Consider the following 54080-nt stretch of genomic DNA (forward strand, 5'->3'; position numbering starts at 1 on the left):
ACGCCGCGTACCAGGACCGCACCGGCTGGGCGGAGTTGGTCGCCCCGAACCTGGCCATGCTGACCAACGTCGTCGATGCGATCGAGCCGATCGCGCCGGCACTCGAGCACATCAGCCTGATGCAGGGCTACAAGGTCTACGGTGCGCACCTCGGTGCGTTCGCGACCCCGGCGAAGGAGGACGACCCACCGCACATGCCGCCCGAGTTCAACGTCGATCAGCAGCAGTTCCTCGAGCGGCGCCAGGTGTCGGCGACGTGGTCGTGGTCGGCGCTGCGCCCGTCGGTGGTTGCAGGCGTGGGCCTCGGCAATCCGATGAACCTCGCGATGGTCATCGCCGTCTACGCCTCGATGAGCAAGGAACTGGGCGTTCCGTTCCGCTTTCCCGGGAAGCCGGGCGCGTACACGAGCCTGATCGAGATGACCGACGCGGATCTGCTCGCGAAGGCCACCGTCTGGGCGGCCACGAGTCCCGACAGTCGCAACCAGGCCTACAACATCACGAACGGCGACATGTTCCGGTGGTCTTCCATGTGGCCGAAGATCGCGAAGTTCTTCGACCTCGAGGTCGCGCCGCCGTTGCCGATGAGCCTCACCGAGGTGATGGCCGACAAGGCTGGGCTGTGGGGTGAGATGGTCGAACGGCACGGGCTCGTCGCAACGCCGTACGAGGATGTCTCGTCGTGGCGCTTCGGCGACTTCGTGTTCGGCTGGGACTACGACGTGATCGCCGACACCTCCAAGTCGAGGCGGGCCGGCTTTCACGAGTACGTCGACACCGAGGCCATGTTCCTGCGGATCTTCCAAGACCTCCGGGATCGGCGTCTGATTCCCTCGAGCTGAGGCGCCGGGCGGCCGGCGGGCGTCGAGCGCCGCCGACCGCCGCATACAGTGAGGGGATGGATGCGTGCGCCGCCCTCGCTGAGTCGATCGAGCGCCTCGCCGAGCGAGGACATTCGAATCGGCGGTTCCTCAAAGAACTCGGCCGTCTGGCGGGAGTCCGGCGTGGAGCGCTCTGGTTGTTCGATGCCGCCGGCGGCGGCCGGAACCGGCTGCGTGGGCGTGGATTCCGGGCAGCGGTCGACGACGAGACCGACGGGCAGGCGAGGCACTTCGCCGGCACGGTGGCCGTCGCAGTTCGCCTCGGTGGCCGGCTGACCCGCTGGCTCACCGTCGCCGTGCTTCGCGACGGCCCAGACAGCGCCGACGGACGGCTGAGCGAAGCGGCGATCGAGTTCGCTCGTGCCATCAGCAGCGGCGAGCTGGCCCAGGCGGATGCAGCGGGCTGGGTGCGCGACCGCCTGTGCCGTGCTTCGGCGGCTGGCGCCTGGGAGGCGCGCTCGCGCTGAATGTGGTGGGTGTGCGCGACCGGCGTCGGCCGGCGGGTTCGGGCTCAGCCCGCGAGCACCGCGTCGAGGCTCTTGCGCACGATGTCGAGACCGCGCCCGAGCTCGTCGTCGGAGATCGTCAGCGCCGGGAGGAACTTCAGCACCTCGTCGTGCGCGCCCGAGGTCTCGATCACGAGTCCGCGCGTGAAGGCCTCGGCCGAGATGCGGCTCGCGAGCCCGCGGTCGGCGTCGCACGCCAGGCCGAACATGAGGCCGCGGCCGCGCACGACGAAGCCCTGCTCGGGGTGATCGGCGGCGACGCCCTCGAGTTCGGCGCGCAGCATCCGTGACTTCGCGGCGATCGCGTCGGTGAATGCGGAGTCGGTCCAGTAGTTCTCGAGCGCGGCGCGCGCCGAGACGAAGGCGAGGTTGTTGCCGCGGAAGGTGCCGGTGTGCTGGCCGGGCTTCCACACGTCGACCTCGGGCCGCAGCAGCACGAGCGACATCGGCAGGCCCGAGCCCGAGATCGACTTCGAGAGGGTGACGAGGTCGGGCACGATGCCGGCCTCTTCGAACGCGAAGAACGCGCCGGTGCGGCCGACTCCGGCCTGGATGTCATCGAGGATCAGCAGGATGCCCCGGGCCGCCGTGATCTCGCGGAGACGGCGCAGCCACGGCGCGCTCGCGACGTTGATGCCGCCCTCGCCCTGCACCGCTTCGACGATGACGGCGGCGGGCAGGTCGAGGCCCGATCCGGGATCGTCGAGCATCTTCTCGAGCAGGTCGAGCGTGTCGACCTCCGCTCCGAGGTAACCGTCGTAGGGCAGGCGCACGACGTCGTCGAGGCCGACACCCGCCGCGCTGCGGTAGTGGCTGTTGCCGGTCGCGGCGAGGGCGCCGAGGCTCAGGCCGTGGAAGGCGTTCGTGAACGCGACGATGGTCGAGCGGCCGGTGGCTTGACGGGCGACCTTGAGCGCCGCCTCGACGGCGTTCGCGCCGGTGGGGCCGGTGAACTGCAGCTTGTAGTCGAGGCCGCGGGGTTCGAGCACGAGGCGCTCGAAGGTCTCGATGAACGCCTTCTTCGCCGAGGTGGCCATGTCGAGGCCGTGGATGATGCCGTCGTGCTCGAGGTACTCGATGAGTGCGCGCGTGAACGCCGGATTGTTGTGCCCGTAGTTCAGCACGCCCGCCCCGGCGAAGAAGTCGAGGTATTCGCGGCCGTCGACGTCGACGAGCGTGGAACCCGTCGCCTGGTCGAAGACCGTGGGGAACGCGCGGATGTATCCGCGGACTTCGGACTCTCGTCGGTCGAAGACATCCAGGGCTGCATCGCTGCTCATGGCAGGCGTTCTCCTCTCGAGGCGGGGCGGCGGTGACTCGACCCTACGTCGTCTGGCCGAGCGTCTCGTGCATGCGGCATCCGATGTGCAATCTCAGGGTTGCAGTGAGGCTCGCGACATGCAACCATGAAGTTGCATGAAGCGAAGGAGAGAGAGATGACCGCCGTCCGTACGCCGCCCCACCCCACGCTCGTGCTCGCCGTGCTGTTCGCCGGCGCGTTCGTCATGGGCTGCGCCGAGATGCTCGTCGTGGGCATGATCGACCTGATCGCCACCGACCTCGTCGTCACGGTTCCCGCTGCGGGCGCTCTCGTGACCGCCAACGCACTCGGGCTCGCGATCGGCGGTCCGCTGCTGACGTTCCTGACGACGCGATTCGACCGGCGGGGGGTGCTGCTCGCCACCGTGGTCGTCTTCCTGCTGGCGAACCTCCTGCCGGCATTCGGCGCCGACTACTCGACGTTCCTCGTCGCCCGAGTGGTGATCGGCGCGGCCCAGGGGCTGTTCATCGCGGCAGCCATGGTCACCGCGACCACGATCGTGCCGCCGGAGCGAGCGGGCCGTGCGATGGCCGTCGTCATTACGGGATTCGCCTCGGCGAGCGCGCTCGGACTACCGCTCGGCACCCTGCTCGGGCAGGCGGTGGGTTGGCGCGGCTCGTTCACCGCGGTCGTCGCGGTCGCGCTGGTGATTCTCGTCGTCGCCGCCTGGGGGCTGCCGTCGGTGCCGACACCGCGCGAGAACGGGGCGGTCGGCCAGGCCCGATTCGCCTTCGCTCCGCGCGTCCTCGCCGTGCTCGGCCTGGCGGCGCTCATCTTCGTCGCCATCCAGTCGGCCCTCACCTACCTGGTGCCGTTCCTCGCCGAGGTGACGGATGTCTCGGGCCCCGTCGTCGGCGCGTACCTGCTGGCCTACGGAGTGGCGACGACGGCGGGCTCCTTCATCGGCGGCCGCTTCGCCGACGCGAATGCCACTCGCGCCCTGATCGTGGGCGCGGCCGGCGTGACGGTCTCGCTCCTCGTGATGGTCGCCTTCGGAGGCAGCCCGATCGTCGTCGCGCTCGCCGTGATCGGCATCGGGCTCTTCGGCATGGCGACCGGCCCATCGCTCCAGCACCGGGTCGTGAGTCTCGCCGGACCCGGCGCACCGCTGGCCGCCTCTCTTCCGGCATCCGCGGTCAACCTCGGAATCGCCGGAGGAGCATTCGCCGGGGGAGCGGCCATCGACCTCAACGGCATTCCCGCGGCGGTCATCACCGGCGCGGTCGTCGCGGCGATCTCGATCGCCGCCGCCTGGGCGACCGGATTCCTCAAGCCTGCGGCCATCGCCGCGCCAGAACCTGTGGCAACCCAATAGCTGCAGGCACCCCAGGAAAGGAAGATCATTGTGACTATGACCGACAACGAGGCATCCGTCATCGACGAGGGCACCTTCACCGTTCGGCGCACGATTCGCATCGCTGCGCCCGCCGACAAGGTGTGGACCGCCGTCACCGACCCCCGGCACATCTCCAAGTGGTTCGGGCTCACGGTGCTCGATGGAACGGGGGCCGGGGCATCCGGCACCATCACGTTCCCCGACTACGGCAGCGTGCCGCTGCGCGTCGAGGCGGTGGATGCCCCGCGCATGGTCTCGTACCGCTGGGGCAACGACGATGCCGCCGACCACCGGCCCGATGCCCTCGACGACCGCTCGACGGTCTTCACCTTCACGCTCGAGCCCGTGCCGGAGGGCACGCAGCTCACCGTCGTGGAGACCGGATTCGACCGCACACTCGACCCGGCCGCCAACATGTCGAGCCACGCAGAGGGCTGGGTCGTCGAACTCGACAAGCTCGTCGCCCTGCTGGAGGGCGACGCGTGACCACGGGCACGCTGGTTCCGGTGTTCGCCGCACTCGGAGACGAGACCCGGTGGAGCATCCTGGCCGCTCTCGGCGAGGGCGACGCGTCGGCGTCGGCCCTCGCCGGGCGCCTCCCGGTCACGCGGCAGGCGATCGCGAAGCACCTCACGGTGTTGCAGGAGGTCGGTCTCGTGGAACCGATTCGCGTGGGGCGCGAGGTGCGGTACCGGGTGATCGGTTCGCAGCTGAGCGACACCGCTCGCCGGCTCGAGTCGATCGGCGCCGAGTGGGATCGCCGTCTCGCGGCGATCAAGCAGATCGCCGAAGGGCTGTAGCGCGGCGGGTGAGGAGCGCGCCGTCATCTCGCTGAGGACGGCTCGCTCGAGAGCATGCGTCGCAGCAGCGCGAGCTGCGCCTCGGCGAGCTCGCGCATCCCGGCGGCGTCGAGGTCGTCGACGTGGGCGACGCCCCACTCGTCGAGCGTTCGCAGCGTGGCCAGGACGAGCCGGGCCTGCAGCTCGGCAGGCAGGTCGTCGCGCACGGTTCCGTCACGGCGGCCGACGAGGAGCACCTCGCGCAGCCACGCCTCCACGGCGCGGAAGATCGACTGCACCGGCGAGTGCACGTCCGCCGGGACGTCGCTCAGGTAGAAGATGCGCCCCAGGGTCGTGAACGAGGCATCCGTCGCGACCGTCTCGATGAGGCGGTGCTGCAGCTGCGCGGCCGTCTGCCAGAACCCGGAGCCACCGAATTCCTCAGGGCTCGGGACGCGCAGCTGTGCCGCGACGCCGCTGCTGAGCGCATCGACGACGAGGTCGAACAGCGCCTGCTTCGAGGCGACGAAGTGGTAGAACGAGCTCTTGCTGAGGCCGCACGCGCGGATGATGCGATTCAGCGACGCCTGGTCGTACCCGGCTCGGGCGAACTCGCGCGAGGCCTCGCGCACGAGTCGGTCGCGCCGTTCAGCCGGCATGCGATCGAGGTCGGCGGTGGTCATGAGAATCACCCTACCAAGGGCGTGGACCGGGTGGTCCATGGTGAGCTATCGTGATTGGACCACCTGGTCCACGGGTGCTGAGAGGAGAAGCGAATGACCCTTCGAAACGAGACGGTCGAGGCGCAGTACGCGCGCGCGGCCGACGACCCGTTGCGGGTGCTCGTCGTGGGTGCAGGCATCGCCGGAATCGCGGTGGCGCAGCTGCTGCGACGAGACGGCCGGCATCCCGTGCTCATCGAATGGTCGGGCGACGAGCGTCCGCCCGGGTACATGCTCGCGCTCATGCCGATGGTCGACCCCCTGATGGACGACCTCGGCGTCCGGCGTCGCTATCTCGACGAGAGCGTCGAGCTCGGTCGCTTCCGATTCCGGTCGCACACCGGCCGTGCCGTGCGCACGGATTCGATGGGCGCCATCCTCGACCGATACGGAGACTACCGCGGCATCGGCCGCGGTCCGCTGCTGGAGGTGCTCGCCGACGGCGGGTGCGATGCGGCGTTCGAGACGACGGTCTCCGCGCTCGACGAGCGACTCGACGCGGTCGAGGTGACGCTGTCGACCGCGGGGGTCGAACGGGCCTACGAATTCGATCTGGTGATCGTGGCCGACGGCATCCGCTCGACCACGCGAGACCTGATTCGCGGCAGCGGACCCATCGACGTCGTCGACACCGGGTGGAGCGGCTGGGTCGTCTGGACGGATGCCGACGCCGCGACCGACCTCGGCGAAGAACTCTGGGGCGCGGGGTTCATGCTCGGCGCCTACCCCGTCAAGGGGCGCATCGGCGTCTTCCTCGGCGGCCCCGACGAGGACCTCCGCGCCGGCCCGAGGGTGTTCGTCGACACGGTCCGTCGGGCACTTCGCGCGGGCTCGCCGCGCATCGATGCCGCCCTCGGCGCGGTCGCGGAGGCATCCGACCCGTACCGCTGGCAGCTCGACGACGGGCGCGTCGCGCGCTGGGCCACGGCACGCACGGTGCTGCTCGGCGACGCAGCCGCCGGATTCCTGCCCACCGCGGGCATCGGCGCCGGCATGGCGCTCGAGTCGTCCTGGGTGCTCGCATGCATGCTCCGGCATCTGCCCGCTGCATCCGGCCTCGGGCCGCTGCTCGCGCGTTGGGAGGCGGCGCAGCGGCCGCGGGTCCATGCGGCGCAGGACAACTCGCGGGTGCTCGCGCGGCTGATGTTCCGCCGGAGCCGTGCGCTGGCGGTCGCGCGCGATGTGGCGATGCGGCTGCTCAGCGTGGAGATGGCGCTCCGACCCATCCGGCGCCTGCTGCAGAGGCCGCCCGATCCGGATCGCCTTGCCGAGGAGGCCGTCAGGACATTCGTCCCGTCGAGGTCGTGACTTCCGACTCTGCCGAGCGAGTTGCACCGCTCATAGCGTCGAGGTCATGAATGACATGACCATACCCGATACACCTTGGACCACGACCGATTCACGCACGAACGCGAACGCGGATGCGAGCGCGAACGCGCTCCGCCGCGGCAGCGGGGATGCCGCAAGCGCGCGCCGTCGCCGCTTCGGGAGGCTGGCGACCGTCGTGGCAGGGGTGGCCTTGCCGCTCCTCGTGTGGGCGATCGCCGTGCCAGTCGCCGGCATCGACCTCACGGCGGGGTCGGCCGCGCCCGCGCAGACCGTGACGCCCGCATCCGTCGTGATCGCCGGGCTTCTGGGCGGAATCGGCGCGTGGGGCGTGCTCGCCCTGCTCGAGCGCTCCACCACCCACGGCGGCCGCATCTTCGCGATCGTCGGCTGGGCGCTGCTCGCGCTCTCGCTGCTCGGTCCGCTCATGACGGGCGCGGTCGGAGCCGTGCTCACCGTGCTCCTCATGATGCACCTCGTGACCGGGGCGACGCTCGTGATCGGGCTTCCGCTCGCGGCGCGCCGCTCGCCCCGCGACAATGAGGGGCGATGACGTAGATTGGCCACGCGAATGCACCCCGATCGGGAGCACTGGCTCAGGACGAGTGACACGATGACGACAATCGACGACCACCTGGACACGCTGATGCGGCCGGCGAACTGGCTCGCTTACCGGCCGGGGCCCTGGCTGTCGCTCATCGCGGCCCCGGTGCTGCTCGTCGCCCCGCTCGTGGCGGCGATCGGCACAGGTGACTGGGCGCGATCCGTCTACCTCCTGCTCGTCGGCGCGGCGTTCGGCGTCGCGGTCTCGTTGCCGTTCGGCTCGCGCCGCCGGCCGACCGCCGTGACCGAGCTCGTGTTCGTCGCGCTCCTCGCGCTCTGCACCGGCTACCTGGTGGTGTGGCGCACGAGCGAGGCGCTGCTCTTCCCGCTCCTCGCGGTCGCCGCATCGCTCGCGATCCGCCGGCGTTGGGCCATGGGCATCGTCGGCGCCATCTCGGTGAGCGGGGCATGGGCCGTGGGCTTCGAGACGGGGTCGCTCGAAGCGGCGGTGCTCGTCGGGTTCTCCGCCTTCGCGGGCGGTGCCGGCAACTTCCTCGTGCAGTACTACCTGGCGCTGGTTCGAGAGCTCGACCGCACGCGCGAGCGTCTCGCGGTCGCCGCGGTCGGCGAGGAGCGACTGCGCTTCTCCCGCGACCTGCACGACCTGCTCGGGCACTCCCTCTCGGTCATCGCCGTGAAGTCCGAGGCGGCCCGCCGCCTCATGACCCGCGATCCGGATGCCGCGGAGAGCCACATCACCGAAGTCGAAACGATCGCGCGCGACGCGCTCGGCGAGGTGCGATCGGTGGTCGCCGGCTCTCGATCGGTCAGCCTCGTCGAGGAGATCGCGAACGCGCGCCGCGCCCTGGAGGATGCCGGTATCGCGACCTCAATCGCTGCGCCGCCCGGAGCGCTCCCGATCACCGTGGACGCGATCCTCGGCTGGGTCGTGCGCGAGGGAACGACGAATGTGCTGCGCCACTCGGCTGCCCGTCGCTGCAGCATCGAGGTGACGGCGACGCAGGGTGTCGCCCGCATCGAGGTCGCCGACGACGGCCCGAGTCAGGCGCCGGATGGCGCAGCGTACGCGCCGTCGGCGCCCGCCGGGAGCGGACTCGAGGGCCTTCGCGAACGTATCGAGGCCGCCGGCGGTTTGTTCGCCGTCGAGGTGTCGGGTTCGCGGTTCCGCCTCACCGCAGCGATCCCGCTCGCATCGGAGTCGCGCAGGTGAGCGTGCCGACGACGATCCTCATCGCCGAAGACCAGGGCATGATGCGCTCGGCGCTCACGACCCTGCTCGACCTCGAGCCCGACCTCACCGTCATCGGCGGAGTGGAGCGCGGTGATGAGGTGATCGCTGCGGCAGGGCGCCTGCGTCCCGACGTGGTGCTGCTCGATATCGAGTTGCCGGGGCGCAGCGGCCTCGACCTGATCACGCCGGTGCTCGAGGCGGTGCCTGGCTGCGACGTGGTCGTGGTGACCACGTTCGGCAGACCCGGGTATCTCGCGCGGGCGCTCGCCGCGGGGGCACGCGGGTTCCTGGTGAAGGATCATCCGGTCGAACAGCTCGCCGAGGCGATCCGGCGCGTGCGTGCAGGCGAGCGGGTGGTCGATCCCCAGCTGGCGGCCGAAGCCCTCGGATCCAGTAACAACCCACTCACCGAGCGCGAAGCCGACGTGCTCCGAGCATCGGCTGCGGGGGCCACGATCGCCGATATCGCGGAGCAGCTGTTCCTCTCGCCGAGCACCGTGCGCAACTACCTCTCGAGCGCGATCGGCAAGCTCGGCGCACGCAACCGGCTCGAGGCGCTCACCGTCGCCCGCGACCGCGGTTGGCTGTGAGCAACGTATTGCGCGATCGTAGTCCGGCTCACGTCGTGCTACGAGGCGAAACCGGGTGACGATCGGCGTCCGTACGAATGCGACCGGCGAGAAACGGCAGTGCCGGTGCTCGGTAGACGAGCGCCGGCGGATGACTCGGCTCGAGCGTGAACTCGGCGCGGCCGAAGCGCCACATGCGGTTGAAGAGGTAGACCCCGACGGTCACCGTCTCGTCGGCAGGCACCTGCCAGGTTCCGATGCCCCACTGGGCCGGCTGGCCCCGCCCGGCGATGACGAGGGTCGGCCTGATGCCGGCGTAGAGCGCGAACCAGGGCTTGTGCAGCGTCAACTGGATACGGCGTGCCGCGGAGTCGTCGGAATTCATGGCGCTCGCCTCAGCCCGCGGCGTTCTCGGGCCACGCGACCTCGAACCGCTCGAGCACGATCTCGTGTTCCTCGGTCCACTCGAAGCCGAGTCGCTCGGCTGAACGCTTCCAGTAGCGAACGTGCCCGTCGCGCCAGGACTCGAGGGTGCGGTCGCCTTCGCCCTCGTCGTGCGCGAAGGCCTCGTCGACCTCGTCGAGCACGGCGATGCGGAGTTCCCGGCTGCGGAGCACCGCGCGCGGGCGCCCGGTGGAATCGCACGCGATCCAGTGGCTGCCGACGCGAGGCAGCGGCTGCTCGTCGGCGGCGAACTCGGCCACGAGCCCGGCCGTCGCTCGCTTCGTGCCAGCGAGCACGAGGTCGATGAGCTCGTCGGTGAGCGCAGGGTGGTCACCGAACTGTTCGACCGACGGCGGCTCGGAGTCGGTCGCGCGGTTGGGGTGCGCGGCCCGATATTCCGCCCACATCTCGGCGGCGGCGGAGTGGTCGACTGGGGCATTCGCGGGGAGGGTCTCCATACGGAAAGTGTGGCAGGCGAGCACGCGGGTCCGGACCGGTGCCCGCCGGCCCGCGCGGGTCGCGGGTCGCGAACGAGCGATCCGGGTACGCTGCTGCGTGTGATCACCGACCGCGACATCGCCCGCTGGCGCCTGCATTCGCAGCACCTCGCAGCACCGGTCGGGTCGGCCGAACAGGTCGTGCAGTCGCTGGTCGCCGTGCAGGCCGAGAACGCGCCCCAGTCGGCGTGGGCGGTCGCGACGCGAACGACGGTGCCCCGCCGCGACGACCTGGCGAAGGAGCTCGCCGACGGTCGCGTGCTGCGCACCCATGTGTTGCGCTCGACCTGGCACTACGTGCACGCCGACGACCTGCAGTGGCTGCAGGACCTCACTTCGCCTCGCGTGCTGCCGGTGTTCACGCAGCAGCTGCAACCGCTGGCCGATCGCATGACCGCGCTCGCCGACGCGGTCGAGCAGCTGCTCGCCGAGGCATCCGATCGCCCTCGCGCCGAGCTCGCCGACGCACTCGCTGCACGCGGTGAGCAGCTCACCGGACAGCAGATGATGCTGCTGCTCGGTTTTCTCGAGGTGCAGGGGCTCGTCACCAGCGGTGCACCGCGTGATGGCGAGCACACCTACGCGTTGTTCGCCGATCGCGTGCCCGAGCCGCGGCGGCTCGACCGCGACGAGGCACTCACCGAGCTCGCGCTGCGCTACTTCGCCGCGCACGGCCCGGCCACCGAACGTGACCTCGCGTACTGGGCCACCCTCACCCTGACCGACGTGCGTCGCGGCATCGCCGGTGCCGCCGACCGCCTCGCCTCCTTCGAGCACGACGACCGCACCTTCTGGCACGCCCCGGGGGATGCCCCGGATGCGGCATCGCCGGCGGGCCACCTGCTGCAGGTGCTCGACGAGATGTACCGCGGCTACCAGGATTCCCGCTGGATGTTGGATGCCGACGGCGTCGTGCCGCGCGGCCGCGAGACGGCGATCGGCATGGCCCTCGTCGACGGGCAGCTGGTCGCGGGAATGAAGCGCACCGTCACGCCGAAGGCCATCACCTTCGAGATCCGGCCGCACCGAGAACTTCGATCGGGCGAGATCGCGGCGATCACGGATGCCGCGGCCCGGTACGGCGCATTTCTCGGTCTCGACGCCCTGGTCGATCTCGAGGCGGTCGGCGCGGGCGAGGCCTGACCGCCAGCGCGCTCGGCTCAGTCGGCTGTCGCGCCGGCGCTCGCGTGGGCGCCGGCGTCGGTGCCGTTCTCGGGCCGCGCGAAACGGAGGAAGAACGCCGCCGCCCGCTTCGCATCGCCGTGAATGCGCAGCTCGCCCGCCTCGAGGGCGTCGTCGAGCGTGCGCCGGCGGAAGATGACGGCGCGAAGCACGGACTCCGAGGCTTCGACGACGATCGCGGGGTCGGCCGTCGAGGAACGCGCGACATCGATGGCGTCGTCACCGACCTCGATGTCGAACGCGTCGCGCACGAGTTTCAGGCGAACCCTGCCGGTGAACCGGCCGGGTTCCGGCACGAAGAGCGCCTTGAGTGCGAGCGCGAAGGCGTCGTTGCTCATCTCGGTGCCGGGCGGCGGAGGCGTGAGCGCACCCCAGCGCGACATCGCCACGAGCGCCGGTTCGAGAGCACGGCCGTGCGGCGTGAGTTCGTACACCTGGCTGCTCACGGGCGGTCCGAGGAGCGTTCGCTGCACCACACCCGCGGTCTCGAGATCTTTGAGCCGCTGGCTGAGCACGTTCTGGCTGATGCCGCGCAGGCCCGCGCGCAGGTCGGTGAACCGCTTGGGTCCGAAGATGAGCTCGCGCACGACGAGGAGCGCCCATCGCTCGCCGATCACGTCGAGGGTGCGGGCGATGCCGCACGCATCTTCGTACGTTCTGGTCGTCATCGAACCATCGTACGCCATCCGCACCGTTGACTCAGCCATCAGGACTGTTCGGTGCGAATTGAGGAGCGCCGAGCCGCGGCTCGCACCATGCCCCGATCAGCGCGACAATGGTTGCGACGTGAAGGGGCAAGCATGAGTGAGCCGAGTACAGACGCGACGACGGATGCCGCGGCGCCGAAGCCGATTCCGGGCGCTTCGCGCGCCCCGCATGGCCCCGGCCATCACGCCCTCGACTGCCCCGAGTGCTTCGAGGAACTGCAGCGCAACCGCGACTGGTGGAAGGCACGCCCCGAGGGGGCTCGCCTGGTCGGCCTCGTCGTCGCGCGCGATGACATGCCGTCGGTGGTCGAGCAGCGCAACGATCTGGCCGATTTCGGCGTCGCGATCCTCGACTTCAAGCACCCGGCGCCCGAGGCGCCCGAAACCTGGGAGCAGCGGCTCGGCCGGCTGTTCGGCACGCTGCGAGCCGGCGACGTGCTCGTCGTGGCGAACGAGCACGCCCTCGGTCGCAACCGCGACGAGGCGGCACGTACGATCCGAACCCTGCAGCGGCACAACCTCGTGGTGAAGGTACTGAACCACGGCGCATCGCACCTGGAGGATGCGCGCGGCTGAACTGCGCCGCTTGGCACGGCGTGACGACCAGCAGACCGCGGAAGTCCCCCCGCTCGGCACGAGCGGAGGGACATCCGGTCACCTCGGGTGGGGCCGTCGATCAGCCGGCCGCGTACACGCCGAGCTCCCAGATGGAGTAGCCCCAGGTGGTCGTGCGGTCGATGCCCTGCATGCGCACGTACTGCACCGGCTCATCCTCGGGGAACGTGAACAGGTCGAGGGCGCAGGTCGAGTCGTCGACCGTGCGAACCGTCTTCCACGTCGTGCCATCCGTCGAGGTCTGCAGTTCGTAGGCGGTCGCGCAGGCGGCCTCCCAGTTGACCGTGATGCCCCGCACGACCGTCGGCTCGCTGAGCTTCACCTGCACCCAGGAGTCGTCGCTGTACCCCGAGGCCCAGCGGGTCGACGGGTCATCGTCGTTGACGTTCTCGGGTCCGAAGCGAGGCACCTCGGTGCTCGACGCCGACGCCGTGCCGGCGGGTGCGACGTTGACCACGTCGCCCGCGCCCCACATGTCGAGCGTGAACCCGATGCGGCCGTGGAAGACGTCGAGCACACCGTCGGCGATTCGCACCTTGGCGTTGCCCCACGTGTTCTCGGCCGGGTCGACGACCACCGCTGCAGCCTGCGCCGCCGTGGCCTTCGCCGAGGTCGCGAGTTCGTCGGATGTCGTGTCGTCGCCGTCGATCCGTGCCTGCACGGCGTCGAGCAGGGTCACCGTCGACTGGCCCCACAGTGCGGTCGCGTCGAGCCAGGGGCTCGCGTCCGACAGGAACGCCGGGTCAGTGGGACCCGAGCGGATCGCCGTGGGGGCGTCGGCCACGGATTGGGCGTAGGCGCGGAGGTCTGCGACGGCTCCTGCCTTGTCGTCGGCCTCCCATCGCTCCCAGAACTCCGAGATGTGCGCGGTGAGTTCGGGCGATTGCGGCTGCCAGGGTGCTCCGAAGCTCGGGGCGAGGTGGTTGAGGTCGGCGAAGATCCGCAGCGCGGCGCTCGTCGGGGCGTCGTCGCCGGCAATGTAGTCGAGCGCCTGCGACCAGTTCTGCTGCGCGTCGTACGCCTGGTCGTTCCAGGTGAAGTCGGCCACCCCGAAGATCGCGATCTTGCTGGCCGCGGCCTGGTTCATGGGGTTCGAGACGATGCCCGAGAGGTACTCGCCGAGGCCGGCCTCGCGCTTGTCGTAGGGCGCGAGGAGCAGGCGCCCGGCGGTCTGGCCGTAATCGTTGACCGGGTAGTTGTCCCAGAGGAAGGTCGGGCCGCCGAAGACGGTGGCGGCCTTCTGAGCCTGGTCGACCGTCACTTCTTGCGGCACGACGCCTTCACCGGTCCACATCACGACGACGTCTTCGTCCATGCCGCGCAAAGCGGTCTTGTAGCCCGAGTCGGTCGTGTTGTAGTACTCCGTGGGCACCATCTGCAGCGGGTGCACGCCGTCGTGCGTCTCGACGAACTCCTTCTGGACCCGGTCGAGGAACGCGGCCTGGGCGACACCGGCCGTGGTCGCGCTCGGTGCGCCGAACGCTGCGCGGTCGGCGTCGCAGTGCCAGCGACCGTAGTCGATGTCGTCGAGGGGGATGTTGAAGGCGCGAACCCCGAGGTCGTACATCTGCTGCAGCTTGGTCACGAGTGCCTGGTAGTCGGCATCGCTCGAGTAGCAGACGGTGTTGCCGGGGGAGAGGGCGAAGGTGAATCGCACGTGGTTCTCGGTGGCGGTCTGCACGAGGTCGCCGAGTTCGGCCAGCTTGTCGGCCGGGTACGGCTCGCGCCAGCGGTCTCGGTGATAGGGGTCGTCTTTCGGCGCGTAGATGTAAGTGTTCGCCTTGACGTCGCCGTAGAACTCGAGCTGGTCGAGTCGTTCCTCGTGGGTCCACGGCTCGCCGTAGAATCCCTCGATGGTGCCCCGAAGAGGCATCGAGGGGAAGTCGCTGATCGAAGCTCCGGCCACGCGGAACCCGCCGTCGTCCTTCGGCACGAACAACTGGTCGAGCGTCTGCACCGCGTAGAACTGGCCGGCGGCATCGACGCCGCCGAGTGTGATGGTGCCGAGCGGCCCGCGGGACGCGTCGGCCCGCACCGCGTATCCCTCGGCATGGGCCGGCACCTCGGTGGCGCCGAGTGAGGAGCCGATGTCGGCTCTCGATGCCGCGCCGAGTTCGATCGTGAGTGGCGCCCTGCCCGAGGGGTGTGCGCGCTCGTCGATGCGGTCGACGCCGTGCTCGCTCAGGGTCTCGCGGAGGGCAGACAGCGCGCTGGGATCGGTGCTGGCATCGACGACGACCTCGACCCTGCCCGGCACGTTGAGGTCGGAGCCGGCGCGCGTCATCGACTGCGGGGTCGGGCTCACCGTCGGCAGGGCTCCTGTTGGAGGGGCCGCGGCTGCCGGGAGCGGAACGAGCACCCCTGCGAGCGCGACCGCGCAGATTCCCGCCGAAGCGAGTGTCTTGCGAATGGATTGCATCATTGCCTCCAGAGAGTTCGACGTCGTCGTCTGATAACTTTGTTGACTTAGCAAACTAAGTTTCGTTCGAACCTAAGCGATGGCTCACGAGGCGTCAAGTGACAGGATGATCTCGTGTCCAGCAGCGTGACCCGACGCGTATGACCGAGGAGACGATGGCAGTGAGCACCGGCGGCCCGCAGCGCAAAGCCGACCTCCTGCACCGCTTCGCGGGCAGCGCGGGAGTCGATGCGCAGAACTCCATCCGTCGCGAGAACCTCCTCCGAGCGCTCGGGCTGATCGCGCGGGAGCCTGCTCCGGTCACCCGTGCGACGATCGCGCGTCAGACCGGCCTCACCTCGGCGACTGCGTCGTCGCTCGTCGCCGAACTGATCGAGCTCGGGCTCGTGGCTGAGACCGGGCTCGCGGCGAGCACCGGTGGAAAGCGCGCGACGGGCCTCGAAATCGAGCGGCGGTCGTACCTCATCGTGGTGGTGGTCGTGCGTACCCGCGCCGTCGACACCGCCCTCGTCGACCTGACCGGTCGCGTCGTGGCGAACCGCCATCGCGAGATCTCCGGCGGCGTGGATGTCGCGGCGGTCGTCGAGGCGGCGCGCGATCTGTCTCGAGGGTACGAGCGACGCATTCTCGCCGCCTGCGTGCAGGTGCCCGGGGTCACGGCCAACGGCGTCGTGGTCGACAGCGTGCAGCTCGGCTGGCGGGGCGTGCACCTCTCGAGCATCATCGAGGAGGCGCTCGGCGCACCGACATCCGTCGTGAACGATGTCGATGCCGAGGCGCTGACCGAAGCGGTCGACGCCGAAAGCGGAGCGGTTCGCCTGGTGGTGCACCTCGGCGAGGGAGTCGGCGCAGCGGTCACGAACGGCAGCGCACTCATGTCGGGCGCGACCGGCCGGGCCGGCGAGATCGGCCATGTTCGCGTGATCTTCGAGGGCGGCCGCTCGACCTGTCGGTGCGGCCTGTCGGGTTGCCTCGAATCGGCGACCTCGATGAGCGCGATGCTCGGCGACGCGTACACCGACGAGCTCGACGCGCACGACACGAGCCTGCTCGCCTCCACGGCGGAATCCCGCGAGCGCATGGCATTCGGTGCGCGGGCCCTGTCGCGGGCGCTTCGCATCATCTCCGCGCTCCTCGATCCGCAGGAGATCGTGATCGCCGGCGCCGCGCAAGCGCTCGGCCCGCACTTCCTCGGCGCCCTGCGCGACGAATTCGAGATGTACCCGGCGAAGGGCACCGCTCCGGTGTCGATCCGCTACGGGCGACCCGAGCTCGGCCGGTATCTCGGCCCGGCGCGGTCCGCGCTCGCGCCGATCCTCGGCGATGTGCTGCCGCTCACCGACGGGGCCAAACGCGAACCGTCGAGTCTCGGCTGAGACCCATCGGTCGACCGCCTCGATCGCCACGACCGGATCGAAGCGGTCGCCCGCGGTCGATGCCGGTCTCCGGCCCGCGACTCCGTCAGCGCAGTCCGTGCCGATCGGCCCAGTCTCCGATCGCAGCGGCGATCGCGGCCGGCTGGTCTTCTTGTGCATGGTGGCCGGCGAGGCCGCCGTCGGCGATCTCGAGCGCGGAGATCGATGCGGCGCACCACTGCGTCATCGCTTCGTCGATGAGCAGGGTCGGCGAGCCCGAGAACGTCACCAGCAGCTTCGGCACCGTGGCGCTCGCCGCAAGCCATCGGTCGGAGGCCTGGATGCGTTCGACGACGGCTGCCGGTTCGCCGCCGAGCGGCATCTGTCTCGCCCAGGCGAGCACGGGTGCGCGGCTTGCGGGCGTGGGGAACGGCGCGAGGTAGGCGTCGAGCTCGGCGCCGACGACCGGCGTCAGCACTCCGCCGGTGAACGCCTGACGGATGAATGCGTCGGTGGCGAGCACGCGCTCCTCGCCCAGGCCCGGCGCGCGCACCGACTCGGAGCGTGCCTGCGCCTGCGGCGAGAGGTCGCTCCACTCCATGGGCCTCACGATGCTCTCGAAGAACGCGACGCCGAGTACGCGATCGGGATGCCTCGCGGCCCAATCGAATCCGAGTGCACCACCCCAGTCGTGGCCGACGAGCACGGCGCGCTGCACGCCGACGGCATCGAACCAGGCGTCGAGGTAGCGTGCGTGGTCGGCGAAACCGTAGGCGAGGTCGGGCTTGCCCGATCGCCCCATGCCGATGAGGTCGGGTGCGAGCACGTGTCCGGCGCCGAATCGGCTGATGACGTTTCGCCACTGATGCGAGGACCCGGGATTGCCGTGGAGGAACACGAACGTGGTGCCCTCGCCGTGCTCCTCGAAATGCATGGTGGAGTCGAGTATCGGGATCGAAGGCATGGTCGTCGCTTTCTCTTTCGTCTGAACCGGTTACCGTTGGCGCTGCCAACGATATGCAGAAACGTTGGCCGTGTCAACGAATTGGTATGCTGGGCCCATGGTCGAAGAACTCGCCCCTCGCTTCGGGCAACGGGCCACGTGGCGGCTCTCGGCGATCGCGCAGCGGTCGCACCACCTGCTCGCGAGCGCATTCGCCGAGCGCGGTCGACGCGGGTACGACTTCCGCGTGCTCGCCGCGCTCGACCAGTTCGGTGAGCTCCATCAGGCGGCGATCGGCCGGCACGCCGGCCTCGACCCGAGCGACGTGACCCAGACCGTTCGCGACCTCGAGGCCGCAGGAGACCTCACGCGGCGGCCGAGCAGTGACGATCGGCGTCGCATGGTGATCGCGATCACGCCGACGGGCACCCGTACGCTCGCGCACCTCGAATCGGCGATCGACGAGGCGGAGGCGGCCCTGCTGGCTCCTCTGAACGCGGCTCAACGGGAGCGCTTCATCACAACCCTCGAGATGCTGGCGGAGGCTCACGGCCCACGCTGACGGCATTCCCCGTGGGGGCATCCGAAGGTCGCGGCGTCGGCGCAGGACTCGACGCCGACCGCCTAGTAGCCGGCGCTGATGCGAGCGTTGGCGTTCCGCACGTAGCCGGGAATCATGAACAGGTCGACGATGACCCAGACCAGCACGGCGAACAGCAGGAAGGCCCCGATGAGCAGCACGCTCGTCACGATGCCGAGCACGGTGAGCACGAGCTGGATCACGGCGGGAGCGGTGTTGCCGACGTAGAAGTTGTGCGCGCCGAACCCGCCGAGGAAGATGGCGAGCACGTACGCGATGCCCGTGTCCTTGAGCGGTCGCTGCGCCACGTAGAGCACCGGCTGTTGCGGGGGAGCGTATGCACCCCACTGCCACCCGTCCCACCAGCGAAGGTGCCCGGTGCCGGGCTCGGGGTACCAGCCGGCCGGCGTTGCGGGCTGCTGCACGATCTCGCTCATGAGTCCGGAGCCTATCGGTCTCGTACCGACGCCCGCGCCAGGCGACGGCGCCCCTCTAGCATGGGCGGGTGGACTTCTCCTTCGCCTTCACTCCCGACCTCATCGCCGTCTTCGTGACCCTGTTCGTGCTCGAGGTCGTGCTCGGTGTCGACAACGTCATCTTCATCTCGATCCTCGCGTCGAAGCTGCCCAAAGAGCAGCAGGCCCGGGCACGCAACATCGGCCTCACGCTGGCCATGGTGATCCGCGTGGTGCTCGTGTTCTTCGCCGGGTGGATCATCACCCTGAAGGAGGACGTGGTCGTCTGGTTCGGCATGGGCTTCTCGGTGAAGGACTTCATCCTGATCGCCGGTGGCCTCTTCCTCGTCTACAAGGCCGTCACTGAGATCCACCACAAGCTCGAAGGAGCTGAAGAAGAGCACGGCAGGGCGCCCAAGAAGATCACGTTCAGCTCGGTGCTCATCCAGATCCTGCTGCTCGACATCGTGTTCTCGCTCGACTCCGTCATCACCGCCGTCGGCATGACCGAGAACCTCCTCGTCATCGTCACCGTCGTCGTGCTCTCGTTCGGCATCATGCTGTTCGCGTCGCGATTCATCTTCACGTTCGTGAACCGCCACCCCACGGTGAAGATGCTCGCGCTGTCGTTCCTGCTGCTCATCGGCGTCTTCCTCATCGCCGAGGGCTTCGGCGTGCACATCGACAAGGCGCTCATCTACGCGCCGATGGCGTTCGCGATCCTCGTCGAGGCGCTCAACCTCGCGGCATCCGCTCGCAAGGCGAAGCGCGAGCACCGCCGCCAGCAGGCCGTGCAATTGCGCCCGGAGTACCCCGACGTCGACGAGTCGGTAGCCGTGTCGGCGGCGCTCTCGACGCGTCCGGGCCGAGGCTCGGTCGGCCTCTCCAATCGCCCGGTCGAGGGCGAGACCGACGCCTCGGAGGAACGCGCCGGCCTCGGGTGATCGGCAAGGTGCCCTCGGAGCATCAGCAGGCGGTCGAGCGCATGTTCTCGCTGGCGAACCCCGAGAAGCCGGGTCGGCTGGGGGCCGAGGACGAACTGGCTCGGTGAGCTGCTCCTCGGCCTCGATCTTCGGCACGAACTCAGAGATACCTGTCACAAATCGGCGCCCTGCGGCGTCGTATGGGTAGAGGCTCTGAGAGGAGACGAACGTGCGGGAAGCGCAGGTGTCGCGGAAGGATTTCACGGGTCGGCTGTCGGATCGATTGGCACGCTCGGCCGTCGGCAAGCGCGGCGCCGCGGTGCTGATGGAGCTGCGGGGCCGCGTCGTACCCGTGCACTGGTCGAACATGTTCGGCGCGGTCGCGCTCGCGTGTCTCGCGGTCATCACCGTGACCGGCGTGATCCTGATGTTCCACTACACGCCGTCGAGCGCAACGGTCGTGTACGAGGGGCGGTATCCGACGCTCCACGGCGCGGAGGTGTCGAAGGCGTTCGCCTCGACCCTGCACATCTCGTTCGAGGTTCCCGGCGGGCTGCTCCTCCGTCAGGCGCACCACTGGGCGGCGCTCCTGCTGCCGGCGGCGCTGATCGCGCAGCTGCTGGTCACCTTCTTCACCGGGGCGTTCCGCCGGCCGCGGCGGGCCGCTTGGGTGCTCCTGTTCCTCATCCTGATCGCGGCGCTCGCGGGCGGCTGGAGCGGCTACGCGCTGCCCGACGACATGCTCTCGGGCACCGGTCTTCGCATCGTCGAGGGCATCGTGCTCGGCATTCCGCTCGTGGGAACGTGGATGAAGGAGCTGCTGTTCGGGGGCCAGTTCCCCGGAGAGATCATCGAGCGTCTGTACCCGCTGCACCTCGCGGTCGTGCCGGCGATGATCGCGCTCATCGTGGTTCGCACCACGCTCATGTACCGGCACAAGCCCGCGCAGTTCGCCGGCCCCGGGCGGACCGGCGCGAACGTCGTCGGCGTGCCGCTCCTGCCGAACGCCGCGGCGCGCATGGGCGGACTCTTCCTCATCGTCGCGGGCGTGCTGCTCGTGTTCTCCGCGACGGTGACGATCAACCCGATCTGGTTGTACGGGCCGGCCTCGCCGAGCAACGCCGGCGCCGGCAGTCAGCCCGACTGGTACACGGGTTTTCTCGACGGCGCACTCCGACTCGTGCCGCCCGGCTGGGAGTTCGTCGCACTCGATCGCACGTGGACCCTCGCCGTGCTCGCGCCGCTCGCGGTGATCACGGTCTTCCTCCTCCTCGTGGCCGTGTACCCCTTCATCGAGGAGCGGGTCACCGGCGACCGCCGCGAGCACCACCTCCTCAGCCGCCCGCGGAACACCCCCACGAGAACCGGAGTCGGCGTCGCCGGCGTCGTGTTCTACACGACGCTCTGGGTCGCCGGAAGCGCCGACCTCATCGCGGTCATCTTCAGCCTCACGATCGAGGGCGTCGTGCTCGCGCTGCAGATCGTGCTGGTCGTCGGGCCGTTCATCGCCTTCTCGCTCACCCGTCGCGTGTGCCTCGGCCTGCAGCGCAAGGATCGCGATGTGCTGCTCCACGGGTTCGAGACCGGGCGCATCGTGCGCCTCCCCGGTGGCGAGTACGTCGAGGTGCACGAACACCTCGACCGCTACGACCGCTGGCGGCTGCTCGATACCGAAGACTCGCCCCGCACCGAGGTGGCGCCCGCCGATCGCGCCTGACGCCCGGCGGGCCGCAAAATTTCATGTACAGTGAGCTATACGCATAGTTCGCTATACATGGAGGAATGATGGTTTTTCGCTGGTTGCTCACCGCTCTGATCGGAATCGCGGTCGCCGCGGTCGTGGGCGTGCTCGCCTGGGCGCTCTCGCCGATTGCCCCCGAATTGTCCGGAGTCGTCTTCGCCGCGACGGCGCTCCCGTTCGGCGTCCTGCTGGGCTGGACGCTCGTCGTCGCGCCGAAGAGCATGCCGGCATCGCCTCGCACCTCTGCTGATTCTGCGGAGACCGCATGGCTCAACACGGCATTGGCCGGCACCGCGACCGACCTCGTCGTGATCACGGGGCTCGCGCTCGCCGCGATCTCGATCGCACGCATCGAGTTGCCGACGCAGCTCGTGCTGCTCGGCGTTCTGCTTCTCGCATTCACCTCGGTGGCGGCCCGCTATACCGTCGTTCGCACACGGGCAGTCTGGGCGTGAAGAACACGGTGAAAGAGCGCCGCCAGGCGCTCGGCTGGTCGCAGGCGCACCTCGCGGAACAGCTCGGCGTGACGAGGTTGACCGTGATCTCCATCGAGAAGGGTCGCTTCGACCCGAGCCTGCCCCTCGCCTTTCGCCTCGCATCCGTCTTCGGGCTCCGCATCGAGGAGCTCTTCGAGCCCGACCGCGAGCAGCCCTGACTCTGCCTGAATGACACAGTTGCCCTGCCACGCTCGAGTTGCGTTCACTCGGTGGCGGACCACCACTGAACCGAGCATGCTGGAGCCCATGGAGCAGACGGATGCCTCGCGCCGAACCTTGCGCGTCAGTCGCCCCGACGGTGCCGTGATCGCGGCCGAGGTGATCGGATCGACGGAGCATCCGCTGGTCGTGCTGGTTGCCGGCGCCGAATCGTCGATGGACTGGTGGCGGCCCGAATTCTGCGACCTGATCGTGGATCGCGGGCTCTGCGTGGTGCGCTACGACCAGCGCGGCATGGGCGAGACGACGCTCGGTCCGCCCGGCACTCGCCGCGACGGGCTGACGGTCGCCGTCGACGACGCGGTCGCGGTGCTCGACGCGGTCGGCGCCGGTGACGCGCACTGGGTGGGCTTCTCGGCGGGCGGATGGGCCGCACAGCTCGCGGCACTCGACCACCCCGAACGGGTTCGCGTGCTCACCCTGGTGTCGACGAGCCCGACGATGTTCGAGGCCGACCCCGACCTGCCCGGTGCCACGGCGTCGATGCAGCAGGCGTGGGCGAACCCGCTGCCCGAACCGGACTGGAGCGACGAGAGCGCGGTGGTCGAGTATCACGTCGACATCGATCGCGACTACGCCGGTGACGAGTTCGACGAGGCGCATGATCGAGCGATCTGGGCGGCCACGGTGCGCCGGTCGCCTGACATGCATCGAGACGAGGGCGGCCCCGATGTCTTCGAGCCCTCCCCGCGCTGGCGAGAGCGGCTCGGCGAGCTCCGCGTGCCGACGACCATCGTGCACGGCACCGCTGACCCGGTGTTCCCGCTCGGCAACGGCGAAGCGTTGGCGCGCGACATCCCCGGGTCGCGGCTCCTGACGATCGCCGGCGGCGGACACGAATTGCCGCCGAACGCGTGGCCTGCGGTCGTCGAGGCGGTCGCCGCCCGCCCGTGACATCCGCCGCGCAACGGAGGAGGCTGGGCGCATGGGTACGGTGACGATTTCTTTCGAAATGACGCTCGACGGGGTCTTCGACCCGATGGATCCCTGGTTCGATCCGGATGATCCGGGGGTGCAGCGCGCCTCAGACGAACTCGTCTTCGGTGCCGACGCGGTGCTGCTCGGCCGAGAGAGCTACGAGTTCTTCCGTGAGTACTGGCCAGCGCAGACTGATGAGCGTGGCTTCGCCGCGCACTACAACGCGTTGCCGAAGTACGTCGCCTCGAGAACGTTGTCGGGGCCGCTCGACTGGAACGCGACGCTCATCGAGGGTGACGTCGCGGAAGCGGTGCGGGTGCTCCGCGACCAGTACGAGTCGATCATCTCGCACGGCTACGGCGAGCTGGCTGCGACGCTCATCGAGGTCGGTCTGGTCGACGAGGTGCACGTCGACATCCATCCGTTCCTGGCGGGAGAGGCCAACATCCGGCTGCAGCCGGCGCACCCGGCCGGCCTGCGACTGCTCGACGTGCAGAAGTACGACTCGGGCGTCATCGCCGCGAGGTACGCGCCGGCGTCGGCCTGACTCGCCGCTGAACTCCGCCCGCTCCGCTGCAGGTCAGGAGGCCGCGGCGCAAGCCCTTGAACCACCCGGTCCGGGTGCCCGAGGATCGAGACGCGAACCGAAAGGACTCCGACTGATGAAGATCACCGACAATGGGCCCGAACCGAACGTGCTCGATATCGAGACCGCGACGAAAGAGAACGACACCTACCGCACCGTTGCGTGGAGCGGCAAGTACCTGCAGGTGACGTTGATGTCGATCCCGGTGGGGGAGACGATCGGGCTCGAGGTGCACCCAGAGACCGACCAGTTCCTGCGCATCGACGCGGGCCGCGGCCGAGCGAAGATGGGGCCGGCGAAAGACGAGCTGACCATTCAGCAGGATGTCTCCGACGGCTGGAGCATTCAGGTGCCGGCCGGCACGTGGCACGATGTCGAGAACACCGGCGACGAGCCCCTGCGTCTCTACGTCGTGTACGCGCCCGTGCACCACGCCGCCGGCCAGGTGCAGCAGACGGCCGACGAAGCCGAGCGCGACGAGGAGTCGGGTGCCGATGAGCCGCCCGAGTGGAGCGTCGAACCCGAGGGCGGGCAGCCCGACGAGCACGCCTGAGCCTCTCCGAGCTCGCCGGACGCGCCCGAGCGCACCTCAGGGCGTGTTCGGCGCCTGTCCGATGCTGAGCCACCCGTCGGGCTCGTTGCCGCGGCGAGCTTCGGAACCCTGGCCGGCGCTCGCCGGGTCACCCTGCTTCATCGACTGCAGCTGACGATCGACGTCGGCCTTCGCCGAGAGCACCGCCAGCTGCCGTTCGATGTCGGCATCGGGCGCGGCGGTGAGATCTTTGAGGGCGCCGCTCGCGAGCAGTTCATCGGTGGCGGCGGCACGCGCCTGCATCTGGGCGACGCGATCGCGGGCCCGGTCGAGGCTGACGCCGACGTCGTTCATATTCGACCCGATGCCGGCCACTGCCTCGTTCGCCTTCACCTGCGCCGCCGAGGCGGTGTAGGTGGCCTTGATGGTCTCCTTCTCGATGCGGAACGCCGCGACCTGCTCATCGAGGTGTCGTTCGCGCTCCTGCAATTGCGCGGTCTGCCGCTGGAGCACCGTGTACTGCTCCTGCAGCTTGGCGACCTGGTTCTCGAGCAGGGCGCGACGCTCGAGTGCCGCGCGGGCGAGGTCTTCGCGGCCCTGGGTCATCGCCTCACGGGCCTGCTCACCGAGCCGCTGATACCGGGTTCCCATCTCCTGCCCCTGCAGGTCGATGCGCTTCTTCGCCGTCGCGACATCGGCCACAGCCTGGCGCACCTGCTGCAAGAGCTTCACTTGCTGCTCGTAGCTGTCGTCGAGCGTCTCGCGCGGGTCTTCGACCTTGTCGAGGGCCTTCGTGGTCTTGCTCCGGAAAATCGTTCGGATCCGTGACGTGTTGTCGCTCATGGTTGAATCCCCCTAGTTCAGACGATCGGGCGAGTGCAGACGATCGGGCGAGGTCGGCGGTCGCCGACCGGCGACCCGCGTGCGAGTCGGTTCGAAGCGGTCATCCTGCTGGTTGAGCCGGTGCAGCTCCCGTACCCCGGCGTGCAGCGCGACGACTTCTCGCTCCATGTCGGCGTTCAGCGTGGTGAGGCTGTCATCGGTCGAACCCGCGAGGCCCGACGCAACCGCCGCGCGAAGGCGGCGCACCAGCGCCGCGACCTGATCGACGCGATGGCCGGCGGCGGGCAGCTCCTCGGCCAGAACCGCGGAGTCGGTCTCGCTCTCGAGCAGCCGCAGCTGCAGATCGAGGGCGACGCTCTCTTCGGTGATGCGGCGGAAGAGTCGCGGCAGCTCACCCCGCGGCCCGTCGCTGCGCCCGGCGAGATCGACGGCAGCCTGCCCGCTGTCGAGTGTGTCGGCAAGCCGCACCCGGAGGAAGCGGACCTTTCGCTGCGGGCCGCGGCTGAACCCGGCGCGAGTTCGCAGCGCCGTGCCGGCGAGAGCGCGATTTCGGCGAAGTCGTCGGTACAGCGCTCGCCCGATCAGCACCACCGCGGTGATCGCGACGACGACGAAGATCAGGAATGCGACGAAGATGCCGAGCAGGATCTCCATGAGGCCCACCTCCCCACGGTGTGCTCGAGGCAATCGCCCGCAGTGAGCCGTGGTTCATCATTCGGATCCATGTCTCCGCCTTCGCCATGCTTCGTCGCTGCGTCAGTGTCGCGTCGTAAACGCGATATAACGCAATCTACGCTCGCCACGGCAGAAGCGTTAGGGCTCTCTGCGAATTCGGAGCGAAGCTCCGTTGCACGCGTGCTCCGACCCGGCGGTGCACGGCGAGGCCGTCGCGCGGACCCCGACCGGGGGATGGTGCGCGACCCGGCGCTGTCCGTAGGCTGAGCGGCATCGACGGGCACGACGCCGCCCGTCCTCCGCCGAGGTGGGGGAGCGACCATGCTGGAGTGGTTCTACGACACGAGCATCGCGATCACGCTGCCGCTGTTCGTGGGCGCGTTCGTGGTGGTCTCATGCCTGATCGTGCTCGTGCTGCGCCCCGTCGTGCAGCGGCTCGTCAGCGACACGAAGGAGTGGGACCGCGCGCTCGCGCACGTGATCGGCACCTTCGGCGTGTTCTTCAGCATCCTGCTCGCGCTCGTCGCAGTCTCGGTCTACGAGAACTTCGCCCACACGCGCCAGGTCGCGATCGAGGAGGCGGGTCGAGTCGGCGCGCTCTACCGCGCGACCACCGGCCTCGAAGACGATCTCGGCGACGAGATGCGGCAGGTGCTCGACGAGTACATGCACACGGTCATCGAGGTCGACTTTCCCGACCAGGCGCATGGTGTTCTGCCGGGGGCGAGTGACACCCAGGTCGACGAGTTCGAGCGGCTCCTACACGCCGTCGAGGCCGATACCCGCACCGATCAGGCGGAGTTCGAGCAGGCGCTCGCCACCTTCGACGAGTTCATCGAGTCGCGGCGCGCGCGCATCGACGCCACCGCCCTCGCACTGCCGCCGCTCTTCTGGCTCGTCATCTGGGTCGGTGCCGCCGTGAATGCGGTGCTGATCGCGTTCATCCACGTGACGAATCCGCGCCTGCACCTGCTCATGGCGGGCCTGCTCGCACTGTTCATCGGTCTCGTCATCTTCGTCACGGCCGACACCGACCATCCGTTCGCCGGGGCGATCTCGATCGGTCCCGACGCCTACGAACGCGTGCTCGAGCAGATCATCGACGCCCGCAAGTAGTGCGCGAAGTAGTGCGCGACCTTCGCGAGTGCACGAAGCTCGATCAGCGGGCAGCGACGTGGACGCCCGAACGCACCCGCCCTCGGGTGCGTCAGCTGATCCAGTAGTACGAGAACGCCCACTTCTGGTCGTAGGAGCGGTAATGGCACGGGGTCACGATACGCGCACCGAGACCGCGGTACTGCGTCGAGATGCGTTGGCATTCGGTCTGGCTGTAGCCGGTGATCTTGTACCAGGTGGTCGGTGCCGCGGTCGCCGAGACTGCCGCGCCGCCCATCACCATCCCCAAAGTCAGACCCACCGTCGCCATCGCCTTCATCGCACGAGCTCGCATGTCGAATCCCTTCGTCGCTGAACCGCCCATCGACGTTCTCGCGTCTGATGGAGTGGGCTCAGGCTAGCGACGCGCCATGGGCGGCGGGAATGGGCAGGACTGCCCATGCAGCCGACGACTTGCGGGCTCGAATCCCCGATCTCAATGGCCGAGATCAGTTCGTCTCATTGAGATCGGTGATGGGCGGCGACTGCATGGGTGAGACGTCGATGTCGACGTTGCCGAACGTGAACGGGATCGTGAAGGGCTCGACGCCGTTCCAGGAGTCCGACGGGATCGCCATGAATGACGCCAGCGCCAGCGCCGCCCACGCGATCGTGCCGGCGACGACGACGATGACCGCGCGGTCGATGATTCGCAGTGCGGCGGACTCCGAGTTCGCACGACACAGCACGAGAGTCACGGCGATGATGACGATCACGGCCATCGCGGTGAACACGATCGGGCTCGGCCGCAGCGTGAGGTTGACGCACATCGGCACGACGTCCGTCGGATCGCCGCTTCTGTCGATGTACCCGCCATCGCCGGTGACCCCGCCGGAGCAGCGGCCTTTGCTCGCCCCGCCGACGATGGAGTACACGACCGCCATGCCGACCGCCCAGACGAGCAGACGCCGGATTCGGCGGATGATCGCCGCACCCGGCAGTGTCGAAAGGGTGGCAGCCGGCGCGCGGTCGAGCATTTCGGGCATTTCGATTCTCCGGTCTCGTTGGGCTACTGGCATGGTGGCAGCTCCTTCGAGAAGGGGGCAAGCGGATGTCGCATCCGCTCGCCCCGCATCCAGCGCCGAGATGAGCGCCTGACCGCCGGCGCGATTCCAGGCTCGCCTCGACCGCCGGCTCAGGCTCCGACGAAGGTCGCCTCGCCGAGTACCGTGCGCACGTCGCGCGCCGGGCGGCCGAGCACCTCGCTCACCGTGGTGGTCGTGGCTTCGTTGCGGCCGTCGAGCACCTCGCGGCACAGCTCGGTGAGCATCGTCGCGGCCTCGGGGCCCTCCTCCTCGGCGATGGCGGCGTAGAACTCGTCGAACGTGACCGGCAGGTACACGATCTCCCGTCCGGTGATCTCGGAGAGCAGGCTCGCGGCGTCGGCGAACGACAGCGACTCCGGCCCGGTCACCTCGAGCACGCGACCCTCGTAGCCCTCGCCGGTGAGCGCCTCGACGGCGACCGCGGCGAGGTCGTCGACATCGATGAACGGTTCGCGCACGTCGCCCGCAGGCAGCGCGAGCACTCCGCTGGAGGCCGCGCCCTGCAGCATCCCCTCGGTGAAGTTCTGCGTGAACCAGCTGGCGCTCACGACGGTGCCGGCGATGCCGGAGGCGTGCAGCACGAGGTCTTCGCAGGTGCGAGCGCCCGCTTCGCCCCGGCCCGAGAGCAGCACGATGCGGCGAACCCCGGCGCTGCGCGCCACCTCGATGAGACGCGTGATCGCGACATCCGATCCGGGCACGGCGAGGTCGGGAACGTAGGCCGCGTACAGGCGCTCGACGCCCTCGAGTGCCTGCGGCCAGCCCTCGGGCTGCTCCCAGTCGAAGGCGGGGCTCGTGCCGCGAGCCAGGCGGCGCACGTCGTGGCCGCGCTCGTCGAGCAGGTCGGCGACGCGACGTCCGGTCTTGCCGGTGGAGCCGATCACGGCGATGGTGGAGGTCATGGTGTGGGTTCCTTTCGGTTGGTGTGCGTCCACTCTCGCGACTGGGAGTCGGACGAACAATCGCCACAGGTACGCATTTCTATGCCGATCGTCCAGAGAACGGGACTTCTGGAATCTCGGCATGGCACTGTGGACGCATGGTCAATCCACGCAACCCGAGCGCAACCGCCGGTGAACAGCTCGGCGATGGCCTGCACCTCCTGCGGTTCACCGGCGCGCTCTACTGCCGTGCCGAGCTCTCCGCGCCGTGGGGTGTGGAGTTCCCGCAACTCGACGGGTACATGACGCTGCCCGTCGTCTTGGCAGGCAGGTGCCTGCTGGAGATCGGCGACGAACGGCACATCCTCGAGGCCGGCAGCGCGGCGCTCATCACGCGCGGGGCGCCGCACCGAATGCTGAGCACAGCGGATGCCGCGTCGACGCCGCTCTTCGACATCCCGGTCGAGCAGCTCAGCGACACGTACGAGCACATGCGGTTCGGTGGCGGCGGTGAGCGGGCGCAGGTCGCCTACGCGGCGTTGCGTGTGGATGCCCCGCTCACCGCTCGCCTGATCGCTGAGCTTCCCGAGGTCATTCGCGTCGACGCGTGGGATGACGGCGAGGCGGGCGTCTTCCAGGCGGTGCTGCGGCTGCTCGCACGTGAGGCCGAGGTCATCGAACCGGGCGGCGAGGCCGTGATGACGCGGCTCGCCGATGTGCTCGTCATCCAGGTGCTCCGCTGGTGGCTGCGCAACGCCGACCACGAGGCGACCGGATGGCTCGCCGCCCTCCGCGACCCGCAGATCGGCCACGCGCTCGGGCGCATGCACGCCCGCCCCGACGAGGACTGGACGCTCGTCGAGCTCGCCAGGCAGGCCAACATGTCACGGTCGGCGTTCGCCGAACGGTTCTCGACCCTCGTCGGCGAGCCGCCGATGCGGTACCTCGCCGGGTGGCGCCTCGAGCATGCGCACTCCGAGCTCGTGCACACCACGGATTCGATCGCCTCGATCTCGAGCCGGGTCGGGTACGCGTCGGAGGCCGCCTTCAGCCGCGCATTCAAGCGACACCACGGCACGACACCGGGTGCCGTGCGGCGGTCGCCGCGCGAACCGGACGGTGTCGGCGATCGGATGGCGCTGGCCGGGTCGCGCTCGACCGGCTGACGTGAGATGTGCTCGGCTCCACGAGCCCGGCTGGGCGTAGGCGCTATGGCCGCTGGCTGTGCGCGACGTGCTCGGCACGAACGCGGCCTGGCTTGTAGACGACCAACGGACGGTTCGAGTCTGCGTCGAACCGAACGGCGGCCTCGACCTCGTAGACCTCTGCGATCAGCCGCGGCGTGATGACCTCGGCCGGGCGCCCGGCCGCGACGGCGCGGCCGTCCTTGAGGACCAGCACCGTATCGCAGAACATCGCCGCGAGATTCAAGTCATGGAGCGCGACGACGGTGGTGACCGGAAGCTCGGTGACGAGCTGGAGCAGTTCGAGCTGGTAGCGGATGTCGAGATGGTTGGTGGGCTCGTCGAGGAGGAGTTCTCGGGGTCGCTGCGCCAGTGCGCGGGCGATGTGGACGCGCTGGCGCTCGCCGCCGGAGAGCCGATGCCAGAGCACATCGGCCTTGCCGGCGAGCCCGGTCCGCTCGAGCGCATCGGACACGGCCTCGGCGTCGGAGGCCCGGTCGCCGCCGAAGACGCCCCGGTGCGGGATGCGCCCGAGCGCGACGATGTCGCGCACGGTGATGTCGACGACCGTGTCGGCGTGCTGGGTGACCGTGGCGATCGCCCGCGCCACCTCGCGTCGTGACAGTTTCGCGAGGGCGGTGTCGTCGAGGGTGATCACGCCCGAGGTGGGCTGCACGGCACCGGAGAGGAGCCTGAGGAGCGATGACTTGCCCGAGCCATTGGGGCCGAGGAGCCCAACAGTCTCGCCTTGGAGCGGGCTCAGGGAGATCTCGTCGACGACGAGTCGGCCGCCGCGGTTCCAGGAGACCGATCGGGCGAGCAGTGTCACAGTGACCTCCGTCGGTGGAACATGATGGCGATGAAGCAGGGCACGCCGATCAGGGCCGTGCCGACGCCGATGGGAAGCGGTGACGGTTCGAAGGCGACCCGGGAGATCGCGTCGACCCAGACCATGAAGGCGGCCCCGATCAGGGCGGTCACGGGCACGAGACGTGCGTGGAGCGGTCCGACGAGGAACCGGGCCGCGTGCGGAAGCACGAGACCGACGAACCCGATGGCGCCGGCCACGCTGACGAGCGTCGCCGTGAGCAGAGCGGTCACGGTCATGAAGATGATGCGCGCCCGCCGCACGTCGACCCCCAGCGAGGACGCGACGTCATCGCCGAAGGCGAACGCATCGAGGGCCGGGGCTCGCACGAGGCAGAACACCAGGCCGCCGAGGACGGCGAATCCGCAGAGCGCGACGTCGTTCCACCGCACCCCTTCGAGGGAACCGAGCAGCCAGAACATCACGCCGCGGGTCTCATCCGAGTCGGCGAACGCGAAGATGACGAACGACGTCAGCGCGGAGAACAACTGGGTCACCGCGATCCCGGCCAGGATGATCTTGTCGTCGGCGCCGCCCGCCAGGCGAGCGATCACCAGGACCACGGCGAAGGCCGCGAGCGAGCCGATGAACGCGCCGCCGGAGATGCCGAGCGCGGACCCGCCGACGCCGACGATCCCCACCAGGACGGCCCCGGTCGAGGCGCCTGAGGAGATCCCCAGGACATACGGGTCGGCAAGCGGGTTCCGCAGGAGCGATTGCAGGATCACACCGCAGAGGCCCAGTCCCGCGCCGCAGGCCGCGGCCACCAGGGCGCGCGGCAGGCGGTCCTCCCAGACGATCGCGTTCTTCGACACCCGCACGGGGATGTCCTCGCCGCCGAGATGGTTGAGCAGGATGTCGCGCACGTTGACGAGCGACACGTCGGCGGGTCCCAGGGTGATCGCCACCCCGATCGAGACGACCAGCAGCGCGAGCGCGCCCACGCCGATACCCACGAACCGCAAGCGAGTGCCGCCCGGCGGCGACGCGGAGGGCACGGACTCCAGCCTCACCGGGCTGAGGGTCACTCCGGCGCCTCGAACTCGCGCAGTCCGTCGGCGAGGGCTTCGAGACCGTCGACCATTCTGATCGACGGGTTCATCTCGGCGCCGCCCAGCGCGACGAACCGTTCCTGGGTGACCACGGCGAGATCCTTGGTGATCGGGTCGGTCTGCAGGAAGTCGATCTTCTCCTCCGCTTGATCGCCCGGCCAGCGCTCACGGCTCAGGTCTCCGAGTACGAGCACATCGGGGTTCCTGTCGACGAAGGCCTCCCAGGTCGCGGCCGGCCAGTCGTCGTCGAGATCGGCGAACACGTTCTTGGCGCCGACCTCGGTGGCCAGCAGGTTCGCCGAACCGAGGCCGCCGGCGATGTAGGGAGTCTTCAAGTCCGAGAACCAGAACGCCACCGTCAGGCCTGAAGCGTCGATGCCGTCGAGAGCCACTTGGTGGCGGCCTTCGAGCTCCTCGACCAGTGCGTCGCCGCGGCTCGGAACGTCGAAGATCGCTGCGAGCTCGCGGATCTCCTGGTAGAGCGAGTCGATCGTCAACGGATGCGTCCGGGTGCCGCCGCCGTTGATGCTCGTGCCGCCGTCGCAGTCGGTCGGCGACAGGTAGGAGGGGATGCCGGTTTCGTCGAACCGGCCTCGCTCGGCCACGCCACCTTCGGCGAAATGGCGTCCGAACGAGGCCGTGACGAAGTCGGGGTCGGTGTCCAGGACCACTTCGTACGTCGGGGCTTCGTCAGACAATCGGGGCACCTCGGCGTTCGCCTGTTCGAGGTTCTCGCGCACGGGGTCGGTCCATGAAGCGGTGCCGACCATTCGGTCCTGCAGTCCGAGCGACAGCAGAATCTCGGTCGACCCCTGGTCGAGCGACACGACCCGCTGCGGCGCGGCGTCGAATGTCTCTTCCAGACCGCAGTTCTCCACCACGAGGGGGTAGACCGTGCTGCCTTCACCGGCCGCGACCGCCTGCTCCGGAACGGGCTCGGAGGCCCCGCAACCGGTCAAGCAGATCGCCACGACAGCGGCGCTGAACAGAGCGGGCGCGGCGCCCAAGCCAAGACTCACAAACAGTTCCTCGAGTTCGGGGTTCGTCGGCAGTCGGGCTACCTTCGCGTGACAGGTTATGTAAGCCTAACCTAATTTCAGTGGGCGGTCATTTCGTCGTGACCCTGGGGTCTGACGGGACGAGTGGCCACAGATTGATTAACCGCTTGACCAACCCTTCAAGGTGCGTATATCGTCTGCGTAACCGATTAACCAAACGAAGGCAATGATGCACCAGCGAGGGTTCTACCAGCCGAACGGCGCGTGGGTCGGAGATGTGATCCCGTGGCAGGAAGACGGCGTGTTCCACCTCTTCTACCTGCACGAGACGCGTCGATTCCCGAAAGACGGCATGCCATGGCGGCGCGTCGTGACCGAGGACCTGGTCGACTTCCGCGAGGCAGGCGAGGCCCTCTCGTCGGGAGGCGCGTCGGCCGACGACTTCAACGTCTACACCGGCAGCATCGTGCTCGCCGGAGACGGCACGCACCACGCCTTCTACACCGGACAGAACCCGGCGAACACGGGTGCTGACGGGCTGCCCCTGCAGGTCGTCATGCACGCGACGAGCGATGACGGCATGCACTCGTGGCGGCGGCATCCGTCGGAGACCTTCGGGGCGACCGCCGGGTACGAGACCGCGGACTGGCGCGATCCGTTCGTCTTCTGGGACGAAGAAGCGCAGCTCTGGCGCATGCTCATCACGGCACGCCACGCCGACGGGCCCGCTCGGCGCAGGGGAGTGATCGCGCAGTGCACCTCGCGCGACCTCGCGAACTGGGAGCCGGCACCGCCGTTCTGGGACCCGCGTCGCTACCTCGCGCACGAATGCCCCGAGGTGTTCCAGTGGGGCGACTGGTGGTACCTCGTCTTCTCCGAGTTCAGCGACGCCTTCACGACGCGCTATCGGATGTCTCGCAGCCTGCACGGGCCATGGATCGTGCCGGAGCACGACACGATCGACGGCCGCGCCTTCTACGCGGCGAAGTCGGCGGCCCGTGACGGGCGACGACTGTTCTTCGGCTGGATCGCGTCGCGAGAGGGCGCACACGATTCCGGCGCCTGGCAATGGGCCGGCACGATGTCGGTGCTCGAGGCGGAGCAGCGCGACGACGGCACCCTGGCCTTCCACCCGGCCGACGAGCTCCGCGACACCTTCACGCAGCCGGGCGAGGCGATCGCGAGCGGCACGACCCTGCGTGCTCCCGACGGCTACCGTGACGCGCTGACGGTCGACGACGCCCCGGCGTCGTTCCGACTCCGGGCCCGGCTCGAGATCGCCGAGGGCACGAGCGAATGCGGCGTGCTGCTGCGAGCCAGCGCCGACGGCGACGAGGGCTACGTGCTGCGTCTCGAACCGAAGCACGGTCGGCTGGTCTTCGACCGGTGGCCGCGCCAGTCGACGGGTACCGAGCAGTGGCAGATCTCGGGCGACGTGCCCTTCGCCGTCGAACTGGAACGACCCTGTCGGCTCGACGCGGGCGAGCACGAGCTCGAGGTGATCGTCGACGGCGACCTCTGCGTCGCCACCGTCGACAACGCGACCGTGCTGAGCACTCGGCTCTACGACCGGCCGAGCGGCAGGCTCGGCGTCTTCGTCGGCGAAGGCACCGTCACCGTCACGGAGTTCTCGGTGCTCTCCCGCGGCGAGCCCGAGCGCGAGCCGGCCGTTGCCGACGCCGCCGTTCCCGAACGTGCGCACGACCTCCTCGGCACCTCGACGTAACTTTCGACACCCGCGATTCACCCCCCTGCAGATCGATCAAAGGAGATTCCGACCATGTTGACCACGAAGCGCAGCAGAGCGTTCCTCGCCGCTGCCGCCACCGCAGCCGCAGCAGCCCTCGTGCTCACCGGCTGCGCGAGCGCCGCGAACAGTGCCGATCCGAGCGACGTCGACCCCGAGGGCGAGGTCGTGCCCCGCGAGATCTCATGGCTGCTCTCACGGCCCGCAGACGGCGGCGTGATCACGGCCATGCAGCAGATCGCCGAGGAGTACGCGGAAGAGCACCCCGGCTTCTCGCTGAACCTCGTCACCACTCCCGACCGACCGTCGTACATCCAGAAGTACGAGACGCTCGCGGCCGCGAACAAGCTGCCGGAACTCTTCGACACGGATGCCACGCCCTTCGCGCAGAAGCTCGCCGGACAGAATCGCATGGTCGACGTCGACGTGCTGCTCGATGACCTCGGTCTGTCCGACGAGTTCCGGGAGGCGGCGCTGAACTACCAGCGCTTCGACGACGGTTCGCTGTACATGGTGCCGTTCGAGTTCCAGCTCGAGTTCTTCTGGTACAACTCGGCGCTCTTCGATGACGCCGGCGTCGAGATTCCGGCGACGCTCGACGACTTCCCGGCGATGTGCGAGGCGCTCCGCGCGAAGGGCATCACTCCGATCGCGCTCGACGGGCAGGACCAGTGGCCGCTCGAACGATACATGGCGTACTACCCGTTCCGGATGGCCGGCCCCGACTATGTGCAGGACCTCAAGAACGGCGATGCCTCGTTCTCCGATCCCGCGGGTGCCGCGGCGGCCGAGTGGCTGTACGAACTCGGCCAGGCCGGATGCTTCCAGGAGGGCTTCTCGTCGACGGGCTACGCAGACGCTCAGGCCCTGTTCACCTCCGGCAAGGCCGCCGTCTACAACATCGGCACCTGGGAGCTCGGCAACCTCGCCACGGACGCGCTCGACCCGGCCGTGCGTGATTCGATCGACTACTTCACGTTGCCGACCATCGAGGGCGCGGTCACTGAAGACAACGAGTTCGTCACGCCGTCCGGCATCGGCATGGCCGTGAACGCGCAGACGTACGACCCGCTGGTGCGCGACTTCCTCGCGTTCGCGCTCGAGCGCTACCCCGAGGTGTATGCGGCCACGGGCGCACTCTCGCCGACGACCAACGTCGAGACGACCATCCCCGACAACGCGACCGAGCTGTACTCCCGCGCCGTCGAGCAGGCGAACGAGGTCGGCCCCAGGATCGCGATGCCGTGGGACACGCAGCTCGACCCGGCGACCAACACCCGTCTGCAGCAGGAGTTGACCCTCCTGGTGCAGGGCGACATCACGCCCGACGACTTCATCGCGACGATGGATGCCACCCTGACGGAGAACAGCGATGGCTGAGTCGGTCGCCGTCGGGGTGGGTGCGGCGAAGCCGCGCCCGCCCCGGCGGCCGAGGCCGATGTCGTCGTCGATGCTTCCGCGTCGCTCTCGGCTGTCGGTCCTGGTGTTCCTCGTTCCTCCGCTGCTGCTCTACGGGGTGGCGGTGCTGCTGCCGATCGTGCAGTCGATGTTCCTGAGCCTGTTCCGGTGGGACGGCATCACCGACATGGCCTTCGTCGGCATCGACAACTACGTCAAGATGCTCACGCGCGACGACGTCTTCTGGACGGCGTTCGGCAACGCGCTCGGCTACCTCGCGATCTGCCTCGTACTCCAGCTCGGCGGCGCGTTGATCGTCGCGAGCCTCCTCACGGCGCTGCCCAAGGCGCGCGAACTCGTGAAGACGATCTACCTGCTGCCGGCCGTCATCTCGACCGTGGCGATCGCCATCCTCTTCCAGCGGATCTACTCGCTCGAACCCGTCGGCCTGCTGAACCAGATCCTCGCGTGGGTCGGGTTGGAGCAGCTGCAGAACGCGTGGCTCTCCGACGTGAACACCGTGCTGGCTGCAGTGTCGATTCCCGAGGGATGGCGCTTCACCGGGCTCTACATGCTCATCATCTACGCGGCCCTCATCGCCGTACCCCGCGAGCTCGAAGAGGCGGCGAGACTCGACGGCGCTTCGTGGTGGCAGGTGTTCTGGCGCATCCGCTTCCCGTACATCCGGCCGGTGTGGATCACGACCACGATCATGGCGACGACGTTCGCCCTCCGCGGCTTCGACATCCCGTACCTGCTGACCAACGGCGGGCCGGGGCAGGCCTCGGAGCTGCTGACGACCTACATGTACAAGACCGCCTTCGTGCACACCGACTACGGCTACGCCAGCGCGATCTCGGTCTTCATCGTGGTCGAGTGCCTCGTCGCGGTCGGCATCATCTTCCTGCTCCTTCGACGAAAGGATGCCTCATGACCGCCCCCGTGCTCACGCCGGCCGCCCCGCGGCAGCCGCAGCCGCAACCGCAGCCGTCGCGCCCGACTCGGCCGTTGCGACGGCGCACCGCTTCGCTCTCGCCCCGGCTCCGCGTGCAGCGCACGCTGCTGACCGTGACGATCGTGCTCATCGTGATCGTGCAGGTGTACCCGCTCGCGTGGCTGTTCATCACGAGCTTCCGCACGGCGACGGACTTCGCCGGCGGCAACCCGTTCGCCCTGCCATCCGAGTGGACGCTCGACAACTACGCGCGGGCGTTCGCCACCGGCAACCTGGGGCTGAACATCGTCAACAGCCTCGTCGTCACGCTCGGCTCGAGCCTGCTCATCGTGCTCGCCGGCATGATGGCCGCCTACGCGTTGCAGGTGCTCGGGTTCCGGTTCAGCGGCGTGGTGAAGGCGTTGTTCCTGCTCGGCATCATCGTGCCGGTGCAGATCGCGCTCGTGCCGCTCTTCATCGACTACTCGCAGATCGGCCTCCTCGACACGCACCTGTCGATGATCATCCCGCTCGCCGCGTTCGCGCTGCCGATGGCGATCTACCTGTTCTCGTCGTTCTACGAGTACATTCCGCGCGAGATGTACGAGGCCGCGTCGATCGACGGCGCCGGCCCGTACCGGATCTTCGGCCAGATCACGTTCCCGCTGTCGGCCAATACGATCATCACGGTGGTGCTCGTGAACAGCATCTTCATCTGGAACGATTTCATCTTCGCGAACACCTTCGTGCTCTCGGATGGGCTCAAGACGATCCCGCTCGGCCTGCAAAACTACATCGGAGCGATGGGTAACACCGACTGGACAGCGACGTTCGCAGCCGTCTGCGTGACGGTGACCCCGCTGCTCCTGGTCTTCCTCGTCTTGAACAAGGCGATGATCAGCGGACTCGAGAGCGGAGCAACCAAGGGATGAGCACCTCGGAGCACGGCAGGAACGGCTCGCACGTCACGATGCGCGACGTGGCCAAGGTCGCAGGCGTCTCGGTGGCGACGGTCTCGCACGTCGTGAACGACAAGGCGGGCGCCCGCATCGGCGACGACGCAAGGCGCCGCGTGCAGGAGGCCGTGATCGAGCTCGGCTACCGGCCGAACGCACTCGCGAAGACGCTCTCGCAGGGCACGTCGCGCTTCATCGGCCTCGTCGCCGATGCGATCGCGACGACCCCGTTCGCCGGCCAGATCATCCACGGTGCACAAGACGAGGCGTGGAAGCACGGCTACGTGCTGCTCGTCGCCAACACCGACGGCAACGAAGCGGCCGAGAACGAGGCGATCGCGATGATGCTCGAGCACCAGGTGCACGGCATCCTCTACTCGACCTGGTTCCACCGCGAGATCCACGTGCCCGAAGCGCTGCACCAGACCGACACCGTGCTCGTCGACTGCTTCGCCGAGGGCAGCGGGCTGCCCGCGGTCGTGCCCGACGAGGTGCAGGGTGGCCGCACCGCGACCGAGGAGTTGCTCGCGGCGGGCCATCGCCGCATCGCGTTCATCAACACGACGACGCCGTCGCCGGCCCAGAGCGGACGCCTGACCGGGTATCGCGCTGCGCTCGAGGCCGCCGGCGTCGCGTACGACGAGTCGCTCGTCTTCCCGGCCGCGCCCGAGCAGGAGGGCGGCTATGCGGCGACCCCCGATCTCCTCGAATCGAAGGCGACCGCGGTCTTCTGCCACAACGATCGCGTCGCGATGGGACTCTACGACGGGCTGCGCGAGCACGGGCTCCGCATCCCCGACGATATCGCCGTGATGGGCTTCGACAACCAAGACGTGATCGCGGCCCACCTGCGCCCGCCGCTCTCGACGGTCGCGCTGCCCCACTACGAACTCGGTGTCGCCGGCGTGCGGCTGCTGCTCGGCCTCGAGCCCGGCCTCACCGCCGGCCCGCAGCTGATCGCCTGCCCGCCGATCCGACGGCACTCGATCTAGGGGGCGACGTGCACGCCACGACCGGCCGCGTGTCGCGACCCGCATTCCATTTCACGCCGCAGCGCAACTGGATGAACGACCCCAACGGGCTCGTCTACGATCGCGGCCTCTGGCACCTCTACTTCCAGTACAACCCCGAGAGCTCGGAGTGGGGCAACATGAGCTGGGGTCACGCGACGAGCGTCGACCTGCAGCACTGGACCGAGCACCCCGTGGCGCTGCCGTATCGCGACCGGGAGCAGATCTTCTCCGGCTCCGTCGTCAGTTCGACGGTCGATCAGGAAACGGTGCTGACCGCGTACTACACGAGCGCGTACGACGACGAGCACCAGGCGCAGTCGATGGCGACCAGCCGCGACGGCGGCTACACCTGGGTGCCCGATGCGCAGAACCCGCTGCTCGACCGCGGCACGAGCGCGTTCCGCGACCCGAAGATCATCAGGTACACCGACGACGACGGCACGACCCGCTGGATCATGCTCGCCGTTGAAGCCGACGATCGCCAGGTGCTGTTCTACTCCTCGCACGACCTTCGCTCGTGGGAGTACCTGAGCTCGTTCGGCCCGCTCGGCGACGCTGACGCGGGCGTCGTGTGGGAGTGCCCCGATCTCGTGCGGCTCGCGGTCGACGACGACCCGAACGACATCCGCTGGGTGCTGCTGCTCAGCACGAATCCCGTCGGCGACGACCCGAATCCGGCCGGCTCGTCGATGAGCTACGTCGTCGGGCGGTTCGACGGCGTCGGATTCACGGCGGATGCCGCGGAGCTGGTGCGACTCGATCGCGGGCGCGACTTCTACGCCGGCGTCACCTTCGACAGTGCGCCCGAGGGCGACGCCGTCATGCTCGGCTGGCTGAACAACTGGCACTACGCCCGCGAGTTCCCGTCGGCGCCGTGGCGCGGTGCGATGTCACTGCCGCGGACGTTGTCGCTGCGCACCGTCGAGGGAGTGCCTCGCCTCGTGCAGCGGCCGCCGGGCTTCGTCGACGAGCACCTCGCGGGCGCGGCCCCGACGACGGTGTTCGGTGGCAGCCGGCCGCTCGGCCTCGCGCTCAGCGGTCACTCGCTGATCGAGCTGGCGTGGGAGCCCTCGTCGACGGGACTCCTTCGGCTGCAGCTGCGGGGCGACGCGGATGCGTTCATCGAGCTCGAGCACGACCCGTCCTCGAAGCTGCTCCGCATCACCCGAGGCGGCCCGGCGATGGAGGCCGTGCACCTCGACTTCTCGTCGACGAGCACCCTCGAACTCCGGGGCGACGGCCCGGTGCGACTGCTGCTGAGTCTCGACGGTCCGCTGTTCGAGGTGTTCGCCGACGACGGCGAAGCGACGGCCTCGAACCTCGTCGTGCTCGGCACCGGCCCCATCGAGGCGACGCTCGACACCGAGCGCGACGGCCCGATCTCCGTGACCGTCGCCGAGGTGCGCGACGCCGAAGGACGTGACACCCCGGCGCTCGCCGGCGCACGCGGCTGACCACCGGCATCCCACCACCGCCGCTCGAACTCGGCGGGCGCACCGTCGCGCCCGCCAGACCAGGAAAGGATCGACCAATGATGCATCCGATCTCACGACGCAGTGTGCTGCAGGGCGCAGGAGCCGGGGCATTCGCCCTCTTCCTGACCAGCGTCGCCCCGCCGCTCGCGGCACGGGCCGCCCAGGGCTCGCTGCGAGCCGTCTATCACATGACCCCGCCGACAGGCTGGCTCTGCGACCCGCAGCGACCCGTCATCACGAACGGCGCCTACCAGCTGTACTACCTGCAGTCCGCGCAGAACAACGGGCACGGTGGCTGGGACCACGCCACCACGAACGACGGCGTCGCCTACACCCACCACGGCACCGTGATACCGCTGCAGCCCGACTTTCCGGTGTGGTCGGGGTCGGCCGTCGTCGACACCGCCAACACCGCCGGTTTCGGCGCGGGAGCGGTGGTCGCCCTCGCCACGCAGCCGACCGATGGCATCCGCAAGTACCAGGAGCAGTACCTCTACTGGTCGACCGACGGCGGGTTCACGTTCGCCGCGCTCCCCGACCCCGTGATCGTCAACACCGACGGTCGTACCGCGACGACGCCCGCCGAGATCGAGAATGCCGAGTGGTTCCGCGACCCGAAGATCCACTGGGATGCGGCTCGTAGCGAGTGGGTGTGCGTCATCGGGCGGGCGCGGTACGCGGCGTTCTACACCTCGCAGAACCTGATCGCGTGGGAGCTGCAGCGCAACTTCGACTATCCGAACCACGCGCTCGGCGGCATCGAGTGCCCCGACCTGTTCGAGATGACGGCCGGCGACGGCTCGCGGCACTGGGTGCTCGGCGCGAGCATGGATGCGTACGGCATCGGGTTGCCGATGACCTACGCCTACTGGACGGGCACCTGGAACGGCGAGGAGTTCATCGCCGACGACCTCACCCCGCAGTGGCTCGACTGGGGCTGGGACTGGTACGCCGCCGTCACGTGGCCGTCGATCGAGGCGCCCGAGACCCGCCGGCTCGCGATCGCCTGGATGAACAACTGGAAGTACGCGAACCGCGACGTGCCCACCGACGCGTCGGACGGCTACAACGGCCAGAACTCGATCGTGCGCGAACTCCGTCTCGAGCACCAGTCGGGCAGTCGCTACAGCCTGCTGAGCAGCCCCGTCGGCGCGCTGTCGAACTACGTCACCGCGACGAGCGCGCTTCCCGACCAGACGGTCGACGGAAGCGTCGTGCTGCCCTTCACCGGGCGCGCCTACGAGCTCGAACTCGACATCGCCTGGGATGCCGCGGCGAACGTCGGCGTCTCGGTCGGTCGATCTGCGAACGGCTCCCGTCACACGAACATCGGCAAGTACGGCGCCGAGCTGTACGTCGATCGTGCGCCATCCGATCTCGGCGGATTCTCGCTCGTGCCCTTCACCCGTGCCGCAGCGCCGATCGATGCAGCTGCGCGTTCGGTGCACCTGCGCATCTTCGTCGACACGCAGAGCGTCGAGGTGTTCGTCAACGCCGGGCACACGGTGCTCTCGCAGCAGGTGCATTTCGCCGAGGGCGACACCGGCATCTCGTTCTACGCCGACGGCGGGCCTGCGCATTTCACCGGTATCACGATCCGCGAGTTCGGCGGCGTGAACGGATGACCGCGTCCGCATCCGCCGCCACCTCTCCGCTGCCGCGAGCTCGGCCGACGCCCGACGCGCTCGTCGTCGGCGAGGCGCTGGTCGACATCGTGCACCGCGCCGACGGGTCGATCGACGAGTCGCCGGGCGGCAGCCCGGCCAATGTCGCCCTCGCACTCGGCCGATTGGCGCGCCGCCCGCGACTGCTCACCTCGCTCGGCGACGATCGACGGGGTCGGACGGTACGCGAGTGGCTCGAGACATCCGGAGTCTCACTGCAGGGGCGGCCGGCTGCTCGCACCTCGACGGCGGTCGCGCGTCTCGACGCGCGTGGCGCCGCGAGCTACGAGTTCGAGCTCGACTGGCGGGTCGAGCTCGACGGCATCGAGGTGGCGGATGCCCTGCATCTCGGATCCATCGCGGCGACCCTCGAGCCTGGTGCCTCCGCAGTCGCAGATCTCGTCGACCGGCACCGAGGTCGGGCCCTCGTCAGCTACGACCCGAACATCCGGCCGAGCCTCATCGACGACCGGGATTCGGTGCGGCGCCGGGCGCTGTCGCTCATCGAGCGGGCAGACGTGATCAAGGCGAGTGACGAGGATGTCGCGTGGCTTCACCCGGGGGCGGACATCGAAGACGTTGCGCGGCGCTGGTCGCGGTCGGGGCCGGGGCTCGTGGTGGTCACCCTGGGTTCCGAGGGCTGTCTCGCGGTCGCGCACGGCTGCGAGGTCAGGGTGCCCGCCGTCACCGTCGAGGTGGTCGACACGGTCGGAGCCGGCGACACCTTCATGGCCGCGCTCATCGACGGGCTTCTCAGCGAGGGGGCGTTCGGCGCCGGCGCGCGAGAGGTGCTCGAGTCGTTGGACGAGCGGCGCCTGACCGCGCTGCTCAGCAGAAGCGCCTTCGCTGCCGCGGTCACCGTCTCGCGGCCCGGTGCCGACCCGCCGATGCGCGACGAGCTGGAGGTGGTCAGGGAGGCGAGCACGGTCATCGCGTGACTGCAATCTCACGGTTGCAATTCGTTCCACGACATGCAACTCTAGAGTTGCACAAACTCGATGAGGAACGGAGGCGGCCAGATGCTGCTCGAGAACAAGGTGGCCGTGATCTACGGCGGAGGCGGCTCGATCGGAGGCGCGGCGGCGCGCGTGTTCGCCCGCGAGGGCGCACGGGTGTTCCTGGCAGGCAGGAGCCTGCCGCGGCTCGGAGCTGCGGCATCCGCTGCCAGGGCCGAAGGAGCGGAGGTCTCGATCGCCGTCGTCGACGCGATGGACCAGGCTGCGGTCGATCGGCATGTCGATGAGGTGACGGATGCCGCGGGCCGCATCGACATCGCCCTGAACGCGGTCGGCTTCGACCACGTGCAGGGCCTGCCGATCGGCGAGACGTCGCTCGACGACTACCTGCACCCCGTGGTCGGGTACCTGCAGACGAACTTCGTGACGGCGAAGGCGGTGTCGCGGCCGATGATCGCGCAGGGGAGCGGTGTGATCCAGACGATCTCGACGCCCGGTGCGCGGCTCACCGGCCTCGGGCTCATCGGCAACGCGGCCCAATCCGCTGCACTCGAGGGGTTCTCGCGCGCGCTCGCCGGGGAGCTCGGACCCGACGGCATCCGGGTGGTCTGCGTGCGTCCCCACGCGATGCCCGACGCCCTCGCGACCTCGTACACGCGCGAGATGTTCGGTCGCACGGCCGAGGCCGGCGGCGTGCCGTTCGAGCAGTGGTTCACCGGGCTGGTGGACATGACGCTGCTCGGTCGCCTCCCGGTGCTCGATGAGGTCGCGGAGTACCTCGCGTTCGCGGCATCCGATCGCGCACGTTCGATGACCGGGGCCATCGCGAACCTGTCCGCGGGCGCGCTGGTCGACTGAGTCGTGGGCATCGGCCGATTCGGAGTGCGTCAGCCGGAGGGCGTCGAGATCGATTCGGGCGCCACCGCCGAGCGGCCCGGGCGTCGCCGGGCCGGGGCGTTGGCGATGAAGACGCCGCCGACGAGCACGAGCCCGCCGATCGTCTCCCACAGGTTCGGGATCTGTCCGAGCAGCAGGGCTGCGGACGCCATCGCCACCACGGGCGCGAGCAGCACCCACGGCACCACCGATGCTGAGCGGTTTCGCGCGAGCAGGGCGTTGAAGATCGCATAGCCGACGAGGGTGCAGAGGCCCGCCGTGTAGAGCGTCGAGAGGATCGGACGCCAGCCGAACGCCGCGATGCCGGCGGCGATGGCGTCCGGTCCCTCGATGATCGCCGAGAGGCCGAGGGCCGGCAGCGGCACGACGAGCGACGACCACACCGTCAGCGACAGCGCGCCGAGGCGCTTCGCGGGCGCGACCGGGCCGGCCTGGCGCGAGATGACGTTGCCGATCGCCCACGAGAGTGCGGCGAGCAGGCAGAGCACGACCGTGAGCGCGGGTGCATCGCCGCCGCGACCGAACGCGACGACCCCGAGTCCGACCGTGCCGATCAGCACGCCGATCGTCTGCATACGGGTCGGGCGCTCGCGCAGGGCGAGGGCCGCCACCACGAGTGTCAGCACGACTTGCGCCTGCAGCAGGAGGGCCGCGATGCCGGGCTGCAGCCCCAGCGCCATCGCCGTGTACAGCAGGGCGAACTGGCCGAGGCACATGAACACCCCGATGCCGACGACGGTCTTCCAGTTCGCGAGCGGTCGGGGCACGACGATCGCCGCGAGCGCGACGAGGGCGAAGCGCACGGCGACGAAGAACAACGGCGGGATGCCCGCCATGCCCCAGTCGATCACGACGAAATTGAAGCCCCACAGAGTGGCCACGGCGGCGGCCAACAGCATGTCGCGTCTCGTCATGCTCACATCTCACCTCGCGGCATCCGGAAACACCAGCGATCATTTCTGCGCTTGATTCGGTAGCATCGCTGCATGATCGATCTCGAAGCCGTGGTCGCACTGCGCGCAGTGGCCACGGGCGGCAGCGTCGCGGCAGCGGCAGACGCGCTCGGATTCACGCCGTCGGCCGTGTCGCAGCAGATCAAGCGTCTCGAACGCGGCACCCGCATCGCCCTGCTCGAACGGGCAGGTCGCGGCGTCGTGCTGACGGATGCCGGGCGCCAGCTCGTCACCTCGTCGGCGACCGTGCTCGCCGACCTCGAGCGCCTCGAAGCCGACCTGCACCTCGCCGGAGGCAGCGCCGAGCGCCGGGTCGCCGGCGAAGTGCGGATCGGCGCGTTCTCGACCGCGGTGCGCGGCATCCTCACAGAGGTGCTCCCGCGCCTGCGCACGGAACATCCAGAGCTGCGGGTGCCGCTCCGCGAGAGCGAACCATGGGAGACGGTCGCGCTCGTCGCATCGGGACAGCGTGACCTCGGCATCGTGCACCGATGGGGAGGCCTGGCTCTCGCGATGCCCGAGCATCTCGTGGAGACACCGCTGTTCACCGATGTCGCCGACGTGATTCTGCGGCGCGACCACGCGCTCGCCGATCGCGTCGAGGTGGCGCCGATCGACCTCGCCGATGAGGAGTGGATCGCGACCTTCGACTCCACGATCTGCCGGCAGTGGCTGCGACGACTGTTCGACGGCGTCTCGAACGCGCCGCGCATCGTGCACGAGTCGATGGAGTTCGAGAACCACCTCGAGCTCGTGCGTGCCGGCCTCGGGGTCGCGCTCGTTCCGCGCATGGGGCGCCCGCCGTTGCATCCCGATCTCGTGGCGATCCCGACCGCGCGCCCCGCCTCCACCCGCGACATCGCGGCGGTGCACCGCCGCAGCCAGGCCGACTCGCCCGCCCTGCAGGTCGTGCTCGACGCGATCCGGGCGGTTGCCGCGAGGCGCGTGGAGTGACCCCTGCGGAACGCCTACCAGCGGGCTCGCCGATCCTCAGGCCGAACGATCTCGGTAGCATCGACGCATGCACGCGGCATCCGATGGATTCTTCGAAACCGCCCCCGACGCGTCCACTCCCGTCGAGGAGCCTCAGACACCGCCGACTCCGGCATGGATGCAGCCGCCCAGAGACATGATTCCCGGTCGAGTCGTTCTCGACGAGATCGTGTATCGGGATGAAGCCACGGTGTTCGTCGTGCGTGAGGCGCGTCGCTATCCCGATGGCCTGGATCTTCGCATCCAATGGGTGCGGCGCCGAGGCGACGAAAGCGAGCGCGAGTGGAACGCGTGGATTCACGGGCAATTCGCGTTCGGCGGTGAGCCTGAGCGAGACGACTTGCACGTGGGGCTCCGACTGCCGGACGGCGCACGCGTGCTTCCGTTGGATCTCCGCCGCGCGTGGATGGCCGGCACCGAGCATTCCCCACCCACCCTGATGATCGGGCGGGGCGGCGGCGGTGGCAGTACCGACGGGTACGAGGGGCGGCTCAACGCGTGGCTCTGGACGGGCGAGTTCACGAGCGACGACCTCGAGGTCGTGTTCGAGTGGAACGCAGTCGGCATGCCCGAGACGACACTGCGGATTTCCGCGGCGACGCTCGCGGCGATTCCACCATCGCGACCGATGTGGAAGTGAAGCGTCGCGGATCCCGGATCACCGATCGAGGCATCCGACCTTGTTCGGCGCGGAGGCGCACAATGGGCAGATGGTCGAGATCTCAGATGACGCGTTCGAGCAACTGGTCGGCGAGGTCTTCGACGCGCTCCCCGATGACATGGTGCGCGGAATCGAGAATGTCGCGATCATGGTCGCCGATCAGCCGGTGGGGGAGCGACCGCGACTGTTCGGGCTGTACACGGGGCATCCGCTGACCACGCGCGGGGTCTACGGCTTCGGGGAGCTCCCCGACCGCATCACGCTGTACAAGAACAACATGCAGGAGCACAGCGCCGACCTCGATGCGCTGCGGGCGCGGGTGCGCATCACGCTCGTGCACGAGATCGGTCACTACTTCGGGCTCGATGATGCGCAGCTGCAAGCGCTCGGCTGGGCGTAGGGCCCGGTTCGCGCGGTCAGACGCGCGCGAGGAACTCGAGCACACGGTGCGTGAGGAGCTTCGCCGCCTGCTCGTCGTAGCTCGGCAGGCTGGAGTCGGCGAAGTAGTGCTGATCGCCGGGATAGAGAAAGAGCTCGCCGTCATCGGCTGACGCGATGAGCTCGCGTGCTGCATCGACGTCGCCCTCCTGCATGAAGATCGGATCCGCGTCCATGCCGTGGATCTGCACGGGGAGGGCGGTGGGCCACGCGCCGAACTCCGACGGCGGCAGGCAGGAGTAGAAGAACAGTGCGCCCTTCGCGCCGGTGCGGGTCTGGGCGAGCTTCTGCGCGGGCACGACCCCGAGCGAGAAGCCGCCGTAGACGAGCTCGGCCGGCAGCTCGTCTACGGCGCGTTCGCCTCGCGCCATGATCTCGTCCCATCCGGCCTCGCGGGCGTAGGCGACGCCCTCGTCGATCGTGTCGAAGGTGCGCCCCTCGAAGAGATCGGGCGTGTGCACGCGGTGCCCTGCTTCGCGCAACTCGTCGGCGAAGGCTCGCAAGCCCTCGTTCGGGCCGAGTGCGTGGTGGAAGAGCAGCACGTCTGACATCTTGCGTTCCCCGTTCGTCGAGCGGTCGCCGGTTTCGATCGCGAAGTTACTCGATCGGTCGACTTCTGTCGACCGGTCGGGCAGGCAACCGGCCGAAGCCGGGAGGCGGCTAGTACCTCGAGATGACCTCGATGCCGGCCACGCCCACCGGACGGTCGACGTAGCAGCCGGCGTCGTAGGCAGCCTGCCATGCCGACTTCTGCAGCGCCGATGCGTTGTACACGGCGAACGACCGCGTGCCCGCGTAGCGGCAGAGCTGGTTCCACGTGTTGCGGCCGACGATGCCGTCGGACACCAGGCCGGTGTAGCTCTGGAAGCGACGCACGTTCGTGTTGGTGTTGCCACCGAAGTTGTTGTCGACGGCGAGCTGGTACCCGCCGTAGCTGCCACCGCGCGTGGCGGCGATGCCGTTCAGCATGCGCTGGATGTACCCGACGCACGTCGCGTAGCCGCCCGACGAGTACTGGTGTGCCGTGCAGCCCTTTCCGGTCGCACCGGTGGCGGCGTTCGCCGCGGTGGCCGGGGCGACGGCGACGAGTCCGGCGATCGCGAGCGCCACGGCGCCCCCGGCAATACCCTTTCGGAACTTCTTCATGGCAGCTCTCCTTCTGTGATCGGCGGGCACCGCAGCAGCACCCCAGGTGGTCGGCGCTTCTGCGCGCGCCGCGAGCCTATCGATGGCCATGAGGCCGAGGGAATGGGCAGGACTTCCCATCGTGCTGCAGCCCCGATGCCGACGAGCTCGGCCACGGTGTCCTTGTGCGACCGCGACCGCGACCGCGACCGCGACTCGAGACATGCGCCCAGAACGTGCGACGTGCCGAGGGCGCCAGCCATCAAAGCTGGTCGAGTGTCATGACGTCTCCCCGTGAATCAGCGCGGCGAGCGATGCGACGTAGCGGGTCAGCGCTCGAGTGAGTGCTCCGGTGACACGACGCTCGTGAACTGGCGGAAGATCGCGGTCGCGGTCGCATCCGCTGGATCAGTCGCGGGGGAGGCCGTGGTGTAGACGACGATCGTCCATCCTTCGTCGGGGAGGGTGCCGCCCGCGCCGTAGTACCCGGGGATACCGGGGTTCAGGAACGCCCAGCCGTTGAGCATGAGCGCCCCCATCGCCCAGTACTGCTCTGGCGTGTTGGAGCCGATGCCGACCGTCGTGGGTGCCAGCTGGATCTCATGGAACTCGTCTGAGAGCAGCTCTCCCGAGCCGAGCGCATCGAGGAACACGTGAACGTCGTCTTGGTTGCTGCCGACGCCGCCGGCGAAGTGCGCCCACGACGGGTTCCAGTGGGTGACGTCTTCCCACACGCCGCGCTCGCCGTCGAAGCCGTGCAGCACCGGCTCGAGCCAATCGGCGTCGAGGGAGGCGGTGGTGTCGTCCATGCCGAGCGGGTCGAAGACCCCGGTCTGCAGCAGCTCGGCAATCGGCGTTCCGGTGGCCTTCTCGAGCACCCCCATCAGCACGGTCGAGTTCGTGTCGGAGAACATCCAACCGGTGCCCGGCTCGTAGACGGTGCCGCCCTCGGTGCCGATCGCGATGATCTCGTCGATCTCCCACTGGCGGAACGGGTCTGCGTAGAGCTGCTGCAGAAAGTCCTCCTGCGCGGTGTACTGCGAGTAGCCGCTGGTGTTGAGCAGCAGCATCTCGACGGTGATGACGTCAGCCGACGGCAGTTCGGGGTACCACTTCGACAGCGGATCATCCAGCGAGAGCACGCCCGCCTCGACCTGCTGCAGCAGCACGGTCGTGAACATCGGCGTCGCCAGGTTGCCGAGCATGTGATGCATGTCGGGTGTCGCCGGCACGCCGCTCATCGATTCGCCGAGCGCTCCGATCAGCACCGGCTCGCCGTCGTGCCACACCCCGGCGATCACGGCGTTCAGCTCAAGTGCCTCGAATTGCGAGCGCAGGATCGCTGCCAGATCGTCGGCGCCGGCATCGTCGGAAAGACAGAGGCCCTCTTGCGACGACATGCCGGGAGGGCAGCCGCCGGCTTCAGCATCGGCGCTGCCCGAGGGTGGCGGGCTCGGCGAGACCGTCGCGGTGCACGAGGACAGGAGCAATGCACCCGCGAGAGCCCCAACGACCCCCCAGATTCGCATGGCTGCATCCTATTGAACGGGTCGCCAGGGCGCACTCGATTCGGTCGTTTTGGGGGTGCGTCGGCTCAGCGCTTGGCGTAGTCGTCCATGCCCTGCCAGTCGATGACGACACACGCCTCGTCTCCTACCGTCCACGCGTCGTGGCCCGGCGGGACGACCATGAGGTCACCGGCGCGGAACTCATTCTCTTCGCCGTCGTCCATGACGACCTTCATCCGCCCGGACACGATATAGCCCGTGTGGGCGAACTGGCAGCTGTCGGTATTCGCGATCGGCTTGACGTGCTTGGACCACTGCCAGCCGGACTCGAAGGTGGCCCTGCCGACGGCGCCGGCCTCGACGTTGACGAGGTCGAGTCTTCCCTTCCCATCCGCAAAAGGACGCGTCTCTTCGGGTTCATTCAGGCTCTTGCGGATCATGGCGGACATGACGGGCTCCTTCGCACAGTGTTGAGATATTCTCACTATGGCAGTGGCCCTCACGCCCGTCAACGCAGGTTCTCCACTCTGCGACATCGTCGGCAGCCGAACGTCGAGGGGCCAGCCGGTTCCGGGCGAACTGCTTCGCATCCGGATGTCACAACCACGCGACATCCGGTGTCTTCATGTCGACGGATCATCCGGGAATCGAACCCCGGCCGTCGACACGCAGGAGGACATGATGACCACCCAGACCCGCATCCCGCCGACCGAACTCAAGGGAGTCTTCGGAACGGTCGTGAAGGTTGCCGCCCGGCGCATGATCGGCAGGGTGCCGGACTCGATGGGCGTGCTCGCGCACCACCCCGCGCTGATGCGGGCCTCGATGGGCATCGGCCGCAAGATCGAGGCGCTCGACGAGCTCGACGAGAACCTCGCGAGCTACGCGGTGATGGCGACGGCGGCGTACATCGGCTGCAGCTGGTGCCTCGACTTCAACTACTACAAGACGCGCAACGAGGGCCTCGACGAGGAGAAGGCGCGGCAGGTGCCGGTCTGGCGCGAGGCATCCGTGTTCACGCTGCTCGAACGACAGGTCATGGAGTATTCGGAGGCGATGAGCCAGACCCCGCCCGCCGTCACCGACGAGCTGTCGGCCGCGCTGCTCGACGCGCTCGGCCCGGCCGCGCTCATCGAGCTCACCGCCAAGGTCGCGTTCATGAACATGAGCTCGCGCATGAACGTGGCGCTCGGCATCCACTCCGAGGGCTATGCGGATGCATGCGAGATGCCGCCGCTCGCCACCCGGGCGGATGTCGCGGCCGACGTCATAGGCTCGGCATCATGACCGATGATCCGTTCGTCACCCACCGTGGCCTGCTCTTCACGGTCGCGTACGAGATGCTCGGCTCTGCGGCCGACGCGGAGGACGTGCTGCAGGAGTCCTGGCTGCGATGGGATCAGGTCGACCGCAGCGAGGTGCGCGATGAGCGCGCGTACCTCGTGCGCATCGTGACCCGGCAGGCGTTGAATCACCTGCGCACGATGTCGCGGCGGCGCGAATCGTACGTGGGGGAGTGGCTGCCCGAGCCGCTGCTCACGAGTCCGGATGTCGCGGACGACGTCGAACTCGCCGAGAGCGTGTCGATCGCGATGCTGACCGTGCTCGAGACGCTCGGCCCGACCGAGCGCGCAGTGTTCGTGCTGCGCGAGGTGTTCGACGTGCCGTACGACGAGATCGCGGCGGCCGTCGACAAGTCGCCGGCGGCCGTGCGGCAGATCGCCCACCGGGCGAAGGATCACGTCGCCGCCCGGCGCCCCCGTGTCGCGGTCGACCGGGCCGAGCAGGAGGCGGTCGTCGCGAAGTTTCTCACGGCGGTCAACTCGGGCGACCTGCAAGGGCTGATGGACGTGCTCGCACCCGACGTGGTCTCCGTCGCCGACGGCGGCGGACTTGTGAAGGGTGCCGCGCTCCGGCCGATCCATGGTGCCGACAAGATCGCCCGCTACCTGCTCGGCGGTCTCGCGAAGCTCGGGCTGCCGTTCGAGGCGAGGCCGACGTGGGTGAACGGACGTCCCGCGATTCGCGGCGAGGTCGACGGCGAGCTCGCCGGTGCGATCTGCTTCGAGGTCGAGGGCGGCCGGATCACGCGGATCTTCTCGATCGCCAACCCGAACAAGCTCGGGCGGCTCGACGAGGCGGCGCAGCTGGTGCGGTGAGCGGTTGACGGGAGGGCATCCATACGCCAGCGTATAGATACGTCACCGTATGGAACAGGAGAGCGATCCATGGATCTTCCACCCGGGCAGCGTGCTGTGCGCGGATTCCCCCGATTCGGCATCGACCGGGTGAACCCGCCGCCGAAAGCCCCAGAGGGCATGAACATCGAAGTGAGCGGGCAGCTCGCTCGCCGAGTCTCGCTGGACCTCGATGACCTGGCCCGTTTGCCTCATCGCGAGGTCGTCGCCGACTTCCACTGCGTTGCCGGCTGGTCGGCGATCGGGCTGCGATGGGAGGGGGTGCTGTTTCGCGACGTCTACCGGCTGGTGATCGAGCCCGCACTCGTCGAGGGCGCCAGCGTGAAATACCTCGTCTTCGTCGGACTCGACGACTACCGTTCGATCGTGACGCTCGAAGACGCGCTCGCCGATGACGTCTTGATCGCCGACCGGCTCGACGGCGAGCCCCTTCCGCCGGAGCACGGTGCGCCGGTGCGGCTCGTGAGCCCCCGACAATACGGTTACATCAACACCAAGCACCTCTGTCGAATCGAGCTGTACCGATCGGAGCCCGTCGGCTACTACCACCCGTGGAAGCCGGTGCAACGCGCATTGAGCGCGGTTCGACCTCACCGTCGCGCGAGGGTCGCGCACGAAGAGCGCCGACGCCACCTGCCGTCCTGGCTGACACGACAGGTCTACCGGTTGGTCGTGAAGCTGCCGGCTCCGCCGCTGAAATAACGGTTCCGGCGCCACGTCGTGAAGCTCCCCGGCGATTCGCCGCCCATCGCTCCTCCCGCACCGCCCCCGATCAACATCGCAATCTGGTGGGCCGCATCCGACCGTTGACGCGTGGGATCGGATGGGCGAAAGTGAGCATATCTAGCAAACCCGAGATGCGAGAAGCGAGGGCCGACAAGTGAAGACCGACAGCAGGCTGGTGAAAGGCGAGAACCGCCCAGTGAGTCGTGAGAGCTCAGCAACGAGGCTTGGAGCGAAGCGCTTCGTCGGGGTGGTCGCCGCGACGTTTCTGCTCGTCGGCCTCGCCGCACCCGTGGCTGCCAGCGCCAGGCCTCCTGCTGGCGAGGTCGAATTCTGGTTGACGGTGCTGCACAACAACGACGGCGAGTCGCGGCTGATCGAAGCCTCCGGCCAGCCCGACTTCGGCGGCGTCGCCCGGTTCGTCACGCTGATGCACGACCTTCAACATGAGGCCCGTACCGGCCCGCCCCCGAGCCCCGGCGCCAAGCGAGGTGAGATCACCGTCAGCTCTGGTGACAACTTCCTCGCCGGAGCGCAACTGAGCGCCAGCTTCGAGCCCGGCGCACCGTTCTACGACGCACTGGCCCTCAGCCAGGTGGGCTACGACGCCGTCGCCATCGGCAACCACGAGTTCGACTTCGGGCCCGCGACGTTGGCCCGCTTCATCACGAGCTTCAGCCCGTCCGTGCCGTTCTTGAGCGCAAACCTCGACGTCAGCGAGGACCCCGCCCTCGGACCGCTGGCCGAGGCCGGACTGATCGCCGGAAGCACCGTGGTCAAGGAGCGGGGCGAGCTGATCGGCATCGTCGGGGCGACGACCCCCGCGCTGCCCTCGATCTCCAGCCCCGGTCCTGACGTCATCGTCGACCCCGCCGTCGCCGAGGCGATCAACCTCGAGATCGACGCCCTCGAGGCAGGAGGCGTCGACAAGATCGTCGTCATCAGCCACCTGCAGAGCGTGGCCGAAGACGAGGCGTTGGCGCCGATGCTCGATGGGGTCGACATCATGGTCGCAGGCGGGGGCGACGAGGTGCTCGCCAACGCCGGAGACCTGCTCGTTCCCGGTGACGCGGCGCAGCGGCCCTACCCGATCTGGACCGAGCGCAGCGACGGGTACCCGGTGCCGATCGTGACCACCGCCGGCGACTACAAGTACGTCGGCCAGCTGGTCGGCGGCTTCAACCGGAACGGTGAGCTGCTTCCCGAAACTGTCTCGGGCGGGCCGCAGCGAGTCGCGAGCCTGAACTACCCCGACGGCGTTGCTCCCGACGCCTTCGTGCAAAGCCAGGTCGTCGACCCGGTCTCCGAATACGTCTCAGAGCTGGCCGCGACGGTCGTGGCGACCACCGAGGTGGGCCTCGACGGTCGACGCTCGCAGGTGCGCACCACCGAGACCAACCTCGGAAACCTGGTCGCCGACGGCATGCTGTGGCAGGGCCAGCGCCTGGCGGCCTCGTTCGGCGTGGATGAGCCACAGGTCGCGATGCAGAACGGTGGCGGCATCCGCAACGACTCGATCATCCCGCCCGGCAACGTCACGGCACTCAACACGTTCGAGGTACTGCCCTTCGGAAACTTCACCGCGATCGTGCCGGATGTGCCGGCCGGCCAGTTCAAGGAGCTGCTGGAGAACGCGATCAGCCGCGTCGAGTTCGCCGACGGAAGGTTCGCCCAGGTCGCCGGCATCGACTTCACCTGGAACCCGGCCGGAACGGCACAGGTCGTCGACAACGACGGCAACGTGCTCACACCGGGCAGCCGCATCGTCAACGCCACGCTGCACGACGGAACCGTCGTGGTGGCCGGGGGTGTGGTGGTCGACCCGACCTTGACGATCGACATCGCCACGAACGCCTTCTCGGCCAGGGGCGGCGACCAGTATCCGTTCCGG

At 68.9% G+C, this 54080-nt stretch carries 58 protein-coding genes and 1 pseudogene (2 of these 59 cut by a window edge); 38 read left to right on the plus strand and 21 right to left on the minus strand.

What is annotated here, in order from left to right; genetic code table 11:
- Both AC6CH0_RS08600 and AC6CH0_RS08605 read left to right on the plus strand, forming a co-directional pair.
- On the plus strand, window positions 1–842 hold the 3' portion of the coding sequence (locus AC6CH0_RS08600; RefSeq protein WP_498099720.1) for an SDR family oxidoreductase. 220 nt of this gene lie to the left of the window's left edge; the window shows 842 of its 1062 coding nt (coding positions 221–1062); its start codon lies off the left edge, out of view; the stop codon is at window positions 840–842.
- 56 nt (window positions 843–898) lie between these two features.
- Window positions 899–1348, plus strand: a complete 450-nt coding sequence (locus AC6CH0_RS08605) for a hypothetical protein (RefSeq protein ID WP_498099722.1) — start codon at window positions 899–901, stop codon at window positions 1346–1348.
- Window positions 1349–1392: 44 nt separating this feature from the next.
- Here the strand turns inward: AC6CH0_RS08605 and ectB are convergent, their stop codons facing one another.
- Complete coding sequence (ectB, locus tag AC6CH0_RS08610; protein WP_498099724.1) at window positions 1393–2667, minus strand: diaminobutyrate--2-oxoglutarate transaminase; 1275 nt, start codon at window positions 2665–2667, stop codon at window positions 1393–1395.
- A gap of 156 nt (window positions 2668–2823) precedes the next feature.
- On the opposite strand from ectB, the gene AC6CH0_RS08615 reads away from it, so the two are divergent.
- The 3 genes from AC6CH0_RS08615 to AC6CH0_RS08625 are packed head-to-tail and all read left to right on the plus strand — an operon-like array spanning window position 2824 to window position 4844.
- Window positions 2824–4023 (plus strand): MFS transporter, encoded by a 1200-nt coding sequence (locus AC6CH0_RS08615; protein ID WP_498099726.1) that lies wholly within the window; start codon window positions 2824–2826, stop codon window positions 4021–4023.
- Window positions 4024–4059: 36 nt separating this feature from the next.
- Window positions 4060–4530 carry an SRPBCC family protein gene (locus AC6CH0_RS08620; RefSeq protein WP_498099728.1) on the plus strand — a complete coding sequence of 157 codons (471 nt, stop codon included), beginning with the start codon at window positions 4060–4062 and terminating at the stop codon, window positions 4528–4530.
- On the plus strand, window positions 4527–4844 hold the full coding sequence (locus tag AC6CH0_RS08625; RefSeq protein ID WP_498099730.1) for an ArsR/SmtB family transcription factor: 318 nt from the start codon (window positions 4527–4529) through the stop codon (window positions 4842–4844). The genes AC6CH0_RS08620 and AC6CH0_RS08625 overlap by 4 nt, the downstream gene beginning before the upstream one ends.
- Window positions 4845–4867: 23 nt before the next feature.
- Here AC6CH0_RS08625 and AC6CH0_RS08630 read toward each other — a convergent pair whose 3' ends face one another.
- The gene (locus AC6CH0_RS08630; protein ID WP_498099732.1) at window positions 4868–5506 is read right to left on the minus strand and encodes a TetR/AcrR family transcriptional regulator; all 639 of its coding nucleotides are present in this window, start codon (window positions 5504–5506) and stop codon (window positions 4868–4870) included.
- A gap of 93 nt (window positions 5507–5599) precedes the next feature.
- On the opposite strand from AC6CH0_RS08630, the gene AC6CH0_RS08635 reads away from it, so the two are divergent.
- The 4 genes from AC6CH0_RS08635 to AC6CH0_RS08650 are packed head-to-tail and all read left to right on the plus strand — an operon-like array spanning window position 5600 to window position 9256.
- Window positions 5600–6853: an FAD-dependent oxidoreductase gene (locus AC6CH0_RS08635; protein ID WP_498099734.1), complete on the plus strand. Its 1254-nt coding sequence runs from the start codon at window positions 5600–5602 to the stop codon at window positions 6851–6853.
- A 46-nt stretch (window positions 6854–6899) separates the two neighbouring features.
- Complete coding sequence (locus AC6CH0_RS08640; protein ID WP_498099736.1) at window positions 6900–7424, plus strand: DUF6069 family protein; 525 nt, start codon at window positions 6900–6902, stop codon at window positions 7422–7424.
- Between the two features lie 60 nt (window positions 7425–7484).
- Window positions 7485–8645 carry a sensor histidine kinase gene (locus AC6CH0_RS08645; protein ID WP_498099738.1) on the plus strand — a complete coding sequence of 387 codons (1161 nt, stop codon included), beginning with the start codon at window positions 7485–7487 and terminating at the stop codon, window positions 8643–8645.
- Window positions 8642–9256 (plus strand): response regulator transcription factor, encoded by a 615-nt coding sequence (locus AC6CH0_RS08650; protein WP_498099740.1) that lies wholly within the window; start codon window positions 8642–8644, stop codon window positions 9254–9256. Before AC6CH0_RS08645 ends, AC6CH0_RS08650 begins: the two co-directional genes overlap by 4 nt.
- 28 nt (window positions 9257–9284) lie before the next feature.
- On the opposite strand, the gene AC6CH0_RS08655 is transcribed toward AC6CH0_RS08650, so the two are convergent.
- Window positions 9285–9620 (minus strand): hypothetical protein, encoded by a 336-nt coding sequence (locus AC6CH0_RS08655; RefSeq protein WP_498099742.1) that lies wholly within the window; start codon window positions 9618–9620, stop codon window positions 9285–9287.
- Window positions 9621–9630: 10 nt separating this feature from the next.
- Window positions 9631–10137, minus strand: a complete 507-nt coding sequence (locus tag AC6CH0_RS08660; RefSeq protein ID WP_498099744.1) for an ASCH domain-containing protein — start codon at window positions 10135–10137, stop codon at window positions 9631–9633.
- 99 nt (window positions 10138–10236) lie between these two features.
- Between AC6CH0_RS08660 and AC6CH0_RS08665 the strand changes: the two genes are divergently transcribed.
- Window positions 10237–11319 (plus strand): winged helix DNA-binding domain-containing protein, encoded by a 1083-nt coding sequence (locus tag AC6CH0_RS08665; protein WP_498099746.1) that lies wholly within the window; start codon window positions 10237–10239, stop codon window positions 11317–11319.
- A 17-nt stretch (window positions 11320–11336) separates the two neighbouring features.
- Here the strand turns inward: AC6CH0_RS08665 and AC6CH0_RS08670 are convergent, their stop codons facing one another.
- A complete protein-coding gene (locus AC6CH0_RS08670) occupies window positions 11337–12026 on the minus strand; it encodes a winged helix-turn-helix transcriptional regulator (RefSeq protein ID WP_498099748.1) in 690 nt (229 codons plus the stop codon).
- A gap of 132 nt (window positions 12027–12158) precedes the next feature.
- Between AC6CH0_RS08670 and AC6CH0_RS08675 the strand changes: the two genes are divergently transcribed.
- Window positions 12159–12641 (plus strand): recombinase family protein, encoded by a 483-nt coding sequence (locus tag AC6CH0_RS08675; protein ID WP_498099750.1) that lies wholly within the window; start codon window positions 12159–12161, stop codon window positions 12639–12641.
- 100 nt (window positions 12642–12741) lie between these two features.
- Here the strand turns inward: AC6CH0_RS08675 and AC6CH0_RS08680 are convergent, their stop codons facing one another.
- Window positions 12742–15099, minus strand: a complete 2358-nt coding sequence (locus AC6CH0_RS08680) for a glycoside hydrolase family 84 protein (protein ID WP_498099752.1) — start codon at window positions 15097–15099, stop codon at window positions 12742–12744.
- 155 nt (window positions 15100–15254) lie between these two features.
- Here AC6CH0_RS08680 and AC6CH0_RS08685 point away from each other — a divergent pair, with 155 nt between their 5' ends.
- Window positions 15255–16475 (plus strand): ROK family transcriptional regulator, encoded by a 1221-nt coding sequence (locus tag AC6CH0_RS08685; protein WP_498099754.1) that lies wholly within the window; start codon window positions 15255–15257, stop codon window positions 16473–16475.
- 85 nt (window positions 16476–16560) lie between these two features.
- Here AC6CH0_RS08685 and AC6CH0_RS08690 read toward each other — a convergent pair.
- A pseudogene (locus tag AC6CH0_RS08690) lies at window positions 16561–17424 on the minus strand (haloalkane dehalogenase); the annotation flags it as partial.
- A 91-nt stretch (window positions 17425–17515) separates the two neighbouring features.
- On the opposite strand from AC6CH0_RS08690, the gene AC6CH0_RS08695 reads away from it, so the two are divergent.
- A complete protein-coding gene (locus AC6CH0_RS08695; RefSeq protein ID WP_498099756.1) occupies window positions 17516–17959 on the plus strand; it encodes a MarR family winged helix-turn-helix transcriptional regulator in 444 nt (147 codons plus the stop codon).
- 62 nt (window positions 17960–18021) lie between these two features.
- Here AC6CH0_RS08695 and AC6CH0_RS08700 read toward each other — a convergent pair whose 3' ends face one another.
- Window positions 18022–18414: an NINE protein gene (locus AC6CH0_RS08700; RefSeq protein WP_498099758.1), complete on the minus strand. Its 393-nt coding sequence runs from the start codon at window positions 18412–18414 to the stop codon at window positions 18022–18024.
- Between the two features lie 68 nt (window positions 18415–18482).
- Here AC6CH0_RS08700 and AC6CH0_RS08705 point away from each other — a divergent pair, with 68 nt between their 5' ends.
- From AC6CH0_RS08705 to AC6CH0_RS08735, 7 genes are all read left to right on the plus strand, one after another.
- Entirely contained in the window at window positions 18483–19376 is an 894-nt protein-coding gene (locus AC6CH0_RS08705; RefSeq protein ID WP_498099760.1) for a TerC family protein, read from the plus strand.
- 208 nt (window positions 19377–19584) lie between these two features.
- Window positions 19585–21072: a cytochrome bc1 complex cytochrome b subunit gene (qcrB, locus tag AC6CH0_RS08710; protein WP_498099762.1), complete on the plus strand. Its 1488-nt coding sequence runs from the start codon at window positions 19585–19587 to the stop codon at window positions 21070–21072.
- A gap of 65 nt (window positions 21073–21137) precedes the next feature.
- On the plus strand, window positions 21138–21551 hold the full coding sequence (locus tag AC6CH0_RS08715) for a hypothetical protein (RefSeq protein WP_498099764.1): 414 nt from the start codon (window positions 21138–21140) through the stop codon (window positions 21549–21551).
- Window positions 21548–21751 carry a helix-turn-helix transcriptional regulator gene (locus AC6CH0_RS08720; RefSeq protein WP_498099766.1) on the plus strand — a complete coding sequence of 68 codons (204 nt, stop codon included), beginning with the start codon at window positions 21548–21550 and terminating at the stop codon, window positions 21749–21751. The genes AC6CH0_RS08715 and AC6CH0_RS08720 overlap by 4 nt, the downstream gene beginning before the upstream one ends.
- Before the next feature lie 76 nt (window positions 21752–21827).
- Window positions 21828–22706, plus strand: coding sequence for an alpha/beta fold hydrolase (locus AC6CH0_RS08725; RefSeq protein ID WP_498099768.1), 879 nt, complete (start codon window positions 21828–21830; stop codon window positions 22704–22706).
- 31 nt (window positions 22707–22737) lie between these two features.
- Complete coding sequence (locus AC6CH0_RS08730) at window positions 22738–23277, plus strand: dihydrofolate reductase family protein (protein WP_498099770.1); 540 nt, start codon at window positions 22738–22740, stop codon at window positions 23275–23277.
- A gap of 115 nt (window positions 23278–23392) precedes the next feature.
- A complete protein-coding gene (locus tag AC6CH0_RS08735; RefSeq protein ID WP_498099772.1) occupies window positions 23393–23869 on the plus strand; it encodes a cupin domain-containing protein in 477 nt (158 codons plus the stop codon).
- 36 nt (window positions 23870–23905) lie between these two features.
- Here AC6CH0_RS08735 and AC6CH0_RS08740 read toward each other — a convergent pair whose 3' ends face one another.
- Both AC6CH0_RS08740 and AC6CH0_RS08745 read right to left on the minus strand, forming a co-directional pair.
- Window positions 23906–24691 (minus strand): PspA/IM30 family protein, encoded by a 786-nt coding sequence (locus tag AC6CH0_RS08740; RefSeq protein ID WP_498099774.1) that lies wholly within the window; start codon window positions 24689–24691, stop codon window positions 23906–23908.
- 12 nt (window positions 24692–24703) lie between these two features.
- Complete coding sequence (locus AC6CH0_RS08745; RefSeq protein ID WP_498099776.1) at window positions 24704–25345, minus strand: hypothetical protein; 642 nt, start codon at window positions 25343–25345, stop codon at window positions 24704–24706.
- A 342-nt stretch (window positions 25346–25687) separates the two neighbouring features.
- On the opposite strand from AC6CH0_RS08745, the gene AC6CH0_RS08750 reads away from it, so the two are divergent.
- On the plus strand, window positions 25688–26482 hold the full coding sequence (locus tag AC6CH0_RS08750; RefSeq protein ID WP_498099778.1) for a bestrophin-like domain: 795 nt from the start codon (window positions 25688–25690) through the stop codon (window positions 26480–26482).
- Window positions 26483–26573: 91 nt separating this feature from the next.
- On the opposite strand, the gene AC6CH0_RS08755 is transcribed toward AC6CH0_RS08750, so the two are convergent.
- The 3 genes from AC6CH0_RS08755 to AC6CH0_RS08765 all read right to left on the minus strand — a co-directional run bounded on the left by AC6CH0_RS08755 (window position 26574) and on the right by AC6CH0_RS08765 (window position 28469).
- Complete coding sequence (locus AC6CH0_RS08755; RefSeq protein ID WP_498099780.1) at window positions 26574–26759, minus strand: hypothetical protein; 186 nt, start codon at window positions 26757–26759, stop codon at window positions 26574–26576.
- Between the two features lie 211 nt (window positions 26760–26970).
- Window positions 26971–27507, minus strand: coding sequence for a hypothetical protein (locus tag AC6CH0_RS08760; RefSeq protein WP_498099782.1), 537 nt, complete (start codon window positions 27505–27507; stop codon window positions 26971–26973).
- Window positions 27508–27656: 149 nt separating this feature from the next.
- Window positions 27657–28469, minus strand: a complete 813-nt coding sequence (locus tag AC6CH0_RS08765; RefSeq protein WP_498099784.1) for a Rossmann-fold NAD(P)-binding domain-containing protein — start codon at window positions 28467–28469, stop codon at window positions 27657–27659.
- A gap of 137 nt (window positions 28470–28606) precedes the next feature.
- Here AC6CH0_RS08765 and AC6CH0_RS08770 point away from each other — a divergent pair, with 137 nt between their 5' ends.
- Window positions 28607–29614, plus strand: a complete 1008-nt coding sequence (locus tag AC6CH0_RS08770; protein WP_498099786.1) for an AraC family transcriptional regulator — start codon at window positions 28607–28609, stop codon at window positions 29612–29614.
- 43 nt (window positions 29615–29657) lie between these two features.
- Here the strand turns inward: AC6CH0_RS08770 and AC6CH0_RS08775 are convergent, their stop codons facing one another.
- Genes AC6CH0_RS08775 through AC6CH0_RS08785 form a run of 3 tightly spaced genes read right to left on the minus strand, consistent with a single transcriptional unit; the run spans window position 29658 to window position 32571 of the window.
- Window positions 29658–30461, minus strand: a complete 804-nt coding sequence (locus tag AC6CH0_RS08775) for an ABC transporter ATP-binding protein (RefSeq protein WP_498099788.1) — start codon at window positions 30459–30461, stop codon at window positions 29658–29660.
- Window positions 30458–31498, minus strand: a complete 1041-nt coding sequence (locus AC6CH0_RS08780; RefSeq protein WP_498099790.1) for a FecCD family ABC transporter permease — start codon at window positions 31496–31498, stop codon at window positions 30458–30460. Before AC6CH0_RS08780 ends, AC6CH0_RS08775 begins: the two co-directional genes overlap by 4 nt.
- A 26-nt stretch (window positions 31499–31524) precedes the next feature.
- Window positions 31525–32571 carry an ABC transporter substrate-binding protein gene (locus tag AC6CH0_RS08785; RefSeq protein WP_498099792.1) on the minus strand — a complete coding sequence of 349 codons (1047 nt, stop codon included), beginning with the start codon at window positions 32569–32571 and terminating at the stop codon, window positions 31525–31527.
- 208 nt (window positions 32572–32779) lie between these two features.
- Between AC6CH0_RS08785 and AC6CH0_RS08790 the strand changes: the two genes are divergently transcribed.
- From AC6CH0_RS08790 to AC6CH0_RS08830, 9 genes are all read left to right on the plus strand, one after another.
- The gene (locus tag AC6CH0_RS08790) at window positions 32780–34276 is read left to right on the plus strand and encodes a family 43 glycosylhydrolase (protein WP_498101080.1); all 1497 of its coding nucleotides are present in this window, start codon (window positions 32780–32782) and stop codon (window positions 34274–34276) included.
- Between the two features lie 54 nt (window positions 34277–34330).
- Window positions 34331–35677: an ABC transporter substrate-binding protein gene (locus tag AC6CH0_RS08795; protein WP_498099794.1), complete on the plus strand. Its 1347-nt coding sequence runs from the start codon at window positions 34331–34333 to the stop codon at window positions 35675–35677.
- Between the two features lie 70 nt (window positions 35678–35747).
- A complete protein-coding gene (locus tag AC6CH0_RS08800; RefSeq protein WP_498101082.1) occupies window positions 35748–36629 on the plus strand; it encodes a carbohydrate ABC transporter permease in 882 nt (293 codons plus the stop codon).
- 8 nt (window positions 36630–36637) lie between these two features.
- Complete coding sequence (locus AC6CH0_RS08805; protein WP_498101084.1) at window positions 36638–37561, plus strand: carbohydrate ABC transporter permease; 924 nt, start codon at window positions 36638–36640, stop codon at window positions 37559–37561.
- Window positions 37558–38577, plus strand: coding sequence for a LacI family DNA-binding transcriptional regulator (locus tag AC6CH0_RS08810; RefSeq protein WP_498099796.1), 1020 nt, complete (start codon window positions 37558–37560; stop codon window positions 38575–38577). The genes AC6CH0_RS08805 and AC6CH0_RS08810 overlap by 4 nt, the downstream gene beginning before the upstream one ends.
- Window positions 38578–38585: 8 nt before the next feature.
- The gene (locus AC6CH0_RS08815) at window positions 38586–40052 is read left to right on the plus strand and encodes a glycoside hydrolase family 32 protein (RefSeq protein WP_498099798.1); all 1467 of its coding nucleotides are present in this window, start codon (window positions 38586–38588) and stop codon (window positions 40050–40052) included.
- 77 nt (window positions 40053–40129) lie between these two features.
- Window positions 40130–41698 carry a glycoside hydrolase family 32 protein gene (locus AC6CH0_RS08820; RefSeq protein ID WP_498099800.1) on the plus strand — a complete coding sequence of 523 codons (1569 nt, stop codon included), beginning with the start codon at window positions 40130–40132 and terminating at the stop codon, window positions 41696–41698.
- Window positions 41695–42675 (plus strand): carbohydrate kinase family protein, encoded by a 981-nt coding sequence (locus AC6CH0_RS08825; protein WP_498099802.1) that lies wholly within the window; start codon window positions 41695–41697, stop codon window positions 42673–42675. The genes AC6CH0_RS08820 and AC6CH0_RS08825 overlap by 4 nt, the downstream gene beginning before the upstream one ends.
- Before the next feature lie 60 nt (window positions 42676–42735).
- A complete protein-coding gene (locus tag AC6CH0_RS08830; protein WP_498099804.1) occupies window positions 42736–43551 on the plus strand; it encodes an SDR family NAD(P)-dependent oxidoreductase in 816 nt (271 codons plus the stop codon).
- Window positions 43552–43580: 29 nt separating this feature from the next.
- Here the strand turns inward: AC6CH0_RS08830 and AC6CH0_RS08835 are convergent, their stop codons facing one another.
- Window positions 43581–44504 carry an EamA family transporter gene (locus AC6CH0_RS08835; RefSeq protein ID WP_498099806.1) on the minus strand — a complete coding sequence of 308 codons (924 nt, stop codon included), beginning with the start codon at window positions 44502–44504 and terminating at the stop codon, window positions 43581–43583.
- A 72-nt stretch (window positions 44505–44576) separates the two neighbouring features.
- Here AC6CH0_RS08835 and AC6CH0_RS08840 point away from each other — a divergent pair, with 72 nt between their 5' ends.
- From AC6CH0_RS08840 to AC6CH0_RS08850, 3 genes are all read left to right on the plus strand, one after another.
- Window positions 44577–45497, plus strand: coding sequence for a LysR family transcriptional regulator (locus tag AC6CH0_RS08840; protein ID WP_498099808.1), 921 nt, complete (start codon window positions 44577–44579; stop codon window positions 45495–45497).
- A 67-nt stretch (window positions 45498–45564) separates the two neighbouring features.
- A complete protein-coding gene (locus AC6CH0_RS08845; protein WP_498099810.1) occupies window positions 45565–46176 on the plus strand; it encodes a hypothetical protein in 612 nt (203 codons plus the stop codon).
- A gap of 70 nt (window positions 46177–46246) precedes the next feature.
- Window positions 46247–46597, plus strand: a complete 351-nt coding sequence (locus tag AC6CH0_RS08850; protein WP_498099812.1) for a metallopeptidase family protein — start codon at window positions 46247–46249, stop codon at window positions 46595–46597.
- A 16-nt stretch (window positions 46598–46613) separates the two neighbouring features.
- Here AC6CH0_RS08850 and AC6CH0_RS08855 read toward each other — a convergent pair whose 3' ends face one another.
- From AC6CH0_RS08855 to AC6CH0_RS08870, 4 genes are all read right to left on the minus strand, one after another.
- The gene (locus tag AC6CH0_RS08855; RefSeq protein WP_498099814.1) at window positions 46614–47186 is read right to left on the minus strand and encodes a dienelactone hydrolase family protein; all 573 of its coding nucleotides are present in this window, start codon (window positions 47184–47186) and stop codon (window positions 46614–46616) included.
- Window positions 47187–47295: 109 nt separating this feature from the next.
- The gene (locus tag AC6CH0_RS08860; protein ID WP_498099816.1) at window positions 47296–47781 is read right to left on the minus strand and encodes a peptidoglycan-binding domain-containing protein; all 486 of its coding nucleotides are present in this window, start codon (window positions 47779–47781) and stop codon (window positions 47296–47298) included.
- Window positions 47782–48089: 308 nt separating this feature from the next.
- A complete protein-coding gene (locus tag AC6CH0_RS08865) occupies window positions 48090–49289 on the minus strand; it encodes a serine hydrolase domain-containing protein (protein ID WP_498099818.1) in 1200 nt (399 codons plus the stop codon).
- A 65-nt stretch (window positions 49290–49354) separates the two neighbouring features.
- Window positions 49355–49717: a cupin domain-containing protein gene (locus tag AC6CH0_RS08870; protein WP_498099820.1), complete on the minus strand. Its 363-nt coding sequence runs from the start codon at window positions 49715–49717 to the stop codon at window positions 49355–49357.
- 232 nt (window positions 49718–49949) lie between these two features.
- Here AC6CH0_RS08870 and AC6CH0_RS08875 point away from each other — a divergent pair, with 232 nt between their 5' ends.
- The 4 genes from AC6CH0_RS08875 to AC6CH0_RS08890 all read left to right on the plus strand — a co-directional run.
- Window positions 49950–50555: a carboxymuconolactone decarboxylase family protein gene (locus tag AC6CH0_RS08875; protein ID WP_498099822.1), complete on the plus strand. Its 606-nt coding sequence runs from the start codon at window positions 49950–49952 to the stop codon at window positions 50553–50555.
- Window positions 50552–51427 (plus strand): RNA polymerase sigma-70 factor, encoded by an 876-nt coding sequence (locus tag AC6CH0_RS08880; protein ID WP_498099824.1) that lies wholly within the window; start codon window positions 50552–50554, stop codon window positions 51425–51427. Before AC6CH0_RS08875 ends, AC6CH0_RS08880 begins: the two co-directional genes overlap by 4 nt.
- A 69-nt stretch (window positions 51428–51496) precedes the next feature.
- A complete protein-coding gene (locus AC6CH0_RS08885; protein ID WP_498099826.1) occupies window positions 51497–52168 on the plus strand; it encodes a molybdopterin-dependent oxidoreductase in 672 nt (223 codons plus the stop codon).
- Between the two features lie 220 nt (window positions 52169–52388).
- A protein-coding gene (locus tag AC6CH0_RS08890; protein WP_498099828.1) for a bifunctional metallophosphatase/5'-nucleotidase crosses the window boundary here: on the plus strand, window positions 52389–54080 show its 5' portion. It continues 132 nt past the right edge of the window; 1692 of the gene's 1824 nt are visible here — the first part of the coding sequence; its start codon is at window positions 52389–52391; its stop codon lies beyond the right edge, outside the window.

Source organism: Agromyces sp. GQ35, assembly GCF_059758475.1.

Excerpts from the sequence above, each read along its gene's own strand:
- AC6CH0_RS08605 (WP_498099722.1), top strand. The coding sequence starts at position 899 with ATGGATGCGTGCGCCGCCCTCGCTGAGTCGATCGAGCGCCTCGCCGAG.
- ectB (WP_498099724.1), bottom strand. The coding sequence starts at position 2,667 with ATGAGCAGCGATGCAGCCCTGGATGTCTTCGACCGACGAGAGTCCGAA.
- AC6CH0_RS08615 (WP_498099726.1), top strand. The coding sequence starts at position 2,824 with ATGACCGCCGTCCGTACGCCGCCCCACCCCACGCTCGTGCTCGCCGTG.
- AC6CH0_RS08620 (WP_498099728.1), top strand. The coding sequence starts at position 4,060 with ATGACCGACAACGAGGCATCCGTCATCGACGAGGGCACCTTCACCGTT.
- AC6CH0_RS08630 (WP_498099732.1), bottom strand. The coding sequence starts at position 5,506 with ATGACCACCGCCGACCTCGATCGCATGCCGGCTGAACGGCGCGACCGA.
- AC6CH0_RS08635 (WP_498099734.1), top strand. The coding sequence starts at position 5,600 with ATGACCCTTCGAAACGAGACGGTCGAGGCGCAGTACGCGCGCGCGGCC.
- AC6CH0_RS08640 (WP_498099736.1), top strand. The coding sequence starts at position 6,900 with ATGAATGACATGACCATACCCGATACACCTTGGACCACGACCGATTCA.
- AC6CH0_RS08645 (WP_498099738.1), top strand. The coding sequence starts at position 7,485 with ATGACGACAATCGACGACCACCTGGACACGCTGATGCGGCCGGCGAAC.
- AC6CH0_RS08655 (WP_498099742.1), bottom strand. The coding sequence starts at position 9,620 with ATGAATTCCGACGACTCCGCGGCACGCCGTATCCAGTTGACGCTGCAC.
- AC6CH0_RS08660 (WP_498099744.1), bottom strand. The coding sequence starts at position 10,137 with ATGGAGACCCTCCCCGCGAATGCCCCAGTCGACCACTCCGCCGCCGCC.
- AC6CH0_RS08670 (WP_498099748.1), bottom strand. The coding sequence starts at position 12,026 with ATGACGACCAGAACGTACGAAGATGCGTGCGGCATCGCCCGCACCCTC.
- AC6CH0_RS08675 (WP_498099750.1), top strand. The coding sequence starts at position 12,159 with ATGAGTGAGCCGAGTACAGACGCGACGACGGATGCCGCGGCGCCGAAG.
- AC6CH0_RS08680 (WP_498099752.1), bottom strand. The coding sequence starts at position 15,099 with ATGCAATCCATTCGCAAGACACTCGCTTCGGCGGGAATCTGCGCGGTC.
- AC6CH0_RS08685 (WP_498099754.1), top strand. The coding sequence starts at position 15,255 with ATGGCAGTGAGCACCGGCGGCCCGCAGCGCAAAGCCGACCTCCTGCAC.
- AC6CH0_RS08695 (WP_498099756.1), top strand. The coding sequence starts at position 17,516 with ATGGTCGAAGAACTCGCCCCTCGCTTCGGGCAACGGGCCACGTGGCGG.
- AC6CH0_RS08700 (WP_498099758.1), bottom strand. The coding sequence starts at position 18,414 with ATGAGCGAGATCGTGCAGCAGCCCGCAACGCCGGCCGGCTGGTACCCC.
- AC6CH0_RS08715 (WP_498099764.1), top strand. The coding sequence starts at position 21,138 with ATGATGGTTTTTCGCTGGTTGCTCACCGCTCTGATCGGAATCGCGGTC.
- AC6CH0_RS08725 (WP_498099768.1), top strand. The coding sequence starts at position 21,828 with ATGCTGGAGCCCATGGAGCAGACGGATGCCTCGCGCCGAACCTTGCGC.
- AC6CH0_RS08730 (WP_498099770.1), top strand. The coding sequence starts at position 22,738 with ATGGGTACGGTGACGATTTCTTTCGAAATGACGCTCGACGGGGTCTTC.
- AC6CH0_RS08735 (WP_498099772.1), top strand. The coding sequence starts at position 23,393 with ATGAAGATCACCGACAATGGGCCCGAACCGAACGTGCTCGATATCGAG.
- AC6CH0_RS08740 (WP_498099774.1), bottom strand. The coding sequence starts at position 24,691 with ATGAGCGACAACACGTCACGGATCCGAACGATTTTCCGGAGCAAGACC.
- AC6CH0_RS08745 (WP_498099776.1), bottom strand. The coding sequence starts at position 25,345 with ATGGAGATCCTGCTCGGCATCTTCGTCGCATTCCTGATCTTCGTCGTC.
- AC6CH0_RS08750 (WP_498099778.1), top strand. The coding sequence starts at position 25,688 with ATGCTGGAGTGGTTCTACGACACGAGCATCGCGATCACGCTGCCGCTG.
- AC6CH0_RS08755 (WP_498099780.1), bottom strand. The coding sequence starts at position 26,759 with ATGGGCGGCGCGGCAGTCTCGGCGACCGCGGCACCGACCACCTGGTAC.
- AC6CH0_RS08760 (WP_498099782.1), bottom strand. The coding sequence starts at position 27,507 with ATGCCCGAAATGCTCGACCGCGCGCCGGCTGCCACCCTTTCGACACTG.
- AC6CH0_RS08765 (WP_498099784.1), bottom strand. The coding sequence starts at position 28,469 with ATGACCTCCACCATCGCCGTGATCGGCTCCACCGGCAAGACCGGACGT.
- AC6CH0_RS08770 (WP_498099786.1), top strand. The coding sequence starts at position 28,607 with ATGGTCAATCCACGCAACCCGAGCGCAACCGCCGGTGAACAGCTCGGC.
- AC6CH0_RS08790 (WP_498101080.1), top strand. The coding sequence starts at position 32,780 with ATGCACCAGCGAGGGTTCTACCAGCCGAACGGCGCGTGGGTCGGAGAT.
- AC6CH0_RS08795 (WP_498099794.1), top strand. The coding sequence starts at position 34,331 with ATGTTGACCACGAAGCGCAGCAGAGCGTTCCTCGCCGCTGCCGCCACC.
- AC6CH0_RS08800 (WP_498101082.1), top strand. The coding sequence starts at position 35,748 with ATGCTTCCGCGTCGCTCTCGGCTGTCGGTCCTGGTGTTCCTCGTTCCT.
- AC6CH0_RS08810 (WP_498099796.1), top strand. The coding sequence starts at position 37,558 with ATGAGCACCTCGGAGCACGGCAGGAACGGCTCGCACGTCACGATGCGC.
- AC6CH0_RS08820 (WP_498099800.1), top strand. The coding sequence starts at position 40,130 with ATGATGCATCCGATCTCACGACGCAGTGTGCTGCAGGGCGCAGGAGCC.
- AC6CH0_RS08825 (WP_498099802.1), top strand. The coding sequence starts at position 41,695 with ATGACCGCGTCCGCATCCGCCGCCACCTCTCCGCTGCCGCGAGCTCGG.
- AC6CH0_RS08830 (WP_498099804.1), top strand. The coding sequence starts at position 42,736 with ATGAGGAACGGAGGCGGCCAGATGCTGCTCGAGAACAAGGTGGCCGTG.
- AC6CH0_RS08835 (WP_498099806.1), bottom strand. The coding sequence starts at position 44,504 with ATGACGAGACGCGACATGCTGTTGGCCGCCGCCGTGGCCACTCTGTGG.
- AC6CH0_RS08840 (WP_498099808.1), top strand. The coding sequence starts at position 44,577 with ATGATCGATCTCGAAGCCGTGGTCGCACTGCGCGCAGTGGCCACGGGC.
- AC6CH0_RS08845 (WP_498099810.1), top strand. The coding sequence starts at position 45,565 with ATGCACGCGGCATCCGATGGATTCTTCGAAACCGCCCCCGACGCGTCC.
- AC6CH0_RS08850 (WP_498099812.1), top strand. The coding sequence starts at position 46,247 with ATGGTCGAGATCTCAGATGACGCGTTCGAGCAACTGGTCGGCGAGGTC.
- AC6CH0_RS08855 (WP_498099814.1), bottom strand. The coding sequence starts at position 47,186 with ATGTCAGACGTGCTGCTCTTCCACCACGCACTCGGCCCGAACGAGGGC.
- AC6CH0_RS08860 (WP_498099816.1), bottom strand. The coding sequence starts at position 47,781 with ATGAAGAAGTTCCGAAAGGGTATTGCCGGGGGCGCCGTGGCGCTCGCG.
- AC6CH0_RS08865 (WP_498099818.1), bottom strand. The coding sequence starts at position 49,289 with ATGCGAATCTGGGGGGTCGTTGGGGCTCTCGCGGGTGCATTGCTCCTG.
- AC6CH0_RS08870 (WP_498099820.1), bottom strand. The coding sequence starts at position 49,717 with ATGTCCGCCATGATCCGCAAGAGCCTGAATGAACCCGAAGAGACGCGT.
- AC6CH0_RS08875 (WP_498099822.1), top strand. The coding sequence starts at position 49,950 with ATGACCACCCAGACCCGCATCCCGCCGACCGAACTCAAGGGAGTCTTC.
- AC6CH0_RS08880 (WP_498099824.1), top strand. The coding sequence starts at position 50,552 with ATGACCGATGATCCGTTCGTCACCCACCGTGGCCTGCTCTTCACGGTC.
- AC6CH0_RS08885 (WP_498099826.1), top strand. The coding sequence starts at position 51,497 with ATGGATCTTCCACCCGGGCAGCGTGCTGTGCGCGGATTCCCCCGATTC.